Raw genomic sequence first — 57,426 nt, 5'->3', positions numbered from 1 at the left:
TGCGGGTCGAGCGCGCCAGCAAGCGCACGCCCAACTGCTGCTCCAGACGTTTGAGCGAAGCACTGGCCACTGCCGGTGACAGGTCAAGCAAGCGTGCGGCCGCAGACAGGCTGCCCAGCTCGGCGGCACGAACGAACAACTGCAGATCATCGATACGCATCCGAGACACTCGCCATTATCAAAAAAATATTGAAAGATTCTGTAGTTTTATCGGCTTTTAACGACAAGTGAAAGCGCCAATCATGGGGTCACGCCCTATCTGCCAAGGACCACCCCATGAAAGCCATTGCCTACTATCACTCCCTGCCCATCACCGACCCGGCAGCCCTGCAGGACATCGAACTGCCAGCCCCCGAGCCAGGCCCACGCGACCTGCTGGTGGCGGTGCGGGCGATCTCGGTGAACCCGGTCGATACCAAGGTTCGCCAGAACGTGTCGCCAGAAGGCGGCGCCGCCAAGGTGCTGGGCTGGGACGTGGCCGGGGTGGTCAAGGCGGTGGGGCGCGAGGTCAGCCTGTTCCAGCCGGGCGACAAGGTTTACTACGCCGGCTCCATCGCCCGTGCTGGCGGCAACAGTGAACTGCACGTGGTGGATGAACGAATCGTCGGGCACATGCCGAAAACCCTGGGCTTTGCCGAGGCTGCGGCGCTGCCTTTGACGGCTATCACGGCCTGGGAGCTGTTGTTCGAACGTCTGCAAATCGCCGAAGGCCAGCAGGACCAGGGCCAGAGCCTGCTGATCGTCGGCGCCGCCGGCGGTGTCGGCTCGATCCTCACCCAACTGGCGAGCACGCTGACCGGTCTCACCGTGATCGGCAGCGCCTCGCGCCCACAAACCCAGGACTGGGTGCGCAAGCTGGGCGCCGATCAGGTGGTCGATCACAGCCAGCCGCTGGCTGCCGCGCTCAAGGCTCAGGGCATCGAGCAGGTCACCCATGTCGCCAGCCTGACCCAGACTGACCAGCACCTCGATCAACTGGTCGAAGCCCTGGCGCCACAAGGCAAACTGGCACTGATCGATGACCCCAAGCAGTTGGACGTCACCAAGCTCAAGCGCAAGAGCCTGTCGCTGCACTGGGAGTTCATGTACACCCGCTCGCTGTTCGAAACCGCCGACATGATCGAGCAGCACAACCTGCTCGAGCGGGTTGCCGAACTGATCGATAACGGCACCCTCAAGACCACCCTCGGCGAGCACTTCGGCACCATCAATGCCGCCAACCTGCGCCGCGCCCATGCCCTGCTGGAAAGCGGCGCAGCCAAGGGCAAGATCGTTCTCGAAGGTTTCTGAAACCCCGCGCCCGCCGCGTTTTCGCGGCGCACGCGACCGTCAGTCCGACAACTGACCCAGGTCATTCCGCTCCCCGTGGCCAGCGCTACAATGCATCAGCCAACGCCAACCTCAGGTATGCAGATATGAATATCCAGGTCAGTGCATCAGCAAAAAAGCCCGGCTGCCCATGGCAGGTTCAGCTCGACCAGCATGTGGTGAGCTTTCGCAGCGAGGCCGAGGCCCGCGCCTTCGTCAACACCCTGCAAGCCCGGCTCCAGGCCCCGCACCCGCTCAAACGCAGCGGCTGAGAGTCAAGCGCCGGGTCAGCATCGCCACGCTCACCACCGCCAGGCCGCACAAGCTGATGACGATGGCCATCGGCACCGCCGTGCCATCGTGCAGCACCCCCACCAGCGCCGCGGCACCGGCGGCCACGCTGAACTGCAGGCAACCCAGCAGTGCTGAAGCGCTGCCGGCCCGGGCGCCCTGCCCGCTCATGGCACAGGCCGAGGCGTTGGGGATGATGCAGCCCAGGCTGGCAATACAGATGAACAGCGGAATCAACAACGGCCACAACGCCGTCGGGTGCAATGCACTGATCCCCAGCAGGGTCAGCCCCGCCGCCAGGTAAACCCATACCGCACGCGCCAGCAGGAAGGCCGGGCCACGCTTGGCCAGCAGCCGCGCGTTGACCTGCGCCACCAGGATGAACCCTGCGGCGTTACTGCCGAACAGCCAGCCATAGTGCTCGGCCGGCACGCCATAGAGTTTGATGAAGACGAACGGCGAACCGGCGATGTAGGCAAACATCCCGGCAATGGCGATGCCACCGGTCAAGGCGTGGCCGAGGAAGATGCGCTCCTTGAACAGCCTCCCGTACTGGCGCAAGGCACCGGACAACGGCTGGCGCGGCTGGTTGGCCGGCAGGCTTTCCGGCAGGCCGAGCGCCACGGCCAGGGTGCACAGGGCACTGAACAGGGTCAGGGCGATAAAGATCGACTGCCAACCGTACAGGTTGACCATCAGGCCACCGAGCATCGGTGCCAGGATCGGCGCCAGGCCCATGACCAGCATCAGTTGCGAAAAGACTTTGGCCGACCCCACCGCATCGCACTTGTCGCTGACAATCGCTCGCGACAGCACCATCCCGGCGCAACCACCAAGGGCCTGGACGAAGCGCGCCACGATCAACGTGTCGAGGCTCGGGGCAAAGGCACAGGCCAGCGACGCCACGGTAAATAGCGTCACCCCGACCAGCAGCGGAATGCGCCGGCCAAAGCGGTCGGCCACTGGTCCATAGGCCAGCTGGCCAATCGACAGGCCGAGAAAGTACGCCGCGAGGGTGGTCTGGATATGCTTCTCGTCGGTGCCGAAGGCCAGCGCCATGGCCGGGAAACCGGGCAAGTAGAAGTCGATCGCCAGGGGCCCGAACGCACTCAAGGCGCCGAGAATCAGGATGGTTCGCAGGTTCATCGGAAATCCGTAGCAGGCTAAGCAAGTCCGCTAGTCTAACCGCCCTGCCGGGGTTTCGCTGACAGAGTTACGCCTGCGCGATGAATCTTTTATCCACCGCGCGGGCGTCAGAGGTCAGACGGCTTCAGCCGTGTAGCCCTCTTCGCGAATCGCCGAGAGAATTTCCTCGGCCGGCAACTCGCTCTGCACTTTTACCTGCTTCTGACCCAGATCGACCTCAACCCTGGCGTCTGCATCCTGGGCCTGAACCGCGCGAGTGACAGCCTTGACGCAATGGCCGCAGGTCATTCCTTGAACAGTGAATACTTGCATTGCAACAGCCTCCTGTGGGGTTTGAGCGCAGTCTCAAGCTTGCCACCGGGGCAAGGTCAAGTACGAGGATTGCCTGCCGGGCTGGAAATCGGCGCGCCGCTCCGCCAAGCTGCAAGCCTTAGAATCGATTTGCAGGAGTTTGAATTCATGCGCAGGGCAGCTTTGGGCCTTTTCGGCCTGATGGGAGCATTGAGCCTGATCCCCCCGGCCAGTGCCGAGGGCAATGCCGACTACAGCATTCTGACCATTTCCCGCGAGCGCCTGGAAGTGGCGACCTCGTGCGAGATCGGCGTGTACCTCGATGACCAGCTTTCGGCGCGGCTGTTTCAGGAGCAGTCGACCTCGTTCAACCTGCCGCCGGGCCAGGTCGCGGTGCGCCTGCGCCTGCTGCCGGCACAGGCCCCCGGGTGCCAGAACGGCCTGGAGAACCAGCGCAACCAAAAGCTGACCCTGAGGGCCGGTGAGATCAATAAATACCGCATTGCCGTGGATCAGAATGGCCTCAAGCTGATCAGGGCCGGCCTGGGCTATTGACCTTCCCCGCATGGCAAGGTTGATGCTTGAGGCCTGTCCAAGGAGGAGTGCCCCATGTCCGCATCTACCACGTTCGACCTGCCGATTGCCGGCATGACCTGCGCCAGCTGTGCTGGCCGGGTCGAGCGCGCCCTGCGCAAGGTCGTCGGCGCCGAACAGGTCAGTGTCAACCTGGCCACCGAACAGGCCCGGGTCCAGGCCCCGGCCGATAGCCTGCCAGCGCTGGTCGAAGCTGTTGAGCAAGCCGGCTACAGCGTGCCATCCCAGACCCTCGAACTGCAGATCGGCGGCATGACTTGCGCCTCCTGTGCCGGCCGCGTCGAACGTGCCCTGGCCAAGGTTCCGGGCGTGCAGCAGGTGACCGTCAACCTGGCCAACGAACGCGCGCACTTGCAGCTGTTTGGCCAGATCGACAGCAGCGTGCTGATCGATGCCGTCAGCCAGGCCGGTTACACCGCCAGCTTGCCGCAGAGCGCCAAGGTCAACCAGGCCGAGGCCGAACAGCGACTGCGCAAAGAGCGTTGGTCGGTGGCCCTGGCGGTGTTGCTGGCCTTGCCGCTGGTGCTGCCGATGCTACTGCAACCCTTTGGCATCCACTGGATGCTGCCGGCCTGGGTGCAGTTCGTCCTGGCCACGCCGGTGCAGTTCATTCTCGGTGCGCGTTTTTATGTCGCCGCGTGGAAAGCCGTGCGCGCCGGCGCCGGCAACATGGACCTGCTGGTCGCAATCGGCACCAGCGCCGGCTACGGCCTGAGTATCTACCAATGGGTCACGACCAGGGACGGCATTGTTCCGCACTTGTACTTCGAGGCCTCGGCCGTGGTGATTGCCCTGATCCTGCTCGGCAAGTACCTGGAAAGCCGCGCCAAACGGCAAACCGCCAGCGCCATCCGCGCGCTGGAAGCCTTGCGCCCGGAACGCGCGCTGTTGCTGGTCGACGGCCAGGAGCGCGATGTCGCCATCAGCGAACTGCGCCTGCATGACCTGGTGCTGGTCAAGCCTGGCGAACGCTTCCCGGTCGACGGTGAAGTGATCGAAGGCCTGAGCCACGCCGACGAAGCACTGATCAGCGGCGAAAGCCTGCCGGTACCGAAACAGCCGGGCGACAAGGTCACCGGCGGCGCGATCAACGGTGAAGGCCGCCTGCTGGTCCGCACCCTGGCTCTGGGCACAGAAACCGTGCTGGCGCGTATCATCCGTCTGGTCGAAGACGCCCAGGCTGCCAAGGCGCCGATCCAGAAACTGGTAGACCGGGTCAGCCAGGTGTTCGTACCGGCCGTACTGGTCCTGGCGCTGATCACCCTGGTTGGTTGGTTGCTCGATGGCGCGCCGATGGAGTACGCACTGATCAACGCCGTTGCCGTGCTGGTGATCGCCTGCCCATGTGCCCTGGGCCTGGCTACACCGACGGCGATCATGGCCGGCACCGGTGTCGCCGCCCGCCACGGCATCCTGATCAAGGATGCCGAAGCCCTGGAACGTGCCTATGCGGTCAACCGCGTGGTATTCGACAAAACCGGCACCCTCACTTCCGGCAGCCCGCGCATCGTCCACAGCCAGGCACTGGTGGGCGAGCAGGCGCACCTGCTGCAACTGGCCGGCGCCCTGCAGCGCGGCAGCGAACATCCGCTGGCCAAGGCGGTGCTGGATGCCTGTGAAGAACAAGGCCTGCCTGTGGCCGCTATCAGCAACAGCCAGTCGCTGACCGGCCGCGGTATCGCCGGCAGCCTCGATGGCCGCGAACTGGCCCTGGGCAACCGTCGCCTGCTGGATGAAAGCGGCCTGCAACCCGGCGAGCTGGCCGCCAGCGCCCAGGCTTGGGAAGCCGAAGGCCGCACCCTGTCGTGGTTGATCGAACGCAGCCCGCAGGCGCGGGTGCTGGGCCTGTTCGCATTTGGTGACAGCCTCAAACCTGGCGCCGGGCAAGCGGTCCGGCAACTGGCCGGACAAGGCATCAGCAGCCACCTGCTGACCGGCGACAACCGCGGCAGCGCCAAGGTGGTGGGTGAAGCCCTAGGCATCACCGACGTGTACGCCGAGGTACTGCCCGCCGACAAGGCCGCCACCGTTGCCGCGCTCAAGCAGTCCGGCGTAGTGGCGATGGTCGGCGACGGGATCAACGATGCCCCGGCACTGGCCGCTGCGGACATCGGCATCGCCATGGGCGGCGGCACCGACGTGGCCATGCAGGCAGCCGGAATCACCCTGATGCGCGGCGATCCGCGCCTGGTGCCGGCAGCCCTGGAGATCAGCCGCAAGACCTACGCCAAGATTCGCCAGAACCTGTTCTGGGCGTTTATCTACAACCTGATCGGCATTCCCCTGGCCGCCTTCGGCATGCTCAACCCGGTGCTGGCCGGCGCCGCCATGGCCCTGTCGAGTGTCAGCGTGGTCAGCAACGCGCTATTGCTGAAAACCTGGAAACCGGCCACCCCGCCTGAGGACGATGCCCAATGAATATCGGCCAAGCCGCCCGCCGCTCGGGCCTGAGCGCGAAGATGATCCGCTACTATGAGTCGATCGGCCTGCTCAAGCCGGCCTTGCGCAGCGACAGCGGCTATCGCCTGTACCAGCAGGAAGACCTGCACCAGCTGGCATTCATCAAGCGCTCGCGGGACCTGGGGTTTTCACTGGAAGAAGTCGCCCGCCTGCTGACCTTGTGGCAGGACCGTCAGCGCGCCAGCGCCGACGTCAAGGCCTTGGCCAGCCAGCATATCGATGACCTCAACCGGCGCATCGAGGAGCTGGTGAGCTTGCGTGACACCTTGAGCGAGCTGGTTGCCCACTGCCAGGGCGACGACCGCCCGGACTGCCCGATCCTCAAGGACCTGGCAGCCGGCGGCAGTTGCTGTCACTGACGGCGTTTACTGGAGCCAGGGCGGCGCCGGTTCTTCGTCCTTGACCATGCCCCGTTCGGCGTCGGCCTTGGCCGCACGTCGACGGGCTTCATCGATGCGTGCCGCGTCGATCTCGCGCATCACCCCATCAACGTCGGCGCTGTGCTCATCATCGGCGAATACCCCGGTCAGCGGGCTTTCCGGGAGCAAGTTGCCGGCCTGGTACAGCGCCCACATCTCGCGGGCGTAACGCGTCTGCTTGAGCTCCGGGGCAAAGCGCCCGAAGTAGGCGGCCATGTTGCCGACATCGCGCTCGAGCATGCTGAACGCATGGTTGTTGCCCGCGGCATCGACCGCTTGCGGCAGGTCGATGATCACCGGGCCGTCGGGCCCGAGCAGTACGTTGAACTCCGAGAGGTCGCCATGGACCAGGCCGGTGCAGAGCATCAGCACGATCTGGCGGATCACGAAGGTGTGGTACTCCCGCGCCTGCTCAGGCTCCAGGTGCACGTCGTTCAGGCGTGGCGCGGCATCACCGTACTCGTCGGCCACCAGTTCCATGAGCAGCACACCATCGAGAAAATCATAAGGCTTGGGCACCCGCACACCGGCATTGGCCAGGCGGAACAACGCCGCCACTTCGGCGTTCTGCCAGGCGTCTTCGGCCTCCTTGCGGCCGAACTTGGAGCCCTTGGCCATGGCCCGGGCCTGACGGCTGTTGCGCACCTTGCGGCCTTCCTGGTACTCGGCAGCCTGGCGGAAACTGCGCTTGTTGGCTTCTTTGTAGACCTTGGCGCACCGTAGCTCCCGACCGCAGCGGACCACATACACCGCAGCCTCCTTGCCACTCATCAGTGGTCGTAGTACTTCGTCGACCAGTCCATCTTCAACCAGCGGTTCAATGCGTTTTGGAGTCTTCATCGGTTTCTGTCGGGGGTCCTGTCTGGCCAAACACGTGATTGTTATAGGTCACAGGTCCTGGAACCTGCTTGTCGCTGAAGCAAGACCGCACTGCGTTGTAACGGCAATCCGCCTGACTTGCCATTCTTTTTCTGCCCGATGGCGACCAATCGGTCACAAAAATCGCCAATCATCAATAAATACGGGGGATTCTTCCCGAGTAACACTTTATTTCCAGAGTCCACGGCCGATGTAGTCTGCAGCAGCCTCGTACGTTTACAAGAAAAATTCTGGAGCGCGGATGAACATAAAACAAAAACTGACCTGGGCTTTTGCCGTGATCGCCGGCTTGCCAGTGATCCTGGTCGCTACCCTGGTGGTCCTCAACCTGCGCAGTGAAGCCCGCGAAGGCTTCGTCGACGGCAGCAGCCGCGAGATCCGCCAGGTGGCCAACGCCATGCAACTGTTCTTCGAAGGCATCAGCCAGAACGTCGACTACCTGGCTGCCCAGCCACTGGTCAGCGCCACCGGCAACGAGCTGAAAAAGTACATGAGCGCAGATGCCGCACAGATCGCCTTGGGTGAACCTGACAAGAAACTCCACGATTTCTTCGCCAGCCTCGCCGCCAGCCATCCCGCCTACTCATATTTGTCCTACGGACTGAGCGACGGCGGTTACGCCATGTGGCCGGGCGACGCGAAAATGGCCAACTACGACCCACGCCAGCGCCCCTGGTACCAGGCGGCCATGGCCTCCCCGGGCAAAACCCTGCGCACCGACGCCTACTACTGGGCCGGTGACGATGCGGTGCTGGTCAGCACCGTGCGGGCAGTGCCCAACCAGCTCGGCAACCCCGGCGGCGTGGTCAGTATCGACGTCTCGCTCAAGCAGCTGACCGAGATCGTCAAGCAGATCAAGCTTGGCGAAAGCGGCTACCTGATGCTGCTCGAAGACAATGGCAACGTGCTGGTCGACCCGCGCGCTCCGGCGCACAACTTCAAGCCGCTGGGCAGTCTCGGTGCCGGGTATGCAGAACTGGCCAAGGCCGGCAAGGGCCTGGTCGAAGTCGAGCTCGATGGCGAGCGCTACATGGCCAACGTCTGGCCCTCGGAGCAACTGGGCTGGAACTTCATCGGCCTGATCCGCCATGACGAAGTGATGCACACCGCGACCCAGCTGACCTGGCTGGTGGCCGCCATCGCCATCGTGCTGGCGGCGGTGTTTGCCCTGGTCGGGGCCACTTTCGCCAAGCTCATCGTGCGCCCGATCCACAGCGTCACCAGCGGCCTGGAAGGTATCGCCCAAGGTGAAGGCGACCTGACCCGCAGCCTGGACGTGCGCGGCCGCGACGAAACCGCGCAACTGGCCAACTGGTTCAACCAGTTCCTGGCCGCGATCCGCAACCTGATCCAGAGCATCGGCCAGGCGGCGAACAAGATCCTCGCCACCTCCAGCAGCTCGACCCAGGTGTCCCACGACATGGCCGAAGCCGCCGGGCGCCAGCGTGAAGCGGTGGACATGGTGTCAACCGCCTTCCACGAAATGGTTGCCACCGCCAACGAAGTCGCACGCTCCTGCAGCCAAGCCGCCGATTCGGCCGACAGTGGCCAGCAACAGGCCCGCGAAGGCCAACAGCAGATCGATGCGGCGGTGCAGAGCGTCGATCGCCTGAGCCAGGAGATCGAGCAATCAGCGCAGTCGATGCAGCAACTCGAACGCGACAGCAACGCCATTCAATCGATCCTCGGCACCATCCGCTCGATTGCCGAGCAGACCAACCTGCTGGCCCTCAACGCCGCCATCGAGGCCGCCCGCGCCGGTGAGCAAGGCCGTGGCTTTGCCGTGGTTGCTGACGAGGTGCGGGCGCTGGCCAAGCGCACCGCCGACTCCACCGCCGAGATCGACAACCTGCTCGGCAACCTGGCCAAGCGCACCAGTGAAGTGGCCCAGCAGATGCACGCCAGCCTCGAAGTATCGCAGCAGTCAGTCAGCCGCATTAGCCTGGCGCGCAGCAGCTTCGGGCAGATCCGCGAGTCGGTGGACATCATCCGCGACATGAACACCCAGATCGCCACCGCCGCTGAAGAACAGCACCAGGTGGCCGAAGACATCAACCGCCATATCAGCCAGATCCACGGCGATGCGCAGTTGGTGGCGGAGCTGGCCAACTCGGCGCGCCAGGACTCGCAGAGTCTGGCCGGTTTGTCCAACGAACTGGATGCGCTGGTACGGCGCTTTCGTACCTGACGACTACAGGCGCAGTTCGCCCGGGGTGACGCCGAACAGGCCCTTGAACGCGCCGATGTAGGCCGAGGTGGAACGCCAGTCGCCCGGCCCCGGTGGTGAGTCAGCCGGCACGGGTCAACGCTCGATGATCGCCGTCACGCCCTGACCGCCAGCAGCGCAGATCGAGATCAGGCCACGGCCCTTGCCGGCACTGGCCAGCAACTTGGCCATGTTCGCCAGAATGCGCCCGCCGGTGGCCGCGAAGGGATGCCCGGCGGCCAACGAGCTGCCCTTGACGTTGAGCTTGCTGCGGTCGATCGAACCCAGTGGCGCATCCAGGCCCAGGCGGCTCGTGCAGTACTCGGGGTCTTCCCAGGCCTTGAGGGTGCACAGCACTTGTGCGGCGAAGGCCTCATGGATTTCGTAGTAGTCAAAATCCTGCAGGGTCAGGCCATTGCGCGCCAACAAGCGCGGCACCGCGTAAGCCGGGGCCATCAACAGCCCTTCCTGGCCTTTGACGAAATCCACCGCAGCGGTTTCACCATCGACCAGGTAGGCCAGCACCGGTAAACCGCGTTCGCGAGCCCAGTCTTCACTGCCCAGCAGCACCACCGAGGCGCCATCGGTCAATGGCGTGGAGTTGCCGGCGGTCAGGGTGCCCTGGCCGCTGCGGTCGAATACCGGCTTGAGGCTGGCGAGTTTTTCCAGGGTCAGGTCGGGGCGCAGGTTGTTGTCGCGGGTCAGGCCCAGGAAGGGCGTGAGCAGGTCGTCATGCCAACCCTCGACAAAGGCGCCAGCCATGTTCTGGTGACTGCGCAGGGCCAGCGCGTCCTGTTCCTGGCGGTCGATCTGCCAGGTCTTGGCCATCTGCTCGCAATGCTCGCCCATCGACAAGCCGGTGCGCGGCTCGCCGTTGCGCGGCAGCTCGGGTTTAAGGTGGCCGGGACGCAGCTTGAGGAAGGCCTTGAGCTTGTCGGCGGTGCTCTTGCCACGGTTGGCCTGCAGCAAGATGCGCCGCAAGCCTTCGCTCACCGCGATCGGTGCATCCGACGTGGTATCAACGCCACCGGCAATGCCGCAGTCGATTTGCCCCAGGGCGATCTTGTTGGCCACCAGCAGGGCGGTTTCCAGGCCCGTGCCGCAGGCCTGCTGCAGGTCGTAGGCCGGCGTTTGCGCTGACAGCCGCGAGCTGAGCACGCTTTCGCGGGCCAGGCTCATGTCGCGCGAATGCTTGAGTACCGCCCCCGCCGCCACTTCCCCAAGGCACAGGCCATGCAGGCTGTAGCGTTCGATCAGGCCTTCAAGCGCGGCGGTGAGCATCGCCTGGTTGCTGGCGGTGGCATAAGGGCCGTTGGAACGGGCGAAAGGAATTCGATTGCCGCCTATGATTGCGACCCGGCGCAGTGAGCGCATGCGTGCTGTCCTCTTTTTCCCCAATGGTCCGCTACAGCGTAGGTGTTTTTTGCACATTCGAACGACCAATGGCCAATCATGGTCCACACTTTGAAGCTATTTCAGGGAGAACCGCACATGAGCGACCGCTATATCGACTTCGCCAACTCCAAACTCGGCCACCGCCTGGTAGGAGCTGTCGGCCTGCCCAGCCCGGCCCGCCTGGAGCGCTGGGAAGCCGGCCGCCTGCGGCCGATCGAAGGCGCCCTGTTGCTTGGCGGCGGGCCGTTGGCAAAGACTGTCGAAGCCTTCGCCAAGCGCCTGACCGACGAGTTGTACAGCTTTGCCAGCCCCGAACTCGAAGCCAGCGAGTGGGTGGCCGGGCTGGGGCCCAAGCTCAAGGCAGTGGTGTTCGATGCCAGCGAGCTGGGCGATATCGACCAGCTCAAGCAATTGCGCGAATTCTTCCAGCCGTTGCTGCGCAGCCTGGCGCCCAGCGCCCATGTCGTCATACTCGGCCGCCCCCCGGAACAGCTCGACGAGCCGCTGGCGCGCGTTGCCCAGCGCGCCCTCGAAGGTTTCAGCCGCTCGCTGGCCAAGGAGCTGCGCGCGGGCGGCACCCTGCAACTGCTGTATGTCAACCCAGCGGCCGAAGACCAGCTCGAAGGTGCGTTGCGTTTCTTCCTTTCACCGAAAAGCGCGTTTATCTCCGGCCAGGTATTGCGCCTGGAAGCCTGTGGCGCCGTGGTGCAGGACTGGAGCCGGCCACTGGCCGGGCGCAAGGCACTGGTCACTGGCGCTGCCCGTGGCATTGGTGCGGCGATTGCCGAAACCCTGGCCCGCGATGGCGCCGAGGTGATCCTGCTCGACGTGCCGCCCGCCAAGGCCGACCTCGAAGCCCTCGCCGCACGTTTGGGCGGGCGCAGCCTGGCCCTGGACATCTGCGCGGCGGATGCCCCGGCGCAGTTGCTCGAAGCCTTGCCGGACGGTATCGACATCGTCGTGCACAACGCGGGCATCACCCGCGACAAGACCCTGGCCAACATGACCCCGGAATTCTGGGACTCGGTGCTGGCGGTCAACCTCAAGGCCCCGCAACTGCTGACCCAGGCGTTGTTCGACAGCGGCGCCCTGCACGACAACGCGCGCATCGTGCTGCTGGCCTCGATCAGCGGCATCGCCGGCAACCGTGGCCAAGCCAACTATGCTGCCAGCAAAGCCGGGCTGATCGGCCTGGCCCAGGCCTGGGCAGCGAAGCTGGCCGCGCGCGGCGCCAGCATCAACGCCGTGGCCCCCGGTTTTATCGAAACCCGCATGACCGCGGCCATCCCCTTCGCCCTGCGCGAGGCCGGGCGGCGCATGAGCTCGCTGGGCCAGGGCGGCTTACCCCAGGATGTCGCCGAAGCGGTGGCCTGGCTGGCGCAACCGGGCAGTGGCGCAGTCAATGGCCAGGTGTTGCGGGTTTGCGGCCAAGCCGTGATGGGGGCCTGAAATGACCCGTAAATGGATTGAGCTGAGCAGCACCACGGCGCTCTCCGGGCTATACCTGCGCGCTGCACGCAAACGCAAGATCAGCGGCGACAGCCTGCCGGCCAGCGGCTTGCGCTGCCACCTTGGCGTCGACCCGCAACAACTGGAGGCCTACCGCAAACTCTGTCACTTCAGCGACGACGGGCGCCTGCCGCCTACCTTTCCCCACGTCATGGCCTTCGCCTTGCAGATGCAGTTGCTGACCGCCGCGGACTTCCCCTTCCCGCTGCTGGGGCTGGTGCACCTGCACAACAGCATTCGTGTGCTGCGACCGCTGGGCGGTATCAGTCGCCTGCGTTTCAGCGTATCGGTGGATAACCTGCAGCCGCACGAAAAAGGCGCCACCTTCGAGCTGATCACCGAAGCCGAAGACGGCCTCGGCCTGCTCTGGTCGCAAACCAGCCGCATGCTCTGCCGTGGCCTGAAGCTGGGCGGCGAGCCGGCAGTTGCCGATGCGCCCGAAGCCCTGGCCCTGAGCGAACTGACCCGCTGGTACGCCGACAGCGATATCGGCCGGCGTTACGCCAAGGTCTGCGGCGACTACAACCCGATTCACCTGAGCGCCGCCAGCGCCAGGCTGTTCGGTTTTCCCACCGCCATCGCCCACGGCATGTGGAGCAAGGCCATGGCCCTGGCAGCCTTGCGCGGCCACTTGCCGGTCAGCGGCTATGAACTCGAAGTGGGTTTTCTCAAACCGGTGCGCCTGCCCAGCGAAGTAATCCTCAACACCAGCCCGACGGCAGCCGAAGGCCAGTTGCAACTCGACGGCCATGGCGAGCTGGTGCACATGCGCGGGGCCTGGCGGTCATTGCGCTGACAGCGCCCTCTTGCGTTGCAACGGCGCCCGCCTGAAGCTATGCCGCTTGAGGAGAGCGCCGATGAACTTGCAAGAACTGACCCAACGCCTGCACCGTATTCGCGACAACAACGACTGGCGCGGCTTTCACAGCCCGAAAAACCTGGCCATGGCTGCCAGTGTCGAGATGGCCGAACTGGTGGAAATCTTCCAGTGGCTGACTGAAGACCAGTCGCGCCAATTGCCGCCCGAGCAGCTGGCACACGCCGGCCAGGAAGTCGGCGACATCGTCCTTTACCTGTTGCTGCTGTGCAGCGAACTGGGCCTGGACATGGAACAGGTGGTCAACAGCAAGCTGGCCGACAGCGAAAGGCGTTTTGCCAAATGAACGACCGTCATTTCGATGAACTGGCTACCCGTTTTGCCGAGAAAATCTACGGCGGCGCCAAGGGCGCGATACGCCTGGCGGTGCTTCAGGCCGACCTCGCCGAAGCCCTGCCCGAGCGCCCCTTGCGCGTCCTGGATATCGGTGCCGGCCTGGGTCATATGGCCCTGTGGCTGGCCCAGCGCGGGCATCAGGTCACCCTGGCCGAACCCGCCGCGCCGATGCTCGACGGCGCCCGCGAGCGCTTTGCCGACGCCGGCCAGCAGGCCACCTTCATCCAGGCGCCCTGGCAGGACCTGCTCGGCCAGCTGACCGAACCCTATGACCTGGTGCTATGCCATGCGGTGCTGGAATGGCTGGCCGAACCCGAGACCATCCTGCCGGTGCTGCATCAGTTGACCCGCGCTGACGGCATGCTGTCATTGGCGTTCTACAACCGCGACGCACTGGTGTACCGCAACCTGCTCAAGGGTCATTTTCGTAAGTTGCGCAGCAATGAACTGGCCGGCGAGAAGCAGAGCCTGACCCCGCAAAAACCACTTGATCCGCGTACGCTCAAGGCGCAACTTGAAGACTTGTGGCAGGTCGAAAGTGAAAGTGGTGTGCGGGTTTTCCACGACTACATGCCCCGCGATTTCCAGGCCAAGGCCGAACTGTCCGAGCTGCTGGAAATGGAACTGGCGCATCGTCGTCATCCGGCCTTCGCCGGGTTGGGCCGCTACCTGCACTGGATCTGTCGACCGCGCTGAACCGCGCCCGCCGGGAGGGTGACATGCCGTACCGTTTGACCCTGGCCCTGCTGGGCCTGGCCCTGGCCGCCTGCCAGGGCAGCAACCCTTATGTCGCCAGCTCCCGCCCGCTGCCACCGGCCCCAGCACAGGCAGCCACGACCTTCGATGCCAGCGCCTACCCCGCAGCTCCCCGCGACTACGCCCGCTACCGCAGTTGGGCCTGGCGCAATGGCCAGCTGCCGGCTGGCAGCACCTATGCCGATCCCGCCCAGCTGGCCGATGCCGTCAGCAATGCCCTCGACCAGCGCGGCCTGCGCCCGGCCCGCAATGGCCAGGAAGGCGACCTGCTGGTCAGCGCCGACCTGCGCCTGGAACGGCGCCTGCGTCAGGTTCGCGAAGATTATTCCGCCTATGACCGCTATCCCTATGGCGGCTATGGCAGTTACGGGCGCTATCACAATGGTTACGGGGTCTACACCAGCGTGCCGCTGGTGCGTACCTACGAAGTCGAGGTAATGGTGGTGCGCGTTGACCTGTATGACGCGCGCGACGGCCAGCCGGTGTGGAGCGCCAGCGCCGAAACCGCCAGCCAGGACTCCCAGGGCAAGCGCGCCGATGCCCTGCGAGAGTCAGTGCAAAAGGCGCTGGCCAGCTATCCTCCCAGTTAAAGGCAATCGGAGAACCACCATGTTGCGCCGTCTCGCTTTACTTTCGTTAATGCTGTTGCTCGGTGCCTGCCAAAGCGGCAACGTCACCCAGGACTTCGATGCCAGCCGCGATTTTGCCGCCTACCGTAGCTGGGTCTGGCAGGAGCCGGGGTTGCAATATCGCCCGGATGATCCGCGGATCAAGAGCGACCTCACCGAACAGCGCATCCGCCAGGCGGTGGCCGGCCAGCTTGACCAGCGCGGCCTGCGCCCGGCCCAGGGCAATAGCCGTGGCGACCTCAAGGTCCAGGCCTACCTGATCGTCGAGAACCGCCAGCAACAGATCACCACCCACTATGGCGGCGGTTGGGGGGGCTACTGGGGTGGCTACTGGGGCGGGCCGATGTACAACGAAACCCGCAGTGTCGACTACAAGGTGGCAACCATCCAGGTGGACATGTTCGACGCCCGCGACGGCAAGCTGGTGTGGCGCGGCAGTGCCGAGCAGATCATGAACAACTACCCGCCAAGCCCGGAAGAACGCAATACGGCGATCCACAACACCGTCGCCAAACTGATGGGCAACTACCCGCCCCGCTGAGTCTCACGGGTCAGTCGCCATAAAGGCGACTGGCCATTATCTTGGCTACACTCCCTTGCACTGCTGCCCCGCGCGGCCATCGGCCGGCAAAGGAGTGCTCGTGGCTTCTCGCTTTCCAGCACGACAACGTGGCGCTATCGGTTTGATCGCAGCCCTGACCCTGGGCATGGCCCTATTGTTCGTGCTCATGGTGGTCGACACCGGCAGGTTGTTTCTGGAACAGCGCAAACTGCAGCGGGTTGCCGACATGGCGGCGCTGGAGGCTGTCAATGGCAAGGGCACGTGCCTGGCCACTGGCCCGAGCGCGCAGGCCCTGGCGACCCAGGCGGCGACCCGCAATGACCATGCCCCAGGGCCCGATCGCAGCCTGCAGGTGGAGTGCGGCAGCCTGCAGACCGGCGCCGCCAGCTTGCGGGTTTTCACTGCCGATGCAAGCAAGGCCGATGCAGTCCGGGTGACGGCCGGCATTACCCTGCAGACCAGTATTGCCGCCGGTATCCGCTCGCTGGTGGCCTCCGCCACCTTTGACCCCAGCACCCGCCTCAGCGCCCAGGCAACCGCGGCCCAGCCCGGTCCGCCGCTGGCCCGCCTGAACATCCGCAGCACCTTGTTGAACATCGACTCATCACGCTCGGCGCAGCTCAACGCACTGATGGGCACGTTGCTTGGCAGCCAGGTCAACTTGAGCCTGGCCCAATGGCAGGGCTTGTTGCAGGCTGACGTCAACCTGCTCAACTACCTCGATGCCCTGGCGATCAAGGCCCAGGTCAGCGCGGGCAACTACACCGAACTGCTGGGCAAGACCGTTAATGTCGGTGAGGCGCTGGCGGTCATGGCCACGGTGGCTGCACAGAACAACCCGCTGGTGGATGTCAGCGGCCTGACCCAGCTCAGTGTCCAGGCCCAGAATGCCGGGGGGATCGTCCTCGGCGATTTACTGGACATCCACAATGGCGGCTCAAGTGCCGGGCTGGACGCCAAACTGCAAGCCCTGCAACTGGTCCAGGGCATGGTGCAACTGGCCAACAGCGCCCATGGTGCCGAAGTCAGCCTGCCGGTCAACCTGCTGGGCCTGGCCAATATCTCGACTAGGGTCAAGATCATCGAACCGCCGCAATTTTCCGCCCTGGGCAATCCGGCCAAAGCCACGGCAAACCCCAAAGACCCCGAGCAGATCTATGTCCGCACCGCCCAGACACGCATCCTGATCAAGGTCGACCTGGGCCCGCTGCTCGGCGGGATCAACCTGGGGATCATCCAGGTGCTACCCGACCCCAGCCTTGACCTGGGCCTGGAGGTTGCCAGTGCCAGCAGCCATGTCACCGGCTACAACTGCGCCTCGGCCGCCAGCAAAAGCCTGACCGTGCACAACGAAGCCGCGGCGGTAAAAGTGCTGATCGGCACGATCGACAGCAACAACTTTTTCTCAGCGGTCAAGCCGGTCGATGCCGCCCCACTGGTGCTGCTGAGGGTGCTGGGCATCAATATCGGGCTGGGCACAAACTCACCGGTCTTCAGCCAGAGCGAAACCTTCACCTACCTCAAACCACCTGAGCTTGAACAGGACTCGGCCAACCACCTGCTCAGCTCGACAAACATCGTGGCCAGTGTCCGCAATACCCTGCAGAGCGTGGAGCTGACCCCGAAGGTCGCGCTGGTCAGCCTGTTGCTCAATACGGTTTCAGGCTTGATCGGCGGTTTGCTGGGGGCGCTGCTCGATCCAATCATCAACAACCTGCTGATGCTGCTGGGCATCGACCTGAATCAGGTGGTGATTGGTGCCAACCTCAGCTGCCACAGTGGTCGCGCTCAACTGATGATCTGAGCCCGTGGCAGCTCGATGCAGAACCGCGCGCCCAGCTCACCGTTCTCGACACTCAGGCAGCCGCCCATGGTGTCAATGATGCCGTAGCTCACCGACAGCCCGAGGCCAGTGCCGCCCCCCACCGGCTTGGTGGTGAAGAACGGCTCGAAAATGCGTTCGAGCAAACGCGGTTCGATGCCGCCGCCGTTATCCTCGACCCATAGCCGCACCTGCCGCGCATCGCACTCAAGCCCCAGGGCAATCCACGGCTGCAGGTCGCGTTGCTGCTCCCGCCGGGCCAGCAGGGCATCGCGGGCGTTGACCAGCAGGTTGATCAGCACCTGCTCCAACTGATCCTGATGACCACTGACCTGCACGTCGTGCTCAGCGGGCTGCACGCGCAGCTCCACACCCTTGCCGCGCAAGCCGTCAGCCAGCAGCGACAAGGCCCCCTCCACCGCCTGCCAGGGCGCGAACAGTTGCTGCTCGACCTCCGAACGCCGACCGAACACGCGCATGTGATCGACCACCTTCGAGGCACGCAGCACCTGGGCATCGATACGCTTGAGCTTGTCTTGCAGGTAGTCGACCTGGACATCACCGTTTTCCAGACGCTTGAGCGCGTTGACCACGGCCATGCGCATGACGTTGAGCGGCTGGTTGATCTCATGGGCAAGGCCGGTGGCCATTTCACCGAGGGTGGCCATTTTCGCGCTTTGCAGCAGTTGCTGTTGGCTGCGCCTGACTTGCGTGTTGTCGCGGCCCACCGCCTGGACTTCCTGCAGTTGGCCGTGCTCGTCGAACAAGCCGCGGTCAGACCACACCCACCAGGCATGCTCACGCCCGGGCAATTGCAGGCAGATTTCAGCACTGCTGACCGGCTGCTCCGGGGTCAACCCCGCCAGGCGCTCGACAAAGGCCTGGCGCTGCGCTGCGGACATCCACTGGCCGAGGTTCAAGCCGGCCAGTTGCGCGGCTGAACACTCCAGGTAATCGGCCAGCGGCTGGTTGCCGAACACCAGGTTAAGGTCCGGCCGGTAGCGGCAGATCATCGCTGGCGAATCCTCGACCAGCACCCGATAACGCTCCTCGCTCTGGCGCACTTTTTCCGCAGCCTCGGTCGCCTCGCTGACGTCCAGCCAGATGCCCACCACCTCCACCGGCAGGCCCAGGTCATCGCGCAGCAGGCGCGCTTCATCGAGTACCCAGTGATAGCCCCCATGATGATCACGCAGGCGATAGCGGCTGCGGCTCTGGCCTTGGCGCAGCAGCGTACGGGTACGTTCCAGCCACAGCGGCTGTTCCTCGGGGTGCAGCCACTGCGCCGGTTGCAGGGGCTCGCCGGCCAGGGGCTGCCAGCCGAGCATCGGCGCCAGGCTGGCACTGCAGAATTCGGTCAGCAACGCGCCTTCGGCGTAGCGCTGGATATAAATCACCGCCGGTGAACTGGCGATCAGGTTTTCCAGACGCGCCTGGGCTGCGCTGGCCTGCGCCTGCTGGGCCTTGATATCGCTGATGTCGAGCATGAAGCCTTGTACCCGGCGGTTGCTGCCACTGCCGTGCACCTGGCCGCACAAGCGATACCAGCGCGGCTGCGCCTGGGTATCGTGGTCCAGCAGGCGCAGGCTCAACTGCAAAGCGCAGCCCTCGCGCTGCAGGTCGCCAAAGGCCAGTTGCGTCGCTTCCCGGTCTGCAGGATGCACGCGGCTGAGCCATTGATTGACCGTCAGCGCCGCAGGCACGCCCAGGCTCTCAGCCAGCGCCGGGTCCAGGTGCAGCTGGGGATCGGCCAGGTGCCATTGCCACCAGCCGGCCCCCAGTTGCAGTTGCAGGCTGTCCAGGCGTTCGCTCTGCACTTGCAACTGATGGGCAGCCAAGCGACCGAGCAGCGGTTCGACAAAGGCCGCGGCAACCAGCAGGGCATCCTGGGCCTGCAGCACTTCTTGCGGCTCGACGCAGACCAGCCAGGCCTGATTGACCTGGCCTTGCGCAAAAGCCAACAGGTAGGTGGACAGCCCCGGCAACAAGGCCTGCAACGCAGGCTCGGTGGTGCTGCTGATCATGCTGGCGGGTAGCTGGCGATCCAGCACCGGCGCCATCTGTTCATCTCGCGGCCAGTGCCGTGCATCGCCGCTGCAGGCATAGGTCTGCCAGCCCTGATCGGTTTGCACCAGCACGCTCGCCCCCAGGGCCCGCCAGTGCCGCACCAGCCAGTTGAGCTGTTCTTCAGCCACCGCTTGCAGGCGTTCGATGCTGCAGGCACGCAGTGCGCAAGCCAGATGCGCCGTCAGGTGCTGCTGGCGCTCGGCAGCCAGCGCTTGCTGACGATGCTGCAGCAGGTCGCCGATATCGAACAGTTGCAGCAGCCAGCCGCCACGCTGGGCCAGCAACCAGCCACGGGTGTGCAGGGTGTGACCACCGGCCGCCTTGAAGTCCAGTTCCAGCGACTGGCCTTGCCAGTCGATCGGCTCACCTTCAAGCACCAGCAAGCTGTAGGGCTGCACATAGTCGTGCAGGCGCGCGCTGGGCTGGGTCGGCAGCGCCAGCACCGAACGCAGCGGGCCGGCCAGGCGCAATACCCTGGCCGATGCATCCAGCCACAGTTGCAGGCCTACCGCTGGTACCTCGGGCGCTTGCGGCAATGGCTCCTCGGCCGGCGCCGCGCGCCCACGCCAGCGCTCGAACAAGCCCGGGCCGCCACTCACAGTTGCAGGCTCGCTTCGGCCTTGAGGCTGGCGGGCAAGCGCGGGACTTCACCGATACCCGGCAGGTCCAGCACCGGCAACACCGAGGTCAGCTTGGCTTTGGCGTAGTCGATCTTCACTGTCAGCAGCTTGCCGGGGGTGAGCGTGACACTGGCATCGCTGTTGACCTGGAAGTCCAACGACGTCGGCATCCATGCCAGCTGTTCACCGAGCACACGTTTGGCCAGAGCATTGATGTCAGCGCTGTAGGTTGCACTGGCGGGGTCCAGCGCCACGCAGCGGCGCACCGCTTCGCTGCTGGCCTGGTTGAACGACTGCAGCATCAGCATGGGCAGTCCGTAGCTGAGCACCCCGTAGAAGACCGCGAAGAAGATCACGAATACCGCGACAAACTCGAGGGCTGCCGCGCCTTTTTGCCGCTTGCACAGGCTTGCTTGCATGATCGCGTCTACCCTGACAGAGACACCTGAAAGACAGCATAGAATCATTCACCACAAAGGGATGACCTTTCGCCAATGCAAAGCATTGTTCTGCTGCTGTGGCTTGCCTTGTGCTCTGAACAAGATCTGCGCGAACGCCAGATCGCCAATACCCTGACCCTCGGCGCCGCCGCCTGCGCCCTGGCCTATCTGTTCGTGACCGGGCACACCTGGATTGGCGCCGACGCCAGCGAAGGTGGCTGGGCGCTGGCCATCGTCATGCTCCTGACCCTCCCCGGCTACATGCTCGGCCGCCTGGGCGCCGGCGACGTGAAATTGCTCGGTGCCCTGGCCCTGGCCACCGATCGCATGCACCTGCTGGGTACGTTTATCGGTGCCGGTGTAGCCGTCGTTGCCTGGCTGCTGGGCCGTCGCTGGCTGTGGTCCCTGTTAAGTCAGAAGGTTAAGAACCGCCTGAAGCAACTGAACGAAGAGTCGTCAAAAAAACAGCCTTTCGCGCCGTTCCTGCTGGTCGGATTTTTACTGGCTGCGGTCTGGATCCATTAGTCGAATGCTACGTGCAAATGGATGTACCCACCTTGTACATAGCCCAAAAGTGCGACTACTTTCTAATGTGTGCCGGATGGATCCAGGCTCAGCCTGGTCGAGGGAACACAAAGGCGAACAGCAGGGAGTTGCTTGTGAACAAATCAGTCAGTGAATTAAAGGTGCTGGTGGTGGACGACCTGCCACTGATCGTCGAAGAGTTGTGCGAATTTCTCCAGAGCAGTGGCTACCATTGCGTGCCCTGCCACTCCAGTACCCAGGCTATCGAACAGTTCAGTGTCGATCAGGAGATCGCGCTGGTGCTGTGTGATCTGCACATGCCCGACTACGATGGCCTGGAACTGATGCGTGCGCTCAAGGCCATTGCCGGGCCGCAGCGGCTGTTCGAAGCGATCATGCTCACCGGCCGCGCCAACAAGCAGGACGTGATCAAGGCGCTGCGCGAAGGCTTTGCCGATTACTACCAGAAGCCGGTCGACCTCAGCGAACTGCTCGAAGGCGTGCAACGCCAGGAGGCTGCCGTGCTGGAACGACGCAGAAGCTACCAGCACCTGGGTGACCTGAACCAGAAGCTGCAGTTTTTGGCCGACTCGATCGACGACCTCTACCAGGACCTGGACAAGGCCCGCGGGCTCGGCGCCCACCGCCGCGCCACCGACGTCGACCCCGAAGTGGAACCCGACAACCTGCCGACCCTGTTCAACAAGCTGTCACCGCGCCAGCTGGATGTGGCGCGGCTGGTCAGCAAGGGCAAGACCAACTACCAGATCGCCTGCGAACTGGGCATCACCGAAAACACCGTCAAGCTCTACGTGTCCCAGGTGCTGCGCCTGACCCACATGCACAACCGCACCCAACTGGCGCTGGCGCTGTCTCCCAGCTCCTCGCCCCTTCATCAACGTGTCACGGCGCACTGAGTGCAGCGCCGGTGTCAGGTGCAGGCGGCTCACCAGGTTGACCTGCGCCTGGAGATTGTCGTCGCTGCCTTCGTGCCTTGTTCCCGCTCATGAGCCCAATGCCCTGCCCAGGGCGCTAAGGCCGGGGCCGGCCAATACGATCAGCAAGGCCGGAAACAGAAACACCATCATCACCATCGACATCTTCCCGGACATCTTCGAAATCCGTTCCTGCATGCGTGTCAGCCGACGGTCATCGAGCAGTTGCTTGAGCGCCAACAGCGACTTCATTGCGCCACCGCCCTGGCTCAGCAATTGCTGGAGAATCACGCAGGTGTCGCTGAACTCGTCGACGCTGAGCAACTGCGCGGTTTTCTCAAGCTCCGCAGCCAAGGCCATACCGGAGTCGACCCGCAGCAGAATCGCCCGCAACTCCTCACTCAACACTGGCAACAGTTGTCGCGACTCCTGACTCAGCACACGCAAGGTTTGCTCCACCGCCAGGCCCGACTCGAAGAGAATCCTCAGCAAGGGTATGAAGGTCGAAACTTCGCCGGCGATCTGTTGCTGGCGACGCACAGCGGCCCACGCCAGCAGGCGCTTGGGCAGCAGATAGCCCGCACCCATGGCGCAAAACGGCACTACCAGCCACGGTACCTGGCTATCGCGGTACAGGGTCTCCTGCAGCGCTATGCCCAACCCCAGGGCCAGGAACGGCACGCCAACCTGGCAAGCGGCAAACAGCGCCCGTTGCCGACTCCGCCGCCAGCCCATGCGGTCAAGCAGCAGACGGGTCTCGCTATCCAGATTCAGCGAACGCTGGCCCAGCCGGCTGCTGCCGATCTGTTGCAGCCAGTTGCCCAAGCGGTTCTCACTGCCAAGCTGGCCCTGCAGACGCCGAGCAACCAGGCGCTGACGACGACGCTGGTGCAGCAACTGGCCTGCCAGCAAGACAAATGCGGCGAAGAACATCAGGGCACAGAGCAACCAGGCCATTTCAGATACTCCGTAACATGCGCCACAACACCAGGCAGCCCAGCACTTGCAGGATAAAGGCGCCGAGCAGCAGGAACTGACCGTTGCCGTCCTGCCACATAGCCAGCAAATAGTTGGGGTTGCTGATCAGGAAATAGCCGGCCATCCCCACCGGCAACAGGCCCAGGACAGTCGCGGTCATGCGGGTTTCACCGGTCATGGCGCGCAGTTGACGGCTACCCTGCTCACGCTCGCGAATCAGCTTGATCAGGTTCTCCAGCAGCTCGCTGGCGTTGCCGCCGTAGCGATGATTGATACGCAAGCCCAACGCGAACAGGCGCAGCTCATCCTGCTCATACAGTTCGGCCAGGTCGCTCATGGCATCGTCCAGGCTGACGCCCATCTGCACATTGCGCCGCACCCGCTGTAGAGCGCCATGCAAAGGGTCACGCGACGCATCGATGGCGCCCAGCACGGCATCGTTCAAGGTTCGCCCGGCCTTGAGGCTGCGCACACTGTGATCGAGCAACACCGGCAACTGTTCGATCATCCGCTGCAGCCGTCGGCGATAGCGCCAGCCCAGGAACAACCAGATCAGCAACGGTGCAAGCAGCACCAGCCCGACGCCTGCTGCCCACCCCAGGATCCGGCCACACAGCAGCGCTGTCAGCAGGCCGATCACCAGCCATATCAGCAACCGGTCATTGCGCCGCTCGATACCGGCGCGCTGCAACAGGCGGTCCAGCCAGTCACGGCTACTGGGCGTCAGCGCCGAGGTCACCTGAACCTGGCCAAGACGCTGCAGGATCCGCTCCTCACCCGACTTGCGCATGCCGCTGTAGAACAAGCGCACCGATACCCCCAGCAAGGCCAGGCAGATCAAGCCAAGTACCGCAGCAATCACGGCTGCAGTTCCGAATAGTCGCGGCGCAGCTTGTCGCCGGCAGGGTTCGGTGCCTCCCGCAAGAAACCCTCGCCGTTGTGCCGATCGAGACGGAACAGGGTATTGGTGACGTACACATCATCGCGCACCCCGACTACCTCCAACACCTCGCTGACACAGCGGCGGCCATCGGCCAGGCGGGTCAATTGAATGACCACATCCAGTGCCGCACAGATCATCTGCCGCAGGGTTTTCTCGGCCACCTGGCGGCCGGTCAGGCCGACCAGGGTTTCCAGACGCAGCAAGGCGTCCTGGGCGGTGTTGGCATGTACGGTACTCATTGAGCCGTCGTGACCGGTGTTCATCGCGGTGAGCACATCGAGCACTTCGACGCCACGGATCTCGCCGAGCAGAATGCGGTCGGGGCGCATCCTCAAGGCGTTGCGGATCAACTCGCTGGCCTTGATCTCGCCATGCCCCTCAGCATTCGGCGGACGGGTTTCCAGGCGCACCACGTGAGGGTGATCGAGTTGCAGCTCGGCCACGTCTTCGATGGTCACCAGGCGCTCGCGGGGCGTAATCAACTGGCTGAGGATATTCAGCATGGTGGTCTTGCCGGTGCCGGTGCCGCCACTGACCAGGATGTTGCAGCGCCGTGCCACCGCCAACTGGATGAAGTCGAGAATGCCCTGGTCGATGGTCCGGGTGGCCAGCAGGTCGGCGCTCTTGAGCATGTCCTTGCGAAACTTGCGGATCGACAGGCACGGACCGTCCAGCGCCACCGGCGGAATGATCGCGTTGACCCGGCTGCCGTCGGGCATGCGCGCATCGACCATCGGTGACGATTCATCCAGGCGCCTGCCCAAGGGCGCGAGAATCCGTTGCATGACCCGCTCGACATGGTGGGCATCGATAAAGCGCAGATCCGTCTGCTGCAGCAGGCCAGCCCGCTCGATGAACACCCGGTACGGGCCGTTGACCAGGATTTCGGTGACGCTGGCATCGCGCAACAGCACTTCAAGCGGACCGAAGCCGGTCAGTTCGTCGACGATTTCCTCGGCCAGGCGTTCCATCTCGTAGCGCGACAGGGCCAGGTGCAATCGGGCGATATAGTCGCCGACCTGCTCCACCACGAATTGCGCCAGGGCCGGGCGCGAGCCTTCGAGCAGGTTGCGCCCGCTGTCCTCGATGGCATCGATGATGTAACGATGCAAGGCGCGCTTGAGCCCTTGCGGGTCGGCCCCCAGGTTGTGCCGCGGGCCGCCGAACAGTTCGTCACCGCTCATTTATGCCCCCATAACCGATTGAGCCAGTTGGCGCTGACCGCAGGGTTGCTCTCGGAGCGGCGCGCCAGCCGTTCACCGAGCGCTTTCAAATGTTGGGTGAGCTGCTCGCGCGGTGCCAGTTCGAACAAGGTCAGGCCCTGGTTCTTGGCATTCAGGCGCACCTCTGGGCTGTAGGGCAAAACCCGCAGAACCGGCAAGCCATAGCGCTTGCCCAGGGCTTCGGAGTCCGGTGCGACGCCGCGCAGGTAGCGGTCGACCAGCAGGCTGGCATGTTCGAGCTTCATGCCCTTCTCGCGCCATTGGGTCAGCACCTCCAGGTTGCGCCGGCAATCGAGGACATTCTGGTCGGTGTACCAGATCAGCTTGTCACAATGGCTGACGAAGGTGCGCAGGGCTTCGCTGTCAACCTGCCCGGTCAGGTTCACGACGATGTGCTGGAAATGCTGGCGCAAGGCGCTGAGCAGCATGTACAGCTCCGCCGCGCTGGTGCGTTCCAGCGGTTCGTCGGTCTCGGCGTAGGCCAGCAGGCGCAGGCCCGAGCTTTCACGCGTGAAGGCGCTGTCGATCAGGGTATTGTCGAGCCGGCGCAGGTGGCGCAGGGCATCGCCGAAATGAAACGAGGCTTCCAGGCCGAGCAACGCCAGGCTGTCACCACGAGGCACGCCAAGGTCCAGCAGCAACGTTTGCTGGCCGCTGGTTTGCACCACCCGCGCCATATGGGTGGTCAGCAAGGCGCCATCAGCGGTGCACTGGGCGCCATAGAGTACCGTCAGCCCCCCAAGGCTGGGGTTGCTGGCTACTGGCGGCAGGCGTTTGCTCAAGCGCCGCACCAACCCTGCGACTTCACTGGAGCGCGAGCCATAGGCGACAAAGTCCCGCGCCCCGGCACGCATGGCATTGAGCACCAACTGGTTGTCCATGCCATCGCCCAGGGCAACGATTGCCAGCATCGGCTTGGCTTCCAGCACCCCCTCGATCAGTGCGCACTGATTGACCACCTGCTCACGATCCAGCCCCACGAACACCAAACCGGCAAAGGTGACATCGACCAGCGCCAGCAGCTCGTCAAGGCTGCCGCTGCCGGCGCCCACCACCTGCCCCAGTGGCGCCAGCGCACCTTGCAGCCACTGCAAGTCGCCATCGTTGCGGGTGATGGCGAGGAAGGTCTGGCTCAGGCTTTCACTCATGGGGATAACCCGCTGCGACGTTCGAAGTCGCCGTTTTCGAGGGCGGTGCCAGCGCCATTGGCACCTGCGGCGCAGTGCACGGCAAGGCACAGCGCATCTGCTTGGTTACCCGCTCGGAACGACTGCTCATTGAAGGGCATCCTTGCTTGGTCAGGGGGTGGGCTGCATGGCTTGATTTCCGCGGATGATCTCTATGCCGCGCGACGGTGCGACGCTGGCCACCGGCTGGGCAGCGGGTACCAGGGCAAGCTGACTGAAGCGATAGAGTTTGCGATTGGCGCTATCGACTTCCTTGCTGCTGGCTTTGGGGTCCGCCCAATAGCGGGCCAGGCGCTTCTCTTCGGCGCTGCGTACGGCCAGGCGCAAACTGCCGGCCTGGGCGGCAAGCAGCAAGCGGCTGGCCAGTGCCTCGGGAACGGCAAGCACTACCGTGCGCGCAGCATTGGGCGGTTGCTGCGGCTGGCTCTTTTCATTCACTGGCGGCTGCGCGGGCTTGCCGTCATTGGTCAGGCCCAACTGTTCGCCGACACTGAGCAGACGCAATGCCGGCAGTACCACCTGAGCCGACGCTTGCGGGTTGCGGGTCTCTTCGCGCAGATACAGCAAGACATCGACATAGTCGCCCGGACTCAACTGCCCGGCGACGCCCACCACCTCATCCACAGCTACCGCCAGCGCGCGCTCATGGGGGTGGATCATCCGTGCCAGCGGGCCACCGGCTTCGAAGCTGCCCTGCTCCAGCCAGGTTCCAGCACTCAACGCGCGCCAACTGCTGCGCCCGAGCACTTGCTCAAGGGTCTGGAAACTGCCGGGCGGAGCCACCTGCAAGCGTTCTACTACCAGGTCGTCTGCCGTCAGCGGCACATACGCGGCAACGTCACGACGCAACACCACCACCGGCTTGCGCAGTTGGTCAGCGGCGTCTTTTGCCACTTGCTCAACGGGCGTCGGTACAGGTGCAGCGACAGGTGCGGCAAGCGGTTCACTGGGTGGGCGGCTCAGGACCAGGCCCCAGTAACCGGCCAGCAACGCACCGAGCAGAAAGAAGCCTGCGAGGATGATGGTAATGCGACTGCTCATGCCGATCCTCCTTCCCCTCAGCGTTCTTTCGGCCCTTTATGTGAAATGGCCTACAGCACTGCAGTCGGAAACAACTATTTCGCTATTTGACGGTAGCGCAGCTAAGACAAAATGCCATTACCCGTCAGATTTTTTTCCGTCGCAAAACCGGCAGCACCATAAAACAACAGCTTATTGGCGCCGGCATTGGGTTATAACTTTAGTATTAATACCTTCTTACATTTGCCGAAGTATGACCCGTTGACAATGCTGTGATGGCAAAGGGGAATCATCCAATACCCCTGCCACCTGCGCCTGCGGCGCAAGGAGAAATGCCATGCGTCTTTCCCGTGTCCTCAAAAGCTGCAAAGAATTCTTCTACCGCAAAGAGGGTGCCTCGGGCATCGAGTATGCGATTGCCGCGGCGATGGTGGCGGTGGTGCTGACAGCGTTCATCACCCCTATTTCCGGTAGTGTGTCTTCGGTCATGACCAAGGTTCAGGGGGCGATGACCAAGGCTCAAGCCACGACGCCTTCAGAGTAGGCCAGCATCACTGCTGTACCGTTTGGGTCTCTTGTTCAATCACGCTGCCATAGGACTACCTCATGCCGACCTCTTCCCCCCGTCAACAATTGCTCCTGGTGGATGACGAAGAGGACGCCTTGCTGGAGCTTGCCGAATTGCTGGAGGGTGAGGGGTTTTGCTGTCACACGGCTACCTCGGTCAAACTCGCCCTGCAACAGCTCACCCGCCACCCGGACGTGGCCCTGGTCATCACCGACCTGCGCATGCCCGAGGAAAGCGGCATTTCACTGATCAGGCGTCTGCGCGAGCACACCGCGCGTCAACACCTGCCGGTGATCGTCACCTCCGGGCATGCCGACATGGACGACGTCAGCGACTTGCTGCGTCTGCAGGTGCTGGACCTGTTCCGTAAGCCGATCTACCACAACCGCCTGCTGGAAACCCTGGACAACCTGTTCCCCAAGCCGCGGATGCAACTGGTGCAGTGAACCTTTCAGGTCTGCTGCGCAGCCCATCGCTGGCAACGCCAGCTCCCACGATAGACCTGCGTATACCTGGCGATGCACGTTCATAACTGCACACTGAAACTCAAGCTGACCCGCGGCTCGCGGTCAAAGCTGTCGAGGGCGACATCCGACAGCGGCTTGGCCAGCTCCAGCGCAAGGTTGTAGAAACGCCCGTCACCGATGCGCAGCCCCAATGCTGCTGAAGACAGGTGCGCATCACGCAGGTCCACTTCATTGAACCAGGTGCGCGCGGTATCCAGCACGGCATAAGGTTGCAGCAGCTTCAGCCAGCGGCCATCGCCGTTGAAGCTGTAGTTGACCTCATAAGCCAGGCCCCAGCCCTTGTCGCCCAGAGCCTGATCGGCGGGATAGCCGCGAGCGAAGCTTTGCCCGCCGAATACCACCCGCTCACTGTCAGGCAGGCTGTCGCCACTCCAGTACAAGGCCGCCGACACCACGCCCTGCCAGTTGCCGAACAGGCGGTCGCTCTGCAACCCGGACAGGCGCAGGCGCAAGAAATCCAGGTCGAAATCGCTGTTGGTTTTCGCCCCCAGATAATCAAGGCCCTGGTAGGCGCCACCACTGACGATCCGCAGTTGGTCTGCATTGGCCTTGCGCCACTCGCCCTCAAAGCCCAGGGCGCGCACATCGGTGCGGTTGCTCAGGCGCATGGGCGCGCCGACTGCGCGGTACAGCACATCGTCGTTGACCATGTAGAAGCGCGCGGCAACGTTGAGCGACTCGCCGGGCGCGGCGAGCAGTACCTGGCTCAAGCCGGCCGAGAAGCGGTCATTCTCGCGATGGGCCTTGAGTTGGGTGCCATCGCCGAGCAACACCTGGGCACTGGGGTTGCTGTCGTAACGCGACGCCGACAAGTGCAGCTGGCTGCCCTGGTCGTCCAGGTACTGGGCGTAATCCAGGCGAAAATAGCTTTCGTGATCTTCCCCGCGTGGCGCCAGGGTGGTGACACTGAACTGTTCGGCGAGCGCTGTCTGTGCGTTGCTGCTCACGGTGAGTAGCGCCTGGGGGTCATCGCGGGTGCCATCGGTGATGACCAGGGTTGTGCTGAACGGCCGGCGCGTGGCCTCGATGATCAGGCGGCTGGCACCATTGCTGGCATCGGCAGGCGACAACCGCGCCTGCACGCTGAAACCCGGCAGGCGACTCATCAGGGCGACATAGCGCTCGAAGGTCGTACGGGTCAGCGGGCGTTCGGCCTTGAGCCAACCCACCAGTTGCTCCACATAGGCTGCCGCCGGGCCAACCTTGCCATGCAGCTCAAGATCGTCGATGTAGCCTTCGACCAGCACCACCCGTACCCGGCCATCGGCGAAGTCCTGCTCGGGCAGATAAGCATGGGACAGCAGGTAGCCGTCCTGCTGGTAGCGCTGGGTCAGGCGCTGGGTGGCGTCGATCAGTTCGCCCAGACTGACCTCGCGGTTGACCAGGCCTTGATAGTTGTCGCGCAGGTCACTCAACGGATAGATGCTGCCGCCCTCGAAGCGCACCTTGCGCAGGAATATCCGGGTATCACGCAGTAATGGCTGGGCCAGGGTGACCGCAATGGGCACCTGCACACCCGGGTTGCTCGGCCGATAGGCATCGGCCGGCAGGTTGGGGGCGGGCAGGTTTCGTTCGATTTCGTGGCTGTCGAGAAAGCGCGGCAGGGGTTCGCTGCTGGCCACGCTCGCCCAGGACAATCCAACAATTGCGACAGCCAACGGACGCATCGGACACTCCATGATCCCGATCAGTACGCAGCCGCCAGGGCAGCGGCCTCGTCACCCCAAGCGTAGGTGCTGGCCCCGGCATCGTCTAATGCGCGTTGTCACTCGTTGACCTGGAACTCGACCCGGGCGGTTTCGCCGCTTTCATCCAGGGCGCTCAACTCGAAGCGCCCGGCCTGGTCGAAGCTCGCCGTAAGGTTTTCCTGGCCGCTGGTTTCGCCCAGCGGCGCACCGTTGAGAAACCACCAGTGCCGACCGTTACCGCCAAGGGCCGAGACCTTGAAACGCAACGGCTCGCTGCTGGTGGCCGGACGGCGTAACTGATCGCCCTGACGCACACCGACGATCGACAACGGCGGCGCGCTGGGCGGCACCTGCGGCGGGCAACCCGGATCGACCTTGGGCAAGCGCGCCTCGCGGCGTTCCACCCGTGGCAGCCAGGGTTCCAGTGGCGACGGCCATAGGGCGATGTCCCGCGCCTGGGCGCCGGGGCACGTGGCATCGACGCGCAAGCCCTGGGTGTTGACCCAGACGGTCTCGCGCAGGCCGACGCTCAACGGTTGGTCCTGGGCCAGCAAGGTCGGCGGCGTGGTGCCGTCCAGGGTCCAGGCGAAGCGCTGGCGACGGCAGTTCGGGTCCTGGCGGGCCATGGGTTGCCCCAGCGGCCAGCAGATTGCCGCAACCCCGACATTGGCCGGCACCGCCGTCACGGGAGTGGCGATACCGCGCTGGCTGTCGCGGTTGCTCAGCACGTCATGCACCTGCAGCATCAACGGCGCCGCCGAGGCCAGGCCGAACTGCCCCGGCACTGGCGTACCATCCGGGCGGCCGATCCAGATGCCGATCAGGTAGCGCGGCCCCACGCCAATCGACCAGGCATCACGAAAGCCATAGCTGGTACCGGTCTTCCAGGCCAACTGCGGACGCTGCACCAGTTCGGCGTGAGGGTCGCGATCCGGGCGCGCCTGGCCGCTGAGAATACGCCGGATGATCCAGGCGCTGCCCGGCGACAGCAGGCGCCGCTCAAGCAACGGCTCATCCGGCTGCAAGCGGATCGGCGCGCTCAAGCCATCTCGGGCAAACGCCGCATAACCACCCACCAGGTCCTCCAGGCGGCTACCGGCGCCGCCGAGAATCAGCGACAGGTTCGGCTCGGCCAACGGCGGCAGGATCAGCGGCACGCCACCACTGCGCATCTGCGCGGCGAAGCGCTTCGGCCCGTAGGCTTCAAGCAGTTGCACCGCCGGCAGGTTCAATGACAATGCCAGGGCGGAACTGGCCGCCACCGGCCCGCTGAAACCCATGGAGAAGTTGCCCGGACGATAATCGCCGTAGCGCCGCGGCACATCCTGCAGCAAGGATTCGGAATGGATCAGGCCATCGTCCATGGCCATGCCGTAAAGAAACGGCTTGAGGGTCGAGCCGGGTGAGCGCAGGGCGCTGATCATGTCGACGTGGCCAAAACGGCGCTCGTCATTGAGATCAATCGAACCCAGGTAAGCGCGTACCGCCATGTTCTGCGCCTCGACCACCAGGATCGCCGCCGAGGTACGCTCCGGCAGCCGCGCACGCCAGCCCAGCAACAGGTCTTCCAGGCGCCGTTGCAAGGAGGCATCGAGGGTGGTGCGAATCAACGGCGGGCTGAGCGGACGATTGAGTCGGCGCGCCAGCAGCGGCGCCAGCGCCGGCTCCTGACGCGGTGCCAGCAACAGTGGCTCTTCTGCTGCCTCGGCAACCCGCTGCTGCGGCCATACCTGGTACTCGGCCAGGCGTTGCAGGACCTTGTCGCGCGCCGCCTGGGCACGCTCGGGGTGGCGATCCGGGCGCAGACGGCTTGGTGCCTGGGGCAGCACCGCGAGCAGCGCCGCCTCCGACGGCGTCAGGTGCATCGGCGACTTGCCAAGGTACGCCCAACTGGCTGCGGCGACGCCCTGCAAGGTGCCGCCGAACGGCGCGCGGTTGAGGTAGATTTCAAGGATCTGCGCCTTCGACAGGTGCCACTCCAGCTGTGCCGTGCGCCACAACTGACGCAGCTTGCCGGGCAGCGTGCGCGAATGTGGGTCGAGCAGACGCGCCACTTGCATCGACAGCGTACTGCCGCCAGACAACACCCGGCCACCGCGCAGGTTCTGCCAGGCCGCCCGCGCCAGCGCCAGCGGATTGACCCCGGGGTGATGGTAGAACCAGCGGTCTTCGTAAGTCAGCAATGCCTCCAGGTAATAGGGCGAAATCTGTTCGGCGCTGACCGGATAGCGCCATACACCCTCGGCATCGGCGAAGCGCCACAGCGGCGTGCCGTCTTCGGCCAGCACTACCCGGGCCAGATCATCCGCCGGCATCGGCAACGGCCAGAGGCGGTCGGCGAGCCCTAGCAAGGCAACAAGCAGCAACAGGATACCGAGCAGCAAGCCCAGCGGTTTTCTGATGGCGCCGCGCAGGCAAGTTAAGATGTGCATCAAGTCCTCCTGGCGTAACAGCTACGCAGGGAACCGACCCGGCCAAGGCACGGCCAAAGGCTTGGCAACGGCGCATTCGCCGAATTGATCATCAGGAAGCAACTATGCATGTAGAAGGTTTTTTCGAGTGGCTCGGCCAGGCACTGGGGGCAGTGATCCGTTTTATCGTCGACGGCCTGAGCGGGTTGTTCAACTTGCTGGCCAACGCCGGTAGCAATTTCATCGAGGGCCTGTCACGCACCCTGGGCATGGACACTTCGCTGGTCAGCATCCTCGCCCTGATCATCGGCCTGATGCTGCTGTACTCGGCGATCCGCGCGTTCATGCGCGCTTCGATCATACTCGGCATCATCTGGCTGGTGCTGGGTTTGTGGGTGCTGAGCTGGATCATTCACTGAGCAATTAGAGCATGTGGGAGCGGATTCATCCGCTCCCACAAAGCCCTCTGTCAGCGGCCTTTGACTACCAGTTCGGCAGGCGTCTCGCCCACCGCGTTGTAGTTCGGCCGGTACATCGACTCGACCTGCGGCGGCGGTACCTTGTAGGTCCCCGGGGTCACCGCGCGGGCCAGGTACAGCAGGTGGGTGGTGGAGTAGTAGTCGATGTTCAGCGCCGCTACGTAGCGGTCATCGCGAAACTCCTGATGCACCACGTTGGCGTTCTGCATCGACTCTCGCCATTCCTTCACTGCACTGCTGGCGTTCTCCAGACTGGCCGCACTTTGCGCCAGGTTCTGGTTTTCCAGCTCCAGGCCCGCCGGCAGCAGGTCGACCACCAGGGCGTCCGGCACCTGGGTGTTGGCCGTCACGGCCAGGTGCACCAGCACCAGGTCACCGCTCTTGAGCGCCTTGATGTCCAGTGCCTGGCCATTCATACCGAGGAACTCGCGGCGGATGGTCATGCCGCTGCCACGGGCAACCGGGGCCTGACGCGGATAACCGGACAGGGTCAGTTGCTGGAACAGAGTCTCGCTGCCTTCGTTCTGGATGGTCAGCGGCGAAGCCAGCAGTGGGCCCTCGAGTTTCATCCCCGATTGCTCGGGATTGAACTCGCGCACTTCACCGGCGCTGTCCAGGCGCGCCGACCATTTGCTTTCCGGCTTGCCCAGCAGACCACGACCGGCAAGGAACAGCGCGTTGCGCTCCTGAGTCGACAGCCAGCGGTTACCCGCCATCTGATCGGAGAGCTCGAACAGCCGTGCATCGACCTTGTCGCTGGCCAGGTTGTTCTCGGTGAGCAGCGACAGGATCAGCGCCTGGTCACGCACGGAGCTGCCGTAGTCGCCCAGCCAGGTGTTTTCGTTGCGGGTGACGGCAAGGCCGGCCTGCAGCGCCTGTTGCCCACGCGGCTTGTCGCCCATCTTGTCCAGGGCGATGGCCAGTTGTACCAACGGCAGGCCCGAGCGCGAATCGCTGCGCCGCTCGAACAGGCTGCGCAGGGCGCCCAGCGGCGCCTGCTGGGTACGCGCCAGCACCAGGGCGGCGTAGGCCTGCACGGCGAAGCGGCTGTGCTCGGAGTTCTGGCTGTAGTTGACCTCGATCAGGTTGCGCTCCTGCAGGTAACGCAGCAGACGCTCGCTGGCCTTTTTCAGGGCCTCGGGCGGTACCGCATAACCTTGCTCGCGGGCGCGCAGGAGGAAGTCGGTGACGTAGGCGGTCAGCCAGAACTCTTCCTGGTCATCGGCGCTCCACAGGCCGAAGCTGCCGTTGTAGCGCTGCATGCCCAACAGGTGCTCGATGCCCATCTCGATCTTGCGCTTGCGCACGTCCGCCGCTTCACCCTTGATACCGAGGCGCTTGAGGGTCGCGGCATCAGCGTACAGCGATGGGTACAAGCCACTGGTGGTCTGCTCCAGGCAACCATACGGATAGGCTTCGAGGGCGCGGATCTGTTCGGCCAGGTTCAGCGGTGGGCGGCTCGACAGGGCCAATGAGGCTTCAAGGCCGGCGGGTTCGAACAGTGCAAGATCTGCGTCGGGCAAGGTCCAGGGTTGGTCTTTGAGGGCGACGCGATAGTGCTGCAGCATCGCCGGGTAGGCCGGGCGAATGCCCAGGGTCCAGTCGCGGCTGAAGGCCGTGGCCGATTCGCCCGGCAGTTGCAGGCCCTGCACGTCGACCTTGACCTTGCCCTGGCCCAGGCCACCGCTGGCCTGCACCGGCACCAGCAGGGTGACGCGCTTGCCTTCGGTGAGGTTCAGGGTCTGTTCGGCGGCGCCGAGCAGGTTCAACTGGCCTTCGGTGCTCAGGCGCACGGTCAGGTTCTGCGCCTTGCCCGACAGGTTGGACAAGTCCAGGGCCAGGGTGGTGCGGTCGCCACCGGCGAGGAAGCGCGGTGCCGAGAGCTCGGCGATCAACGGTGCGGCAACCACGGTCTTGCCTTCGGCCATGCCGTAGCGCTCGCCGGTCCAGGCCTGGGCCATCAACCGCAGTTCACCGTTGAAGTCGGGGATATCGACCGTGGCTTCACCTTCGCCCTTGTCATTGAGGGTGACCGGGGCGCTTTGCTTGGCGACGATGGTCACCGTGGTGTTCGGGCGCTTGCCGCCCTTGGCCATGGCGGCGTCACCACCGAAGGCCAGGCTGGCCAGACGGCCCTGCCCGGCTTCGATCAGTTGGCCATAGATGTCCAGCTGGTCGGCGCCATAGGCCTTGCGCCCGAACATACCGGTGAACGGGTCGGGGGTAGCGAATTCGGTGATGTTAAGGATACCCACGTCCACTGCCGCCAGCAGTACATGCACCTGTTTGGGCACGCTGCCGTCGGCATTGCGCGCCTGTACCTTGACGGTCAGCGGCTGCTTGGGACGCATCTTCTCCGGCGCGCTGAGGGTGACGGCCAGCTTACGTTCGTGACGATCCAGCGGCAGGTGCAGCACACCTACGGCGCGCTTCGGCGTGGCGTTGACCTTGCGCTCACCCGGGCGGATCACCAGGGCGCTGACATACAGGTCATGGCGCGCCCACTTCGGATCGAGCTTGACGGCGAAGCTCTTGCCTTCGGCCGGCACGTCGATTTCTTCCCACCACAGCGGGCCTTCGCTGGACTCGACCATCAGGTAACCGGTGCCTGCGGCAGGCGGCGTGACGGTGATGTTGGCGGTGGCGCCATCGGCGTAGGACGGCTTGTCGAGGGCCAGCTTGACCTGATCGGGACGCACGGCGCCGCCGTCGGCGTTGTCCTGGGCGCGGTAGCCGGCCCAGAAGCGTTCGCTCGACACCAGACCGGTCTGCGGGTCTTCGACCTCGACGCGGTACGGGCCCCAGTCAACCAGGAAGTTGACCCGCGCGGTCGAGCCGGCTTTGACATTGACCGTCTCTTCGTTCTGGGTCAGGTACTTCTCGTTGTAGTTGTAGCTCCAGCCATCGCTCTGCGAGTAGTTCCAGTAGTAGTCGCGACGCTCACGGATCAGGCGAACCTTGAGGTTGTTGACGGCCAGCTTGTTGCCTGCGTCATCGGCCACCAGCACTTCGAATTCCACCGGGCCTTCGCCGTCGGTCTCTTCACCGTCGAACAGGCCGCGCAGGCCAGGCAGGCGCCCGGCCGGCCAGATGGGTTGCTCAAGACGGCGGGTGATCGGCCGGCCACCGGACTCCTGCAGGCTCGCCTGCACGGTCAATTGCAGCGGCGAACGGGCTTCGGACCATTTGCTTTCGATGTTCAGCGTGGTTTTGCCCGCGGCATCGAGGGTAACCTCGTCCAGCTCCAGGTCCTGGCTCAGTTCCTCCTCGGTGATCGAACCGAACTTGTAGCCAGGCAGCGCCGGTACCGCTTCACGCAACGGGCGCACATAAGCCTGGCCGCTCAGGCGGTTGCCCGAGGCCGGGGCGCCATACAGGTAGCGACCATTGACCTTGATCTGCGCGGTCTGCTCCGGGCTCAACGGCTTGTCGCTGCCCTTGAGCTCCAGGGCCAGGCGCTCGGGCAGGAAGTCTTCGACGAGGAACTCGAACACCTGCTTCTTGCCGCCACCGAGGTCGAACAACAACTGCCAGCGCCCGGTCGGCGCTTCATCGGCCAGTTGCAGTTGGTACTGATAGAAGCCATTGGCATCGGCTTCCCAGACGAACTTGCGGCTGATCTGCTCATCCGGGCGGCGGACTTCCACGGTCACCGGTTGCGGCTTGAGCGGGCGGCCATCCTGGTCACGCAGCAGGCCGTTGAGCAGCACGGTTTCACCCGGGCGATAGAGGTCACGCGGGCCGAACACGAAGAACTGCAGCGGGTTGGCCTGAGGGCCGGTGATGTCGAACTCGGCCAGGTCCAGGGCAGCGCTGTTCAGGCGCAGCATGGTGGTGTGCACGCCCTGGTGGGCCAGCAGGGTTTCAGCCTTGGGCGGCGTTGGCAACTGGGCGTGGCCGTCGCTGTCGGTCTTGGCCTGGGCCAGCACGCGGCCTTCGCCGTCGAGCAGTTCCAGCTCGACGCCGCTCAGCGCCTTGCCGCCTTCCAGGCCCTGGGTGAAGACATCCATGCGGTTCTGGTAGCGATGCGCCGAGACGCCGATGTCACTCAGGGTGAACAGCGTCGCCGGTTGCGAATAGTCATAGGTGCCGGACGCGCGCATCACCGCCAGGTACACGCCGGGCTCTTGCAGCGGCTTGATCCCGGCAATCGGCAGCAGTACGGTCTCGCGGGTGTTCTTCGCCGGGTTGAGGTCGAAGCGGCCGCTGTAGACCAGCTCGGCCATGTCCAGGGTTTCCTTGGACTGGTAGTAGTACAGGCTGCTGTTGCGGCCCCAGGCGGCGAGGAACGGCGAGAGTTTGTCAGGCTTGATGCGGAAGAACTCGACATCGACCTTGTTGACGTTCAGGGCGATCACCGGCAAGCCTTCGGCCAGGCGGGTCGGCAGCAGCGAGCCACGGCTGGCGAAGCCGATGGTCGACTGCATGTCGCGGGTTTCCAGGCGGCTGATCGACTCGGCGGGCAGGCGCTTGCCGTTGACCGCGAGCAGGCCGGCGTCGATGGTCAGCACCAGCTTGCGCTGCGGCTCCAGGTGGCGCAGGCGCAGCTCCATCTTGTTGGCGGAGAGTTCCCAGGCGCCGTCGACCTTGCCTTTGACGGTATCGACCAGGTGCACCTTGTCGGCGAAGTTCTGCTGGTCATCCAGCGGCACCGAGAAGGTCAGGGCCAGGGCGCTGGCGCCATCGACCTGCACCTCCGAGACATCCACCACGCTCAGTTCGCGGCCGGCATAGCGCTTGGCCAGGGTCGCGGCATCGTCCTTGACCGGAGCGGGTTTTGCCGCTTCCACTTGCGCCGCCGGGGCGGCCGGAGCCGGGGCTGCGGGTTGGTCCTGGGTCTGCGCAGGCGGTTCGACGGGGGCCGGCGCCGGTTTATCCGGGGCAGACGAATCGCAGGCACTGAGCAAGGCCAGCGCGCAGGCCAGCAACAATCCTTTGTTGAGCATGGGAGTAGTAACTCTCGGGCAGCGGAATCTTAGGCGTGCACTATATATCAACCGCGCCGCAACGGTGATACGGCGAACGGATGTGAGACGGCCTTCGCACGATTTACTAGCGCAGCGGCTACAATGCCGGCTTGCCAGGAGCCTCCATGTCCCGTTTGCTGACCGACTGGCGCGACCGCCCGACCCATATCAAGGTCTGGGCGCTGGCCGCGCCGATGATCCTTTCGAATATTTCCGTACCATTGGTGGCCCTGGTCGACACCGCCGTGATCGGCCACCTGCCCCATGCCCATCAATTGGGTGCGGTGGCGGTGGGCGCCAGCCTGTACACTTTCCTGGCCTGGGTCATGGGCTTTCTGCGCATGGGCTCGACCGGATTCGCCGCCCAGGCGGCGGGCCGTGCCGACGGTGCGGCGTTGCGCCAGGTGTTGCTGCAGGGCCTGTTGCTGGCGCTGTTGTTTGCCCTGCTGCTGGGCGTGCTGGCCCTGCCGTTCAGCCACTTGGCCCTGCAACTGATGCAGCCCACGGCGGCGCTGGAGCAATCGACCCACGACTTCTTCCAGACCCGCCTGCTGGGCCTGCCGGCGGCGCTGGCCAGCTTCGCCCTGGTCGGCTGGTTCCTCGGCACCCAGAACGCCAGGGCGCCGCTGGCCATCCTGCTGACCACCAACCTGTTCAACATCGCCCTCAACCTGTGGTTCGTGCTCGGCCTGGAGTGGGGCGTGATCGGTTCGGCCCGCGCCTCGGTGATTGCCGAGTGGAGCGCCGCCCTGCTCGGCCTGGCCCTGACCCGCCCGGCCCTGCGCGCCTACCCCGGGAAAATCGCCTGGGCGTTGCTGGCGCGCTGGCAAAGCTGGCGGCCGCTGCTCAGCGTCAACCGCGACATCTTCATCCGCAGCCTGGCGCTGCAGGCGGTGTTCTTCCTGATCACCGTACAAGGTGCACGCCTGGGTGAAGCGACGGTGGCGGCCAACGCCCTGCTGCTCAATGGCCTGTTGCTCACCGCCTATGCCCTCGATGGCCTGGCCCATGCGGTCGAAGCGCTGTGCGGGCATGCCATTGGCGCGGGTGATCGCCAGGCGCTACGACGTTCATTGACCGTCGCCTGCGGCTGGTCGTTGCTGGCCAGTTGCGGCTTTGCCGTGTTGTTCCTGCTGGCAGGGCATCTGTTCATCAACATGCAGACCGACATCGCCAACGTACGCGAAACCGCCTACCAGTACCTGCCGTACCTGGCACTGCTGCCGTTGATTGCGGTGTGGAGCTATCTGCTTGATGGTTTGTTCATCGGCGCCACGCGGGCGCGGGAGATGCGCAACGGCATGCTGCTCAGCGTACTCATCGCCCTGCCGGTCGCCTATGTCGCCCGCGACCTGGGCAACCACGGCTTGTGGTTGGGGTTTCTGCTGTTCATGGCCTTGCGCGGGGTGACGCTGGGGGTGATGGGCTGGCGGTTGCAGCGGCGGGATGGGTGGTTTGTGCGGTAGTTTCTGGGTCTGCTGCGCAGCCCATCGCTGGCAAGGCCAGCTCCCACAAGAGTGCGGCACTGCACCTGTGGGAGCCGGACTTGCCGGCGATGGGGTCGACGCGCAGCCAGCGACTGCACGCGACCCGCACCACTGATCAGCTCGACAGGTAAGACGAGCGGGTCAGCCCCAGACGCAACGCGTCGAGGAACTGGGTCTTCTCACGGGCAGTGATCTTGGCGCTGGCACACTTGTCGCGGTAGTGGGTCATCAACTCCTCCGGCGACAGGTGCACGTAACGCAGCATGTCTTCGATGGTGTCGTGGGTCTCGATACCGGCGTGGTACACGCTGCCGTTCGGGTTCTGGTAAATGTTCACCGAGTCGGTGTCACCGAACAGGTTGTGCATGTCACCAAGGATTTCCTGGTAGGCACCGACCAGGAAGATACCCAACAGGTAGTCCTCTCCCTCGTTGATCCCGTGCACCGGCAGGCTGGTCTCGATGCTCTGCTCGTCGACGTACTGGTTGATCTTGCCATCCGAGTCGCAGGTCAGGTCCTGCAGCACGGCGCGGCGCAGCGGCTCTTCGTCCAGGCGATGCAGCGGCAGGATCGGCAGGACCTGGCCGATCGCCCAGGTGTCCGGCAGGCTCTGGAATACCGAGAAGTTGCAGATGTACTTGTCGGCCAGCTTGTCGTTGAGCTCGTCCAGCACCTGGCGATGCGAGCGCTGACGGGCCTTGAGCGAGTTGTGCAGGCGCCGGCAAACGGCAAAGTAGCATTGCTCGGCCAGGGCTTTCTCGGCCAGGGTGATCTTGCCGTCGGCGTACTGGGCCGCCACGTCGCTCATGTAGTGGGTGGCGCGCCAGTAGGTCTCGGTGACCATCTCGATATCGGTCGGGCCGAGCAGGTCGACCAGCCACTGTACGGTCTCGGGCAGGTTTTCCTTGTTCTCGATCAGCGGCACTTCGTCGTTGTGTTTTTCGACATCGGTCACCTGCACCACCAGCATGGCGTGGTGCGCGGTCAGCGAGCGGCCGCTTTCCGAGAAGATGTGCGGATGCGGCAGGCCCTGGGCATCGCAGAACTCCTTGAGCATGCCGACCACGACACCGGCGTAGTCATCCATGTCGTAGTTGATCGAGCTGGCGTTGCGCGAGTGGGTGCCGTCGTAGTCCACGCCCAGGCCGCCGCCGACGTCGATGTGATCGACCGGCAGGTTCAGTGCGCGCAGCTCGCCGTAATAACGGATGGCTTCCTTGAAACCATGCTGGTAGTCGGCCAGGTTGGCGATCTGCGAGCCCATGTGGAAATGCAGCAGGCGGATGCCCTGGTCCAGGCCGGCATCGCGAAAGCGCTGCACTACCGAGATCAGTTGCGCGGCCGAGAGGCCGAACTTGGACTTCTCGCCACCGGTATCGGCCCACTTGCTCGAGGCCAGCGACGACAGGCGCACGCGCAGGCCGATCTGCGGCTTGACCTTGAGCTCGGCGGCTTCCTCGATCACCAGGGCCACTTCCGACTCTTTTTCGATGACGATGAAGACGTTGTGGCCAAGTTTCTGCCCCATCAGCGCCAGGCGGATGAACTCGCGGTCCTTGTAACCGTTGCAGACGATGGTGCCGCCTTTCGGCGCCAGCGCCAGCACCGCCAGCAGCTCGGGCTTGGAGCCGGCTTCCAGGCCAATGGACACGTTCTGGGTGGCGATGATGTTCTCGACCACCGCTTCCTGCTGGTTGACCTTGATCGGGTACAGCGCGGTGTACTGGCTCTGGTATTCCAGGCGCGCGATGTTGGCGTCAAAAGCGCCAGTCAGCTGGCGCACGCGGTCCTGGAGGATGTCCGGGAAACGGACCAGCAGCGGCAGCGAAAGGCCACTCTTGCGCAGCTCGTCAACCTGCTCGAACAGGTCGATCGGCGCACTGCCTGGCCCGTTCGGGCGGACTTCGACGCGCCCGGCCTCGTTGATTGCGAAGTAACCGGCCCCCCAATGGCGAATGCCGTAAACACTGCGGCTGTCCGCAACTGTCCATTGGCTGCCATCGTCTTTGCGTGTGCGTCGTACGGACATTGAAGTCCCCTATATAGAAAGTCGAAAAACACCGGCCTGCATGGGGCGGGCGCAGTGTAAAACCTGAAAGTGACGATTATCCGTGTTCAGGGATAGACCCTTCCTACGGGAACGAGTTTAGAAAGCGAACTGCAAAAAATCGCGATGCAGTCTTCAGCCGCCGGACTTTTTCGCTTTGAAGCCCTGTTTGATCAGCTCGGCCAACAACAGCTCGACATGATCGCCCTGGATTTCGATGACCCCGTCTTTCAACGCGCCGCCGGTTCCGCAGCGGCGCTTGAGCGTGCTGGCCAGATCCTTGAGCTGTTCCAGGGGCAGCGGCACGCCGCTGATGGTCGTCACCGTCTTGCCGCCACGGCCCTTGCTTTCGCGGCGCACGCGAGCAATGCCATCGCCTTCGGGGATGAGCGTCTGTTTGCAGATGCAGGCATCTATGGGTTTGCTGCAGTCCGGGCAATGCCGGCCTGCATCAGTGGAGAACACCAGGCCACCCAGGGCGGCGAATGATGCGGCTTTCTTGGCCACTTTTGATCCTCTACGGTGAGGATAAAAACTGGTCGACGCCCCTGGCGGGGTACCGACCGCGAAGCCCCACTCTGGCAGGGGCAGCGCAACTGCCGCATGAAGCGTGCGGCAGCCTTAAAAGGCCGCGCAGTGTAACGATAAATGTCGCGAATGCTAAGTACAAAACTGCGCCATTTTGCATGTGAATCGCGACGTCAGGCTTGACGGTCGATATAGCGCTGCAAAGCAGCCAGCGAATCGGGGCAATATGGCTGCTGCCGACTGTCGGCCAGGGCCTGTTCGACGGGGATGAAACGCGCTTCGCTGACCTCTTCCGGCTGCAGGCGCAAAGGCCCGTCCCAGACCGCCGAAAACACCGCGCACCAGAGCCGGTTGCCAGGCTGGTCAAAGAAAAAGCATTCGTGGGCCGTGAGCTCGACCCCGGCCACCCCGAGCTCTTCTTCAAGCTCGCGGGCCGCCGACTCGGCAAAGCTTTCGTCGGCCTGGACCATGCCACCGGCGGCGACATCCCAGTAACCCGGGTAGATCGCCTTGCTCTCGGTGCGCCGGTGCACGCACAGCTCACCAACGGAGTTGAACAGCAGGATGTAGGTACCGCGCCCGATCAGGCCGCGTTCACGTAGCTCGGCGCGGGGCAAGGCGCCGAGCAACCGGTCGTTTTCGTCGACCCAGGCGATACGTTCGCGGTCGGAGGCGGCGCGGTGCGCCGCCTCCTGCTTGGAGATCGACACCGGTTCAGCCCTGGGTCAGCAGTTGACGCAGGTCGATCACCGCAGCGTTGGCCCGCGAGATGTAGTTGGCCATCACCAGCGAATGGTTGGCCCACATGCCAAAACCGCTGCCGTTGAGCACCATCGGGCTCCACAGCGGTTCCTGCGAGGCTTCCAGCTCACGGATGATCTGCCGCACGCTGACCGTGGCATTCTTCTTCGCCAGCACGTCGGCGAAGTCGACCTCGATGGCGCGCAGCAGGTGCGACAGCGCCCAGGCCTGGCCGCGGGCTTCGTAGAACACGTTGTCGATCTGCAGCCATGGGGTTTCGACCACTTCCTCGTCAACCTGCGGCACCTGGCCCGGCACCACCGATTCAGTCTTCAGGGTGCTGTTGAGCTTGACCCGGCCAACGCTCGCCGACAGCCGCTGCGACAGCGAGCCCAGGCGGGTGGCGACGTCGCCCAGCCAGTTGTTGAGGTTGTCGGCACGGGTGTAGAACAGCGCGCCCTGCTGGTCCGGCGAGGCCAGGCGGTTCTGGTAGCGGGTCAGGGAGTTGATGCCTTCCTGGAACTCGGATTCGCTCGACGGCAGGATCCAGCTCTTGTTGTCGAAGTTGAAGCGCGGCTCGGCCTTGGCCAGGTCCGCATCTTCGGTGGACTGCGACTGCGAGCGGGCAAAGTCCTTGCGCAGGGCACGGCTCAGGTCACGTACCTGGACCAGCACGCCGTATTCCCAGCTGGGCATGTTGTCCATCCACAGGCCTGGCGGGAAGCGGTCGTTGGAAATGTAGCCGCCGGGCTTGTTGAGCAAGGTGCCGGCCACGGTCTTGAGCGTCTCGATGGTGGTGTAGCCGACGACCATCTGCTTGCCGGTTTTTTCGGCGGCCGCCTGGGCGTTCTGCTGTACCGGGAACAAGTCGGGTTCGGCGCTCCAGTACCAGCCCAGGCCCACGCACACCAGCAGGTACAGGCCGATCAGCGAGCCCAGGGCGCGGCTGAACAGCAACCCGCCGAAATAGCTGCGGGTGGCGGCGGTGCGCGGCTCGACCCGCTCACGCGCCTCGGCTTTGCCTGTACGGTTTTTCCAGTCCAGCATGGCGTTGTCCTTTCAGTCACGTCGGTTCAAGGGGTTCGACCGCAACCCCCGGGCTTCGTGCCAGCGCGATGGCGTTTTGTGCCGCGCGCCACCTGCCGGGGTCGGCAAGTATCGCTGCACTATAAATCAAGCACGGCGGTTCGCATAAGCGACTATTGGGTCAGCAAATGAATAAACGGACTTGTACAGTTTATTGATACAAGGCACTCGATTGCCGGGAAAGTGGTGCTAGCATAGAGCCATCACTCGACCTCAGCCTCACCCTTATAAGTAGTCAGGACATGACCGAGCCAGAAGACCCCAATCGTGAGCGCCTCAAGCAACACTTTGCCCAGCGGGTCATTCATCAGGCCCGGCAAATCCTCGAAATCTGGCAGCGCCTGCAGCGCAGCGAGTGGTCCACTGGCGACCTGGGTGAGCTGTGCGAGGCCAACCTGCGCCTGCAACGCTATGCCGAGCGCTTCGAGCAGCCCGAGCACAGCCAGTTGGCCGAAGCCATCGGCCATACCCTGGAGGCGGTCGAGGCCAACAGTGCGCGCCTGAGCAGCCAACTGATCAGCGAACTCAACCGGCTGATGCAGCGTCTGTCGCGCACCGGCCTGCGCCAGGGTGACCAGCTTGAGCAAGTGCCGCTGCCCCCCTTGCGCAAGCCGGTGTACATCATGCTCCAGGACCACGACCGCGCTGAGCGCCTGGCCCAACAGCTGGAATTCTTCGGCTTGGGTGTACAGGCCTTGTACAGCGCAGCCGCATTCCAGGCGACCATGAGCGAACGGCTGCCTTCGGCGATCGTCATGGACGTCGACTTCACCGGCCCCGGTGTCGGCCTGCAACTGGCGGCCCAGGCCCAGCAAGGCCTGGAACAGCGGTTACCGTTGCTGTTTTTCAGCCTGCACGAGACCGACACCCCGACGCGCCTGGCCGCCGTACGCGCCGGCGGTCAGGAATTTCTCACCGGCACCCTGGAAGCCTCGAGCCTGCTGGAGAAAGTCGAGCTGCTGACCAGCGTCACCCAGTACGAACCCTTCAAGGTGCTGATCATCGACGACTCGCGGGCCCAGGCCCTGCACACCGAGCGCCTGCTCAACAGCGCCGGGATCGTCACCCGCACCTTGATCGACCCGATCCAGACCATGGCCGAGCTTGCCGACTTCCAGCCCGACCTGATCATCCTCGACATGTACATGCCGGCCTGCACCGGCACGGAACTGGCCAAGGTGATCCGCCACAACGACCGTTATGTCAGTGTGCCGATCATCTACCTGTCGGCCGAAGACGATCTGGATAAACAGCTCGACGCCATGAGCGAGGGTGGTGATGATTTTTTAACCAAACCGATCCGCTCGCGACACCTGATCACCACCGTGCGCAACCGCGCCGCCCGTGCGCGCAACCTCAAGGCACGGATGGTGCGCGACAGCCTGACCGGGCTGTACAACCACACCCATATCCTGCAACTGCTGGAAGACTGCAGCTTCCGCGCACGCCGCGAAGAACAGCCGCTGAGCTTCGCCATGCTCGATATCGATCACTTCAAGAAGGTCAACGACAGCCATGGCCACCCCATGGGTGACCGGGTGATCAAGAGCCTGGCGCTGTTCCTCAAGCAGCGCCTGCGCAAGACCGACTTCATCGGCCGTTACGGCGGAGAAGAGTTCGCCATCGTCATGCCCAACACCGACCTGGGTGCCGCGCACAAAGTGCTCGATGAGATTCGCCGGCGCTTCGCCGAGATCCATTACCCCGCCCAACCTCGCGACCTGTCCTGCACCTTCAGCGCCGGCGTTGTACAGTTGAGCGAAGGTCTGGATGCCCTGAGCATGGCCACCGCCGCCGATGAGGCGCTGTACCGCGCCAAAGGCGCCGGACGCAACTGCGTACAACGGGTGGAAGCATAAAGGCAAAGTGCCAGTTTTTTTCGCAAAACCGCCCGTCTCGTCATAACCCGGTCATAAAAACGCAATAACTTCAGGCGCTTACCATTCGGCCGTTGGTAGACCCGGACATGCGCCTGAAGCTGCTTACCAATTTCAATACCCTGTTGCTGGTTACCGTGTGCATCGCCCTGGGCGCGACCCTGTGGTGGTCGCAGCGCGCCCTGGAGCGCCCCTACTTATTAATGGAGCGCTACCTGTCGCTGTCGCAGCAATTCCAGAACCAGGCCGCACGCAACATCCAGGACTACCTGAGCAGCGGCGACGCCCTGCGCCATGCCACGGCGGTGCAAGCCACCGCCGCCCTGCAGGCCGAACTCGAACAATTGCCAGCCGCGCTTGCAGCCCGGCTGCGCCCGAGCCTGGACAACCTGCAGCGCTTCACCGCCAACGAACTGCTCGGTGCCGGCAAGCTGGCCGGCGATCCCCAGGCCCTGCTGCTCCAGGCCGAACGCGAGCTGGGCGCCAGCCTCGAACAACTGGCCAATTATGCCCAGAGCAGTACCCGTAGCGATGCCGGGCGTTATGCACCGGCGCTGTTCAACGCCTCCCTGCACCTGTCACGGCTGTCCCTGGCCCGCGACAAGCTGGTCAGCAGCGGCCGGAGCGAACTGGCAGATGAAGTCGAGCGCGAACTGCAGCAGATCGCCGCTCAGGCCCAGGTACTTGAGCAGTTGCCGCTGCTGGGCGTAACCGCCGCCCGCGAATCCAGCGCCGATGACTTTGCCGCGCTGATGGGCCTGGAAACCCAGGCCAGCACCGAGGCCGAAGACCGTGGCGTGGCGCTCAAGCGCGAGCTCAACAGCCTGATCAAGCGCTACCCGGGCGAACTGCAGCGTACCCGCGAACAGATCCAGCAGCGCAGCGCCCTGGCGAACAGTACCTTCGAGCGCATCGCCGCCGTTCAGCAGGCCATCGCCGAGCTCGAACCCGGCGTGCGCAGCCAACATGCCGCCATCCAGGGCGAAGTGCGGGTGATCCAGGGCCTGATGATCGGCCTGATCCTGCTCATCGCCCTGCTCATCGACACCCTGCAGCGGCGCCTGGCACGGGTGCTGACCAACCTGGCGCCGGCGCTGTCGCGCTGGGCCGAGGGTGACTTCGGCCAGGCCATTGCCCTGGGGCGGAGCAACCGCGAGATGCATGACATCCAGGACTCGCTCAATCGCCTGCGCGCCTACTTGGTGGAGCTGGTCGGCACCATTCGCCATAACGCTGAACAAGTCGCCGGCAGCAGCCACGCCCTGGCCGGCATGAGCAGCGCCCTGCACGATGGCGCCGAACGCCAGGCCGGCGATACCGCGCAAATCCGTGATGCCCTGGGGGAACTGGAAGCAACCATCCTGCAGGTGGCCGGCGATGCCAGCCAGGCCGCCGACGCCAGTCATGACGCCGGGCGCGCCGTGGAGCAGGGCCAGGCGGTGATCGGCCAAAGCCTGACCGGGCTGCGAGCACTGGTCGATGAGGTGCAGGGCAACGCACAGATGATCGAACAACTGGCGCAGGAGTCGGCAACCATCGGCAGCGTGCTGACGGTCATCCGCTCGATTGCCGAGCAGACCAACCTGCTGGCCCTCAATGCGGCGATCGAAGCGGCGCGGGCCGGGGAAATGGGCCGTGGTTTTGCCGTGGTCGCCGAAGAGGTGCGCTCACTGGCGCAGCGCACCACCGGTGCCACTGGCGAGATCCAGACCTTGATCGGCCGCTTGCAACAGGCGGCACGCGACTCGGTGCAAGGCATGCGCGCCCAGCTCGAACATGCCCAAATCACCGCCGATCAGGCCCAGGCGGCAGATGGCGCGCTGGATGAAATTGTCGCGGCGATCCAGACCATCTCCGCCACCGCGGTACGGATTGCCGATGTCACGGCCCAGCAAAGTGGCGCGGTGAGCGAGATTCGCGATCACAGCGAACGGATTCATGGCCTCGGGGAGGACAACCTGCAGCGTATTGGCGAGGGCCGTGAGCAGGGTGAGCAATTGCTCCGGCTTGGGGGGGAGTTGAACACGGCGGTGCGGGCGTTTCGGCTCTGATCCAAGACGGTGGCGCCACCATCGCCGGCAAAGCCGGCTCCCACAGTAGATCTGCATCCACCGGCCCTGTGGGAGCTGGCCTTGCCAGCGATGCAGGCGCCGCGTAACTGCACGTAACGGCGCAGTCCGCTATCATGCAGGCACTTTTGTACTGCGAGACCGCCATGCGCCGCCTGCTTTGCCTCCTGTTTCTGCTCCTGGCCTTGCCCGCCGCCGGTGCCGGCCTGCTCGACAATCGCCCCAGCGCCACCCTGGGCGCGGCGTCGCTGAACAACAGCGCCGATTTCCTGCCGGTGCACGAAGCCTTCAAGCTGAGCCTGGTGCAGGATGAAGGGCAAAGCCTGAAGCTGCGCTTCGTCGCCGCCGATGGCTACTACCTGTACCGCCACCGCTTCCAGTTCCGCAGCGAACCTGCCGACATCGCCCTGGGTACGGCACAGATCCCGCCCGGTGAAGCCAAGCACGACGAATTCTTCGGCGACGTCGAGGTCTACCACGGCATCCTCGACATCGAAATCCCCCGCCCGGCCAACGAACAGCGCCCCTTCACCCTGCTGGTCGGCTACCAGGGCTGTGCCGACAAGGGTCTGTGCTACCCGCCGGAAACCGCGCGCCTGAGTGTCGATGGCACTGCGAGCAGCGCTTTGCCAGGCGCTGCGGCCGTCGGCAAAGCCGGGTGGGACTGGCAAAGCCTGCTGCTGTTCTTTCTCGCCGGCGTCGGCCTGACCTTCACGCCCTGTGTGCTGCCGATGCTACCGATCCTCTCCGGGGTGGTATTGCGCGGCCAGGCCAGCGGTTGGCGCGGGTTTGCCCTGTCGCTGGCCTACGTGCTGCCGATGGCCGCCTGCTTCGCCCTGCTGGGGGCGCTGATGGGCCTGTTCGGCGCCGGCCTTAACCTGCAGGCGCGCCTGCAGTCGGTCTGGGTGCTGGTGCCGTTTGCGCTGTTCTTCGTGCTGTTCGCCCTGGCCATGTTCGGCCTGTTCGAGCTGAAACTGCCCCATGCCATCAGCAGCCGCCTGGAGCGCCTGGTGGGCCAGACCAAGGGCGGTTCGCTGATCGGCGCGGCGATCCTCGGAGTGTTCTCCAGCCTGCTGGTGTCGCCGTGCGTGTCAGCGCCACTGGCCGGCGCGCTGCTGTACATCAGCGCCAGCGGTGATGCCCTGGGCGGTGCGCTGAAACTGTTCGCCCTGGGCTTGGGCATGGGCGCGCCACTGCTAGTGATCGCGACCGGCGGCGCAGCCTGGCTGCCAAAGAGCGGGCCGTGGCTGGTGACGGTGAAAAACGCAATCGGCGTGCTGTTGCTGGGCCTGGCCATCGGCCTGCTCAGCCGCGTGCTGCCGGGCCAGGTCACGCTGTTGCTGGTCGGCCTGCTGGCCGCTGGCACCGCGGTGTTCCTCGGCGCCCTGGAGTTCACCCTGAAAACCACCCGCCAGCGCCTGGCGCAGTTGTTCGGCCTGGCCCTGCTGTTCTATGCCCTGGCCTGCTGGTACGGCGCCTTGAGCGGCCAGACCGACCCGCTGCGCCCGTTGCCTCAGGCAGGCATTGCCAGCACCGGCGCAAGCGTCCAGGCCAGCAGCGCCAGCGACTGGCAGACCCTCACCACCCCGGCGGCGCTGGACAGCGCCCTGGCCGCCGCCAAGGCTGCCGGCCAGCCGGTGCTGTTGGACTGGTACGCCGACTGGTGCATCAGTTGCAAGGTGATCGAGCATGAAGTGCTCAATGCCCCGGCGGTGCAAGCGCAGTTCAAGGAGTACAAGCTGCTGCGCTTCGATATCAGCGAAAGCAACGCCGAACAGCGCGCCCTGCTCGACCGTTACCAGCTGTTCGGCCCGCCCGCGCTGCTGTTCTTTGCTGCGAACGGCAGCGAAATGAGTGCTGATCGTGTGGTTGGCGAGATAAACGCCGGCGAATTTGCCGAGCATCTGACGCGCATTCGCGCCAATCTGGGTCTATAACTTCCTCTGGCCGCTAAAAAGCCAAAATCAATGACCGAAATTAATAAAGTAGTCACATATTTAGCGTGAATATCGGTCATCGTGCTGGCTATTGCCGGTAACTGGACAGTGCCCGCCGGTTTACGGCATAGTCGCCGCGCAAAGTTTCCTAACGATAAAAAGGAACCACAGATGGCAACGCTACTGGTGCTGCACGGCCCCAACCTGAACCTGCTCGGCACCCGCGAACCGGGCGTCTATGGCGCCGTGACCCTGGCCCAGATCAACCAGGACCTGGAGCAGCGCGCCCGCGCCGCCGGCCATCACCTGCAGTACCTGCAAAGCAATGCCGAGTACGAATTGATCGACCGCATCCATGCTGCGCGCGGTGAAGGCGTGGACTTCATCCTGATCAATCCGGCGGCTTTCACACATACAAGTGTCGCATTACGTGACGCGTTGCTGGCGGTGAGCATCCCATTCATCGAAGTGCATCTGTCCAACGTGCACAAACGCGAACCTTTTCGCCATCACTCCTACTTCTCTGATGTCGCCGTAGGGGTGATTTGCGGCCTGGGTGCCACGGGTTATCGCCTGGCCCTGGAGTCTGCCTTGGAACACCTGGCTGCTAACGCAAAGCCCTGATGACGAGACCCTGGCCTACGGGCCTGGGCTCACAAGAAACGTTTGCTAACACGTTTTTATATTTACGCCCCTGACCGAACCTTGGGAGTTGATGATTAATGGATATCCGTAAAGTCAAGAAACTGATCGAACTGCTGGAAGAGTCTGGCATCGACGAGCTGGAGATCAAGGAAGGCGAGGAATCCGTACGGATCAGCCGCCACAGCAAGACTCCAGCCCAGCAGTACTACGCTCCGGCTCCAGTCGCCGCTCCTGTTGCCGCACCAGCAGCCGCACCTGCCGCCGCCGCGCCAGCCGCCGAAGCCGCCGCACCGAAACTGAACGGCTCCGTTGCCCGTTCGCCAATGGTCGGTACCTTCTACCGCAAAGCCTCGCCTACCTCGCCAGCCTTCGTTGAAGTCGGCCAGACCGTGAAGAAAGGCGACACCCTGTGCATCGTCGAAGCCATGAAGATGATGAACCACATCGAAGCTGAAACCAGCGGTGTGATCGAGTCCATCCTGGTAGAAGACGGTCAGCCGGTTGAGTTCGACCAGCCGCTGTTCACCATCGTTTGAACCGCGGAGAGCCAACGATGTCTGCGAAGCTGGAAAAAGTCCTGATCGCCAACCGCGGGGAAATTGCCCTGCGGATCCTGCGTGCCTGCAAAGAGCTGGGCATCAAGACCGTCGCCGTACACTCCACGGCTGACCGCGAACTGATGCACCTGGGCCTGGCAGACGAGTCGGTCTGCATCGGTCCTGCTTCGGCCAGCCAGTCCTACCTGCACATCCCGGCCATCATCGCCGCGGCCGAAGTGACCGGCGCTACCGCCATTCACCCGGGCTACGGTTTCCTCGCGGAAAACGCCGATTTCGCCGAGCAGGTCGAGAACTCCGGTTTTGCCTTCATCGGCCCGAACGCCGACACCATTCGCCTGATGGGCGACAAGGTTTCGGCCAAGGACGCGATGATCAAGGCTGGTGTTCCAACCGTGCCGGGTTCCGACGGCCCGCTGCCGGAAGACGAAGAAGAAGCCCTGCGCATCGGCCGTGAAGTCGGCTACCCGGTGATCATCAAGGCCGCCGGTGGCGGTGGTGGTCGCGGCATGCGCGTGGTGCACAAGGAAGAGGACCTGATCTCCTCGGCCAAGCTGACCCGTAGCGAAGCGGGCGCCGCCTTCGGCAACCCGATGGTCTACCTCGAGAAGTTCCTGACCAACCCACGTCACGTGGAAGTCCAGGTCCTGTCCGACGGCCAGGGTAACGCCGTGCACCTGGGTGACCGCGACTGCTCGCTGCAGCGCCGCCACCAGAAGGTCCTCGAAGAAGCGCCAGCACCGGGCATCGACGAGAAAGCCCGCCAGGAAGTCTTCGCCCGCTGCGTCAAGGCGTGCGTCGACATCGGCTACCGTGGCGCCGGCACCTTCGAGTTCCTCTACGAGAACGGTCGTTTCTACTTCATCGAAATGAACACCCGTGTTCAGGTGGAGCACCCAGTTTCGGAAATGGTCACCGGTATCGACATCGTCAAGGAGATGCTCAGCATCGCCGCTGGCAACAAGCTGTCGTTCACCCAGGATGACGTGGTGATTCGTGGTCACTCCCTGGAGTGCCGGATCAACGCCGAAGACCCGAAGAAGTTCATCCCGAGCCCAGGCACGGTCAAGCATTTCCACGCCCCGGGTGGCAACGGCGTTCGCGTCGACTCGCACCTGTACAGCGGTTACGCGGTTCCACCGAACTACGACTCGCTGATCGGCAAGCTGATCACCTACGGCAAGGACCGCGACGAAGCCATGGCGCGCATGCGCAATGCCCTGGACGAGATCGTCGTCGACGGCATCAAGACCAACATCCCGCTGCACCGCGACCTGGTGCGTGATGAAGGTTTCTGCAAAGGCGGCGTCAACATTCACTACCTGGAACACAAACTGGCTAACCAGGAGTGATTCGGCAGTGATGTGAAAAAGACCCCGGTCCTGTGACCGGGGTCTTTTTTTGGGGCTGCTGTGGGAGCGGGCTTGACCCGCGATGGCGGTTTTCAGGCAAATCGCATCGCGGGTCAAGCCCGCTCCCACAGAGAATCAGCTTTTGGTCATCCGCGGCATCTCGATCCGGTGCTCATGCACCCGCCGATACAACGTCGCCCGCGAAATCCCTAAGGCCTTGGCGGTTTCCCCCGGTTTCCAGCGGTGGCGAATCAGCGCATCGAGCAACTGCTGACGCGCCGGGCTGACACTGGCCTGAACCTGCGCCTGGACCTGCCCGCCACGAATCTCCAGCGGCAAATCATCAAGCTGCAAGGTGCTGCCGGAACAGATCGCACAGGCATAACGCAGGACCTGGCGCAGCTGACGCAAATTGCCCGGCCAGGGGTAATTGAGCAGCGCCTGCAGCGCACCGTCGCTCAAGCCGACATCAACGCCACAGCCCTTGGCTTCTTCGCCCAGCAACTGGTTGATCAGCGCCAGCCGGTCACTGCGCTCACGCAATGGCGGCAGTTCGAAACGGGCATTGGCCAGACGAAAGTACAGGTCTTCGCGAAAACTGCCGGCCGCGACCATTGCCGTCAGGTCGCGGTGAGTGGCGCAGATCACCTGGATATCCACCCGCTGGCGCGCCGAAGCGCCCAAGGGCGCCACCTCGCCTTCGGCCAGCACACGCAGCAAGCGGGTCTGCAGGTTCAATGGCATATCGCCAATCTCATCGAGAAACAGCGTACCGCCATCAGCCTGTTGCAGCAGGCCCTGCATGCCCTTGCTGGAGGCGCCGGTAAAGGCTCCGGCGACATAGCCGAACAGCTCGCTCTCGATCAGGTTCTCGGGGATGGCGGCGCAGTTCAGCGCCACAAACGGCTTGCGGCTGCGCTGGCTCATGGCATGCAACTGGCGGGCAAACACCTCCTTGCCCGAACCGGTTTCGCCCAACACCAGCACGGCCAGGTTGCAGTCCTTGACCCGGGTCGCCAGGCGCAGGCTGTGCTCGACCCGCTCATCAACCGGCTGGCGGGCAATGGCCGCGCTCCGCCGCCCAAGCTTGCGCCGCGGCGAGCTGATGCGCACATGCAGTTCGCCGCTTTCACCGCGCCAGCGCAGGCGCTGGGCCGATTCATCGGTGGCGGCGCGCAGGGCATCGAGGTCGAACAGCTCGCCGATATGTTCCGGCAGCTGCCCGTAACGTTCCAGCAGCACCTTACGCGCCTGGCTGTTGAGCGCCTGCAATCGGCCATCGGCATCCCAGGCCAGCAGGTAATCCGGCTGGCTGTCGACATAACCCGGCGTGCTGTGGGCACGCAGCACCCAGTGCGGTTCGGCACTGTGCATGAAAAACGCGTTCTCGATCTCCCGCGCGCTCTGCACCACCATCTGCCGGATCAGGTGCTGGCTACGCCGATCGTCCGGTGATTGCAGCGCCGAGACATCGACCACGCCGAGCAGCTCGCCCCGGGGGTCGAACACCGGCGCCGCCGAGCAGGTCAAGCCGATGAAGGCGGCACGAAAATGATCGCGCTTGTGCACCGTCGCCGGTGCCTTGCTGGTCAGCACCGCCGCCACTCCGCAAGTGCCCTCCTCGCCCTCCGACCAGCAGGTGCCCAGGTACAGCCCGGCCTTGCGACAGTCGTTGCGTATGGTCGGCTCGACCCGGTAATCGATGGTCCGCCCCTGGGCATCGGTCAGCAGCACGCAATAGTCGGCATCGCGCACCCGTCCGTGCAGACGCGCCACCGCATCGCCAGCAATGCGCAGGAACAGCTCGGAACGTTCGCGGCATTCGTCGAGCAGGCTTTGCGAGAGGATGCGCGGCCCCTGCTGGGACGCAGGGTCGAGCCGGTGCTGCTCCATCGAGCGACGCCAGGAGTCGAGGATCAGCGGCGGCACCGGCACCTGAGGCAGGCGTTCGGCGTTCTTCAGCACGCGGCTGACACAGTCGACGTGGGCTTTGGAGTTCGCGGCAAGCATGGGGCCTCCGGTTCTCGTGTTCTTGTCGTTATGGGCCTCATTAAGCGCCGAATGCCAAGGGTGAACAAGCACTCTGTGGATTCCCGGCCGGCTGAGACGCTGCGTCTCAGCGTCTCGCCCATAGCCAGCAGCGCTGACACCGAGCGTCTTGCCCCTGCCCGGGCCAACACCGCACAAACCGCTCTAGAGTGGACATCCGCATAACTTGGCACCGGCCTTGCTCCTGCCCCTGGCAAACAAGAACCAGAGGTGTGCCATGCGCCAACCCGCCCTGACCGTGGGGATCATCGCCAATCCGGCCAGCGGCCGCGACTTGCGCCGACTGACTGCCAATGCCGGGCTCTACTCCAGCACCGACAAGGCCTCGGCGGTGCAGCGCCTGCTCGCCGCGTTTGCCGCCACCGGTATCGAACAGGTGCTGCTGCCGCCTGACATGACCGGCATCGCCGCCGCCGTGCTCAGGGCCAGCCTCGGCCCGCATGCCGAGCAACAGCGCTGGCCGCAACTGACCATCCTCGACATGCCGCTGCGCCAAACCGTTGAAGACACCCGCCACGCCGCGCGCCTGATGGCCGCCCAGGGTGTGGCCCTGATCGCCGTGCTCGGCGGCGACGGCACGCACAAGGCGGTCGCCGCCGAAGTCGGCGACATCCCGCTGCTGACCCTGTCCACCGGCACCAACAACGCCTTCCCGGAACTGCGCGAAGCCACCAGCGCCGGCCTGGCGGGCGGTCTGTTCGCCAGCGGCCGCGTCCCGGCGCCAATTGGCCTGCGCCACAACAAGCGCCTAGTGGTGCGAGTACCGGAACAACAGCTCTGCGAATGGGCCCTGGTGGATGTCGCGGTGTCGCCGCAACGCTTCATCGGCGCCCGCGCCATCAGCCGCGGCGAGGACCTCGCGGAAGTCTTCACCACCTTCGCCGAACCTCACGCCATTGGCCTCTCGGCACTGTGCGGGCTGTGGTGCCCGGTGTCGCGTACAGCACCCGAAGGCGCCTGGATTCGCCTGCATCCACAGGCTGAGCAAGCCTTGCTGGCACCGCTCGCCCCCGGCCTGTTGCAAGGCTGCGGGGTGACCGCCTCAGGGCTATTGATACCTGGCGTTGCCTACTCCCTGAGCCTGTCCAGCGGCACCTTGGCGCTGGACGGCGAGCGCGAAATCGAGTTCAGCGAACGCGACCAGCCAAGCATCTGCCTCGACGCTTTCGGCCCCTTGAGCATCGACGTCGAGGCGGTGCTGGCCTATGCCGCGCACCATCGCCTGCTGGCGGTCGGCCGCGAACACCCGCAACACCCTGCGAACCAACCGTGTTGAGACAACCCCGGAGAACAACAAGATGTCCACTCACCTGTCTACCGAGCAATTGCTGCATGCCTATGAAGTCATGCGCACCATTCGCGCCTTCGAAGAGCGCCTGCACGTGGAGTTCGCCACCGGCGAGATCCCCGGTTTCGTTCACCTGTATGCCGGCGAAGAGGCCTCGGCCGCTGGCGTCATGGCCCACCTGCGCGACAGCGACTGCATCGCCTCCAACCACCGCGGCCACGGCCACTGCATCGCCAAGGGCGTCGACGTGTACGGGATGATGGCCGAGATCTACGGCAAGAAGACCGGTGTGTGTGGCGGCAAGGGCGGTTCGATGCACATCGCCGACCTGGAGAAAGGCATGCTCGGCGCCAACGGCATCGTCGGTGCCGGTGCGCCATTGGTGGCCGGGGCGGCGCTGGCAGCGAAAATCAAGGGCACCGATGACGTCGCCGTGGTGTTCTTCGGCGACGGTGGCTCCAACGAGGGCGCGGTGTTCGAGGCGATGAACCTGGCCTCGATCATGAACCTGCCGTGCATCTTCGTTGCCGAGAACAACGGTTATGCCGAGGCCACCGCGTCGAATTGGTCGGTGGCCTGCGATCACATCGCCGACCGCGCCGCTGGCTTCGGCATGCCCGGGGTGACCATCGACGGCTACGACTTCTTCGCCGTGCACGAAGCGGCAGGCGCGGCCATCGAACGTGCGCGCTCGGGTCAGGGCCCGTCGCTGATCGAGGTCAAGCTGACCCGCTACTACGGCCACTTCGAAGGTGACGCGCAAACCTACCGCGCACCGGATGAAGTGAAGAACCTGCGCGAAACCCGCGACTGCCTGATGCAGTTCCGCCAGCGCAGCACCCGCGCCGGCCTGCTCAGCGCCGAACAACTGGACCAGATCGATGCTCGGGTCGAGGACCTGATCGAAGACTCGGTGCGCCGGGCCAAGTCCGACCCGAAACCCGACCCTGCCGCCCTGCTCAGCGATGTGTACGTGTCGTACCCCTGAGCCTGCCTGACAACAAGAACAAGTGGAGAAGCATCATGGCGAGAAAAATCAGCTACCAGCAAGCCATCAACGAAGCCCTGGCCCAGGAAATGCGCCGCGACAGCAGCGTTTTCATCATCGGTGAAGACGTCGCCGGCGGCGCCGGGGCGCCCGGTGAAGAGGACGCCTGGGGCGGTGTACTCGGCGTGACCAAAGGCCTGTACAAGCAGTTCCCCGGCCGCGTGCTCGACGCGCCACTGTCGGAAATCGGCTATGTCGGCGCGGCGGTCGGCGCCGCCACCCAGGGCCTGCGCCCGGTGTGCGAACTGATGTTCGTCGACTTCGCCGGCTGCTGCCTGGACCAGATCCTCAACCAGGCGGCGAAATTCCGCTACATGTTCGGCGGCAAGGCGGTCACCCCGCTGGTGATGCGCACCATGGTCGGTGCCGGCCTGCGCGCCGCCGCACAGCATTCGCAGATGCTCACCTCGCTGTGGACACACATTCCCGGCCTGAAAGTGGTCTGCCCGTCCTCGCCATACGACGCCAAGGGCCTGCTGATCCAGGCGATTCGCGACAACGACCCGGTAATTTTCTGCGAGCACAAGCTGCTCTACAGCATGCAGGGCGAGGTGCCGGAAGAGCTCTACACCGTGCCGTTCGGCGAAGCCAATTACCTGCGCGACGGCGACGACATCACCCTGGTGACTTACGGGCGCATGGTTCACCTGGCCATGG

General features: G+C 64.3%; 49 protein-coding genes and 1 pseudogene (2 of these 50 only partly in view). 29 read left to right on the top strand and 21 right to left on the bottom strand.

All coding sequences use genetic code 11. From position 1 onward, the window contains the following. A protein-coding gene (locus tag BV82_RS03810) for a LysR family transcriptional regulator (RefSeq protein WP_010221745.1) crosses the window boundary here: on the bottom strand, positions 1-160 show its beginning. 749 nt of this gene lie to the left of the window's left edge; 160 of the gene's 909 nt are visible here — the first part of the coding sequence; its start codon is at positions 158-160; its stop codon lies off the left edge, out of view. Between the two features lie 116 nt (positions 161-276). On the opposite strand from BV82_RS03810, the gene BV82_RS03805 reads away from it, so the two are divergent. Both BV82_RS03805 and BV82_RS03800 read left to right on the top strand, forming a co-directional pair. After that, positions 277-1,290, top strand: coding sequence for a zinc-binding alcohol dehydrogenase family protein (locus BV82_RS03805; protein ID WP_010221744.1), 1,014 nt, complete (start codon positions 277-279; stop codon positions 1,288-1,290). A 125-nt stretch (positions 1,291-1,415) separates the two neighbouring features. Continuing rightward, positions 1,416-1,580 (top strand): hypothetical protein, encoded by a 165-nt coding sequence (locus BV82_RS03800; protein ID WP_010221743.1) that lies wholly within the window; start codon positions 1,416-1,418, stop codon positions 1,578-1,580. Here BV82_RS03800 and BV82_RS03795 read toward each other — a convergent pair. Both BV82_RS03795 and BV82_RS03790 read right to left on the bottom strand, forming a co-directional pair. Further along, complete coding sequence (locus tag BV82_RS03795) at positions 1,564-2,745, bottom strand: multidrug effflux MFS transporter (RefSeq protein ID WP_010221742.1); 1,182 nt, start codon at positions 2,743-2,745, stop codon at positions 1,564-1,566. The two genes, BV82_RS03800 and BV82_RS03795, sit on opposite strands and share 17 nt — an antisense overlap. 114 nt (positions 2,746-2,859) lie before the next feature. Then, entirely contained in the window at positions 2,860-3,057 is a 198-nt protein-coding gene (locus BV82_RS03790) for a heavy-metal-associated domain-containing protein (RefSeq protein ID WP_010221741.1), read from the bottom strand. A 147-nt stretch (positions 3,058-3,204) separates the two neighbouring features. Here BV82_RS03790 and BV82_RS03785 point away from each other — a divergent pair, with 147 nt between their 5' ends. From BV82_RS03785 to cueR, 3 genes are read left to right on the top strand one after another with little or no spacing between them, the layout of a single operon-like run. After that, entirely contained in the window at positions 3,205-3,591 is a 387-nt protein-coding gene (locus tag BV82_RS03785) for a hypothetical protein (protein ID WP_010221740.1), read from the top strand. Between the two features lie 54 nt (positions 3,592-3,645). Further along, a complete protein-coding gene (locus BV82_RS03780; protein WP_036995574.1) occupies positions 3,646-6,048 on the top strand; it encodes a heavy metal translocating P-type ATPase in 2,403 nt (800 codons plus the stop codon). Further along, complete coding sequence (cueR, locus tag BV82_RS03775; RefSeq protein WP_010221738.1) at positions 6,045-6,449, top strand: Cu(I)-responsive transcriptional regulator; 405 nt, start codon at positions 6,045-6,047, stop codon at positions 6,447-6,449. Before BV82_RS03780 ends, cueR begins: the two co-directional genes overlap by 4 nt. Positions 6,450-6,455: 6 nt before the next feature. Here cueR and BV82_RS03770 read toward each other — a convergent pair whose 3' ends face one another. Next, positions 6,456-7,349, bottom strand: coding sequence for a PA4780 family RIO1-like protein kinase (locus BV82_RS03770; RefSeq protein WP_036995573.1), 894 nt, complete (start codon positions 7,347-7,349; stop codon positions 6,456-6,458). A gap of 280 nt (positions 7,350-7,629) precedes the next feature. Between BV82_RS03770 and BV82_RS26610 the strand changes: the two are divergent. After that, a pseudogene (locus tag BV82_RS26610) lies at positions 7,630-8,718 on the top strand (cache domain-containing protein); the annotation flags it as partial. A gap of 90 nt (positions 8,719-8,808) precedes the next feature. Next, positions 8,809-9,576, top strand: coding sequence for a methyl-accepting chemotaxis protein (locus BV82_RS26605; protein ID WP_374045264.1), 768 nt, complete (start codon positions 8,809-8,811; stop codon positions 9,574-9,576). A gap of 114 nt (positions 9,577-9,690) precedes the next feature. Here BV82_RS26605 and BV82_RS03760 read toward each other — a convergent pair whose 3' ends face one another. Continuing rightward, a complete protein-coding gene (locus tag BV82_RS03760; RefSeq protein WP_010221734.1) occupies positions 9,691-10,968 on the bottom strand; it encodes an acetyl-CoA C-acetyltransferase in 1,278 nt (425 codons plus the stop codon). Positions 10,969-11,085: 117 nt separating this feature from the next. On the opposite strand from BV82_RS03760, the gene BV82_RS03755 reads away from it, so the two are divergent. From BV82_RS03755 to BV82_RS03725, 7 genes are all read left to right on the top strand, one after another. Continuing rightward, entirely contained in the window at positions 11,086-12,438 is a 1,353-nt protein-coding gene (locus BV82_RS03755) for a 3-oxoacyl-ACP reductase (protein ID WP_036995571.1), read from the top strand. Position 12,439: 1 nt separating this feature from the next. Further along, complete coding sequence (locus BV82_RS03750) at positions 12,440-13,294, top strand: MaoC family dehydratase (protein WP_036995570.1); 855 nt, start codon at positions 12,440-12,442, stop codon at positions 13,292-13,294. Positions 13,295-13,355: 61 nt separating this feature from the next. Further along, positions 13,356-13,661, top strand: coding sequence for a MazG-like family protein (locus tag BV82_RS03745; RefSeq protein ID WP_010221731.1), 306 nt, complete (start codon positions 13,356-13,358; stop codon positions 13,659-13,661). Beyond that, the gene (locus BV82_RS03740) at positions 13,658-14,407 is read left to right on the top strand and encodes a methyltransferase (protein ID WP_010221729.1); all 750 of its coding nucleotides are present in this window, start codon (positions 13,658-13,660) and stop codon (positions 14,405-14,407) included. Before BV82_RS03745 ends, BV82_RS03740 begins: the two co-directional genes overlap by 4 nt. Positions 14,408-14,430: 23 nt before the next feature. Then, positions 14,431-15,057: a DUF4136 domain-containing protein gene (locus BV82_RS03735; RefSeq protein ID WP_036995569.1), complete on the top strand. Its 627-nt coding sequence runs from the start codon at positions 14,431-14,433 to the stop codon at positions 15,055-15,057. 19 nt (positions 15,058-15,076) lie between these two features. After that, a complete protein-coding gene (locus tag BV82_RS03730; RefSeq protein WP_026001226.1) occupies positions 15,077-15,637 on the top strand; it encodes a DUF4136 domain-containing protein in 561 nt (186 codons plus the stop codon). A 100-nt stretch (positions 15,638-15,737) separates the two neighbouring features. Further along, positions 15,738-17,462 carry a pilus assembly protein TadG-related protein gene (locus BV82_RS03725; protein ID WP_145959306.1) on the top strand — a complete coding sequence of 575 codons (1,725 nt, stop codon included), beginning with the start codon at positions 15,738-15,740 and terminating at the stop codon, positions 17,460-17,462. Here the strand turns inward: BV82_RS03725 and BV82_RS03720 are convergent. Both BV82_RS03720 and BV82_RS03715 read right to left on the bottom strand, forming a co-directional pair. Then, positions 17,447-20,146 carry a PAS domain-containing sensor histidine kinase gene (locus BV82_RS03720; protein WP_036995566.1) on the bottom strand — a complete coding sequence of 900 codons (2,700 nt, stop codon included), beginning with the start codon at positions 20,144-20,146 and terminating at the stop codon, positions 17,447-17,449. The genes BV82_RS03725 and BV82_RS03720 overlap by 16 nt on opposite strands. Beyond that, the gene (locus BV82_RS03715; protein WP_010221722.1) at positions 20,143-20,586 is read right to left on the bottom strand and encodes a TadE/TadG family type IV pilus assembly protein; all 444 of its coding nucleotides are present in this window, start codon (positions 20,584-20,586) and stop codon (positions 20,143-20,145) included. The genes BV82_RS03720 and BV82_RS03715 overlap by 4 nt, the downstream gene beginning before the upstream one ends. A gap of 75 nt (positions 20,587-20,661) precedes the next feature. Here BV82_RS03715 and BV82_RS03710 point away from each other — a divergent pair, with 75 nt between their 5' ends. Together BV82_RS03710 and BV82_RS03705 are read left to right on the top strand one after the other, a co-directional pair. Then, positions 20,662-21,132 (top strand): A24 family peptidase, encoded by a 471-nt coding sequence (locus BV82_RS03710; RefSeq protein ID WP_010221721.1) that lies wholly within the window; start codon positions 20,662-20,664, stop codon positions 21,130-21,132. 134 nt (positions 21,133-21,266) lie between these two features. Next, a complete protein-coding gene (locus BV82_RS03705; RefSeq protein ID WP_010221720.1) occupies positions 21,267-22,049 on the top strand; it encodes a response regulator in 783 nt (260 codons plus the stop codon). Positions 22,050-22,136: 87 nt separating this feature from the next. Here the strand turns inward: BV82_RS03705 and BV82_RS03700 are convergent, their stop codons facing one another. Genes BV82_RS03700 through cpaB form a run of 6 tightly spaced genes read right to left on the bottom strand, consistent with a single transcriptional unit; the run spans position 22,137 to position 27,439 of the window. Then, positions 22,137-23,024 carry a type II secretion system F family protein gene (locus tag BV82_RS03700; RefSeq protein WP_010221719.1) on the bottom strand — a complete coding sequence of 296 codons (888 nt, stop codon included), beginning with the start codon at positions 23,022-23,024 and terminating at the stop codon, positions 22,137-22,139. 1 nt (position 23,025) lies between these two features. Next, positions 23,026-23,907, bottom strand: a complete 882-nt coding sequence (locus BV82_RS03695) for a type II secretion system F family protein (RefSeq protein ID WP_010221717.1) — start codon at positions 23,905-23,907, stop codon at positions 23,026-23,028. Then, complete coding sequence (locus BV82_RS03690; RefSeq protein ID WP_036995565.1) at positions 23,904-25,172, bottom strand: TadA family conjugal transfer-associated ATPase; 1,269 nt, start codon at positions 25,170-25,172, stop codon at positions 23,904-23,906. Before BV82_RS03690 ends, BV82_RS03695 begins: the two co-directional genes overlap by 4 nt. Further along, entirely contained in the window at positions 25,169-26,359 is a 1,191-nt protein-coding gene (locus BV82_RS03685; protein ID WP_010221715.1) for a CpaE/TadZ family protein, read from the bottom strand. The genes BV82_RS03690 and BV82_RS03685 overlap by 4 nt, the downstream gene beginning before the upstream one ends. Next, the gene (locus tag BV82_RS03680; protein WP_158491191.1) at positions 26,352-26,489 is read right to left on the bottom strand and encodes a hypothetical protein; all 138 of its coding nucleotides are present in this window, start codon (positions 26,487-26,489) and stop codon (positions 26,352-26,354) included. Before BV82_RS03680 ends, BV82_RS03685 begins: the two co-directional genes overlap by 8 nt. A gap of 20 nt (positions 26,490-26,509) precedes the next feature. Further along, a complete protein-coding gene (gene cpaB / locus BV82_RS03675; protein ID WP_036995564.1) occupies positions 26,510-27,439 on the bottom strand; it encodes a Flp pilus assembly protein CpaB in 930 nt (309 codons plus the stop codon). A gap of 316 nt (positions 27,440-27,755) precedes the next feature. On the opposite strand from cpaB, the gene BV82_RS03670 reads away from it, so the two are divergent. Together BV82_RS03670 and BV82_RS03665 are read left to right on the top strand one after the other, a co-directional pair. After that, on the top strand, positions 27,756-27,962 hold the full coding sequence (locus tag BV82_RS03670) for a Flp family type IVb pilin (RefSeq protein WP_010221713.1): 207 nt from the start codon (positions 27,756-27,758) through the stop codon (positions 27,960-27,962). Positions 27,963-28,024: 62 nt separating this feature from the next. Beyond that, positions 28,025-28,432 carry a response regulator gene (locus BV82_RS03665; RefSeq protein ID WP_010221712.1) on the top strand — a complete coding sequence of 136 codons (408 nt, stop codon included), beginning with the start codon at positions 28,025-28,027 and terminating at the stop codon, positions 28,430-28,432. A gap of 80 nt (positions 28,433-28,512) precedes the next feature. On the opposite strand, the gene BV82_RS03660 is transcribed toward BV82_RS03665, so the two are convergent. Together BV82_RS03660 and pbpC are read right to left on the bottom strand one after the other, a co-directional pair. Continuing rightward, a complete protein-coding gene (locus BV82_RS03660; RefSeq protein ID WP_036995563.1) occupies positions 28,513-30,180 on the bottom strand; it encodes a ShlB/FhaC/HecB family hemolysin secretion/activation protein in 1,668 nt (555 codons plus the stop codon). 98 nt (positions 30,181-30,278) lie between these two features. Continuing rightward, positions 30,279-32,633, bottom strand: a complete 2,355-nt coding sequence (pbpC, locus tag BV82_RS03655; RefSeq protein ID WP_162835460.1) for a peptidoglycan glycosyltransferase PbpC — start codon at positions 32,631-32,633, stop codon at positions 30,279-30,281. Between the two features lie 104 nt (positions 32,634-32,737). On the opposite strand from pbpC, the gene BV82_RS03650 reads away from it, so the two are divergent. Further along, entirely contained in the window at positions 32,738-33,031 is a 294-nt protein-coding gene (locus tag BV82_RS03650; RefSeq protein ID WP_010221709.1) for a hypothetical protein, read from the top strand. A 50-nt stretch (positions 33,032-33,081) separates the two neighbouring features. Here the strand turns inward: BV82_RS03650 and BV82_RS03645 are convergent, their stop codons facing one another. Next, positions 33,082-38,037 carry an alpha-2-macroglobulin family protein gene (locus BV82_RS03645; RefSeq protein WP_036995562.1) on the bottom strand — a complete coding sequence of 1,652 codons (4,956 nt, stop codon included), beginning with the start codon at positions 38,035-38,037 and terminating at the stop codon, positions 33,082-33,084. A gap of 146 nt (positions 38,038-38,183) precedes the next feature. On the opposite strand from BV82_RS03645, the gene BV82_RS03640 reads away from it, so the two are divergent. Next, positions 38,184-39,524 (top strand): MATE family efflux transporter, encoded by a 1,341-nt coding sequence (locus BV82_RS03640; protein WP_036995561.1) that lies wholly within the window; start codon positions 38,184-38,186, stop codon positions 39,522-39,524. Positions 39,525-39,660: 136 nt separating this feature from the next. Here BV82_RS03640 and speA read toward each other — a convergent pair whose 3' ends face one another. The 4 genes from speA to BV82_RS03620 all read right to left on the bottom strand — a co-directional run bounded on the left by speA (position 39,661) and on the right by BV82_RS03620 (position 43,908). Further along, the gene (gene speA, locus BV82_RS03635) at positions 39,661-41,574 is read right to left on the bottom strand and encodes an arginine decarboxylase (RefSeq protein WP_010221703.1); all 1,914 of its coding nucleotides are present in this window, start codon (positions 41,572-41,574) and stop codon (positions 39,661-39,663) included. Positions 41,575-41,727: 153 nt separating this feature from the next. Then, a complete protein-coding gene (locus BV82_RS03630; RefSeq protein WP_010221702.1) occupies positions 41,728-42,099 on the bottom strand; it encodes a translation initiation factor Sui1 in 372 nt (123 codons plus the stop codon). Positions 42,100-42,293: 194 nt separating this feature from the next. Continuing rightward, entirely contained in the window at positions 42,294-42,830 is a 537-nt protein-coding gene (locus BV82_RS03625; protein WP_010221700.1) for an NUDIX hydrolase, read from the bottom strand. Positions 42,831-42,834: 4 nt separating this feature from the next. Beyond that, entirely contained in the window at positions 42,835-43,908 is a 1,074-nt protein-coding gene (locus BV82_RS03620) for a DUF2333 family protein (protein WP_010221699.1), read from the bottom strand. Positions 43,909-44,189: 281 nt separating this feature from the next. Here BV82_RS03620 and BV82_RS03615 point away from each other — a divergent pair, with 281 nt between their 5' ends. The 6 genes from BV82_RS03615 (at position 44,190) to accC (ending at position 52,384) form a co-directional block, all read left to right on the top strand. Beyond that, on the top strand, positions 44,190-45,806 hold the full coding sequence (locus BV82_RS03615; RefSeq protein WP_010221698.1) for a response regulator: 1,617 nt from the start codon (positions 44,190-44,192) through the stop codon (positions 45,804-45,806). A gap of 107 nt (positions 45,807-45,913) precedes the next feature. Next, the gene (locus tag BV82_RS03610; protein WP_036995560.1) at positions 45,914-47,875 is read left to right on the top strand and encodes a methyl-accepting chemotaxis protein; all 1,962 of its coding nucleotides are present in this window, start codon (positions 45,914-45,916) and stop codon (positions 47,873-47,875) included. A gap of 164 nt (positions 47,876-48,039) precedes the next feature. After that, complete coding sequence (locus BV82_RS03605; RefSeq protein WP_036995596.1) at positions 48,040-49,830, top strand: protein-disulfide reductase DsbD; 1,791 nt, start codon at positions 48,040-48,042, stop codon at positions 49,828-49,830. A 171-nt stretch (positions 49,831-50,001) separates the two neighbouring features. Then, positions 50,002-50,454 (top strand): type II 3-dehydroquinate dehydratase, encoded by a 453-nt coding sequence (gene aroQ / locus BV82_RS03600; RefSeq protein WP_010221695.1) that lies wholly within the window; start codon positions 50,002-50,004, stop codon positions 50,452-50,454. 98 nt (positions 50,455-50,552) lie between these two features. Further along, complete coding sequence (accB, locus tag BV82_RS03595; protein WP_036995559.1) at positions 50,553-51,011, top strand: acetyl-CoA carboxylase biotin carboxyl carrier protein; 459 nt, start codon at positions 50,553-50,555, stop codon at positions 51,009-51,011. A gap of 17 nt (positions 51,012-51,028) precedes the next feature. Then, complete coding sequence (accC, locus tag BV82_RS03590; RefSeq protein WP_010221693.1) at positions 51,029-52,384, top strand: acetyl-CoA carboxylase biotin carboxylase subunit; 1,356 nt, start codon at positions 51,029-51,031, stop codon at positions 52,382-52,384. A gap of 135 nt (positions 52,385-52,519) precedes the next feature. Here the strand turns inward: accC and BV82_RS03585 are convergent, their stop codons facing one another. Then, positions 52,520-54,394, bottom strand: coding sequence for a sigma-54-dependent Fis family transcriptional regulator (locus BV82_RS03585; RefSeq protein WP_036995558.1), 1,875 nt, complete (start codon positions 54,392-54,394; stop codon positions 52,520-52,522). A gap of 256 nt (positions 54,395-54,650) precedes the next feature. Here BV82_RS03585 and BV82_RS03580 point away from each other — a divergent pair, with 256 nt between their 5' ends. The 3 genes in view from BV82_RS03580 to BV82_RS03570 are tightly spaced (at most 35 nt apart) and all read left to right on the top strand, a layout consistent with a single transcriptional unit that may run on beyond the window. Next, positions 54,651-55,709, top strand: a complete 1,059-nt coding sequence (locus BV82_RS03580; protein ID WP_010221690.1) for an ATP-NAD kinase family protein — start codon at positions 54,651-54,653, stop codon at positions 55,707-55,709. Positions 55,710-55,731: 22 nt separating this feature from the next. After that, on the top strand, positions 55,732-56,709 hold the full coding sequence (locus BV82_RS03575) for a thiamine pyrophosphate-dependent dehydrogenase E1 component subunit alpha (protein WP_010221689.1): 978 nt from the start codon (positions 55,732-55,734) through the stop codon (positions 56,707-56,709). Positions 56,710-56,744: 35 nt separating this feature from the next. Next, positions 56,745-57,426 carry the 5' portion of an alpha-ketoacid dehydrogenase subunit beta gene (locus BV82_RS03570; protein ID WP_010221688.1) on the top strand. The gene runs 338 nt beyond the window's last position, so the window shows 682 of its 1,020 coding nt (coding positions 1-682); it begins with the start codon at positions 56,745-56,747; its stop codon lies beyond the right edge, outside the window.

It is taken from the genome of Pseudomonas donghuensis (genome assembly GCF_000696345.2).
Classification (GTDB): domain Bacteria; phylum Pseudomonadota; class Gammaproteobacteria; order Pseudomonadales; family Pseudomonadaceae; genus Aquipseudomonas; species Aquipseudomonas donghuensis.
The sequence above is the reverse complement of the archived record's forward strand: the minus strand, read 5'-3'. Positions and strand labels throughout refer to the sequence as shown.

Excerpts from the sequence above, each read along its gene's own strand:
- BV82_RS03805 (WP_010221744.1), top strand. The coding sequence starts at position 277 with ATGAAAGCCATTGCCTACTATCACTCCCTGCCCATCACCGACCCGGCA.
- BV82_RS03800 (WP_010221743.1), top strand. The coding sequence starts at position 1,416 with ATGAATATCCAGGTCAGTGCATCAGCAAAAAAGCCCGGCTGCCCATGG.
- BV82_RS03795 (WP_010221742.1), bottom strand. The coding sequence starts at position 2,745 with ATGAACCTGCGAACCATCCTGATTCTCGGCGCCTTGAGTGCGTTCGGG.
- BV82_RS03790 (WP_010221741.1), bottom strand. The coding sequence starts at position 3,057 with ATGCAAGTATTCACTGTTCAAGGAATGACCTGCGGCCATTGCGTCAAG.
- BV82_RS03785 (WP_010221740.1), top strand. The coding sequence starts at position 3,205 with ATGCGCAGGGCAGCTTTGGGCCTTTTCGGCCTGATGGGAGCATTGAGC.
- BV82_RS03780 (WP_036995574.1), top strand. The coding sequence starts at position 3,646 with ATGTCCGCATCTACCACGTTCGACCTGCCGATTGCCGGCATGACCTGC.
- cueR (WP_010221738.1), top strand. The coding sequence starts at position 6,045 with ATGAATATCGGCCAAGCCGCCCGCCGCTCGGGCCTGAGCGCGAAGATG.
- BV82_RS03770 (WP_036995573.1), bottom strand. The coding sequence starts at position 7,349 with ATGAAGACTCCAAAACGCATTGAACCGCTGGTTGAAGATGGACTGGTC.
- BV82_RS26605 (WP_374045264.1), top strand. The coding sequence starts at position 8,809 with ATGGCCGAAGCCGCCGGGCGCCAGCGTGAAGCGGTGGACATGGTGTCA.
- BV82_RS03760 (WP_010221734.1), bottom strand. The coding sequence starts at position 10,968 with ATGCGCTCACTGCGCCGGGTCGCAATCATAGGCGGCAATCGAATTCCT.
- BV82_RS03755 (WP_036995571.1), top strand. The coding sequence starts at position 11,086 with ATGAGCGACCGCTATATCGACTTCGCCAACTCCAAACTCGGCCACCGC.
- BV82_RS03750 (WP_036995570.1), top strand. The coding sequence starts at position 12,440 with ATGACCCGTAAATGGATTGAGCTGAGCAGCACCACGGCGCTCTCCGGG.
- BV82_RS03745 (WP_010221731.1), top strand. The coding sequence starts at position 13,356 with ATGAACTTGCAAGAACTGACCCAACGCCTGCACCGTATTCGCGACAAC.
- BV82_RS03740 (WP_010221729.1), top strand. The coding sequence starts at position 13,658 with ATGAACGACCGTCATTTCGATGAACTGGCTACCCGTTTTGCCGAGAAA.
- BV82_RS03735 (WP_036995569.1), top strand. The coding sequence starts at position 14,431 with ATGCCGTACCGTTTGACCCTGGCCCTGCTGGGCCTGGCCCTGGCCGCC.
- BV82_RS03730 (WP_026001226.1), top strand. The coding sequence starts at position 15,077 with ATGTTGCGCCGTCTCGCTTTACTTTCGTTAATGCTGTTGCTCGGTGCC.
- BV82_RS03715 (WP_010221722.1), bottom strand. The coding sequence starts at position 20,586 with ATGCAAGCAAGCCTGTGCAAGCGGCAAAAAGGCGCGGCAGCCCTCGAG.
- BV82_RS03710 (WP_010221721.1), top strand. The coding sequence starts at position 20,662 with ATGCAAAGCATTGTTCTGCTGCTGTGGCTTGCCTTGTGCTCTGAACAA.
- BV82_RS03700 (WP_010221719.1), bottom strand. The coding sequence starts at position 23,024 with ATGGCCTGGTTGCTCTGTGCCCTGATGTTCTTCGCCGCATTTGTCTTG.
- BV82_RS03690 (WP_036995565.1), bottom strand. The coding sequence starts at position 25,172 with ATGAGCGGTGACGAACTGTTCGGCGGCCCGCGGCACAACCTGGGGGCC.
- BV82_RS03685 (WP_010221715.1), bottom strand. The coding sequence starts at position 26,359 with ATGAGTGAAAGCCTGAGCCAGACCTTCCTCGCCATCACCCGCAACGAT.
- BV82_RS03680 (WP_158491191.1), bottom strand. The coding sequence starts at position 26,489 with ATGAGCAGTCGTTCCGAGCGGGTAACCAAGCAGATGCGCTGTGCCTTG.
- cpaB (WP_036995564.1), bottom strand. The coding sequence starts at position 27,439 with ATGAGCAGTCGCATTACCATCATCCTCGCAGGCTTCTTTCTGCTCGGT.
- BV82_RS03670 (WP_010221713.1), top strand. The coding sequence starts at position 27,756 with ATGCGTCTTTCCCGTGTCCTCAAAAGCTGCAAAGAATTCTTCTACCGC.
- BV82_RS03665 (WP_010221712.1), top strand. The coding sequence starts at position 28,025 with ATGCCGACCTCTTCCCCCCGTCAACAATTGCTCCTGGTGGATGACGAA.
- BV82_RS03660 (WP_036995563.1), bottom strand. The coding sequence starts at position 30,180 with ATGCGTCCGTTGGCTGTCGCAATTGTTGGATTGTCCTGGGCGAGCGTG.
- pbpC (WP_162835460.1), bottom strand. The coding sequence starts at position 32,633 with ATGCACATCTTAACTTGCCTGCGCGGCGCCATCAGAAAACCGCTGGGC.
- BV82_RS03650 (WP_010221709.1), top strand. The coding sequence starts at position 32,738 with ATGCATGTAGAAGGTTTTTTCGAGTGGCTCGGCCAGGCACTGGGGGCA.
- BV82_RS03645 (WP_036995562.1), bottom strand. The coding sequence starts at position 38,037 with ATGCTCAACAAAGGATTGTTGCTGGCCTGCGCGCTGGCCTTGCTCAGT.
- BV82_RS03640 (WP_036995561.1), top strand. The coding sequence starts at position 38,184 with ATGTCCCGTTTGCTGACCGACTGGCGCGACCGCCCGACCCATATCAAG.
- speA (WP_010221703.1), bottom strand. The coding sequence starts at position 41,574 with ATGTCCGTACGACGCACACGCAAAGACGATGGCAGCCAATGGACAGTT.
- BV82_RS03620 (WP_010221699.1), bottom strand. The coding sequence starts at position 43,908 with ATGCTGGACTGGAAAAACCGTACAGGCAAAGCCGAGGCGCGTGAGCGG.
- BV82_RS03615 (WP_010221698.1), top strand. The coding sequence starts at position 44,190 with ATGACCGAGCCAGAAGACCCCAATCGTGAGCGCCTCAAGCAACACTTT.
- BV82_RS03610 (WP_036995560.1), top strand. The coding sequence starts at position 45,914 with ATGCGCCTGAAGCTGCTTACCAATTTCAATACCCTGTTGCTGGTTACC.
- BV82_RS03605 (WP_036995596.1), top strand. The coding sequence starts at position 48,040 with ATGCGCCGCCTGCTTTGCCTCCTGTTTCTGCTCCTGGCCTTGCCCGCC.
- aroQ (WP_010221695.1), top strand. The coding sequence starts at position 50,002 with ATGGCAACGCTACTGGTGCTGCACGGCCCCAACCTGAACCTGCTCGGC.
- accB (WP_036995559.1), top strand. The coding sequence starts at position 50,553 with ATGGATATCCGTAAAGTCAAGAAACTGATCGAACTGCTGGAAGAGTCT.
- accC (WP_010221693.1), top strand. The coding sequence starts at position 51,029 with ATGTCTGCGAAGCTGGAAAAAGTCCTGATCGCCAACCGCGGGGAAATT.
- BV82_RS03585 (WP_036995558.1), bottom strand. The coding sequence starts at position 54,394 with ATGCTTGCCGCGAACTCCAAAGCCCACGTCGACTGTGTCAGCCGCGTG.
- BV82_RS03580 (WP_010221690.1), top strand. The coding sequence starts at position 54,651 with ATGCGCCAACCCGCCCTGACCGTGGGGATCATCGCCAATCCGGCCAGC.
- BV82_RS03575 (WP_010221689.1), top strand. The coding sequence starts at position 55,732 with ATGTCCACTCACCTGTCTACCGAGCAATTGCTGCATGCCTATGAAGTC.